General features: G+C 54.9%; 31 protein-coding genes and 1 pseudogene. 15 read left to right on the top strand and 17 right to left on the bottom strand.

The features are described from left to right. Positions 1-296 (top strand): annotated as a pseudogene (locus tag Q363_RS17030) (transposase); the annotation flags it as partial. A 170-nt stretch (positions 297-466) separates the two neighbouring features. On the opposite strand, the gene Q363_RS17025 reads toward Q363_RS17030, so the two are convergent. From Q363_RS17025 to Q363_RS36215, 5 genes are all read right to left on the bottom strand, one after another. After that, on the bottom strand, positions 467-2005 hold the full coding sequence (locus Q363_RS17025; RefSeq protein ID WP_084080453.1) for an efflux transporter outer membrane subunit: 1539 nt from the start codon (positions 2003-2005) through the stop codon (positions 467-469). Next, positions 1998-5123 (bottom strand): efflux RND transporter permease subunit, encoded by a 3126-nt coding sequence (locus tag Q363_RS17020; protein ID WP_035352396.1) that lies wholly within the window; start codon positions 5121-5123, stop codon positions 1998-2000. The genes Q363_RS17025 and Q363_RS17020 overlap by 8 nt, the downstream gene beginning before the upstream one ends. Then, on the bottom strand, positions 5120-8521 hold the full coding sequence (locus tag Q363_RS17015) for an efflux RND transporter permease subunit (protein WP_035352395.1): 3402 nt from the start codon (positions 8519-8521) through the stop codon (positions 5120-5122). The genes Q363_RS17020 and Q363_RS17015 overlap by 4 nt, the downstream gene beginning before the upstream one ends. After that, complete coding sequence (locus Q363_RS17010; protein WP_051978895.1) at positions 8518-9762, bottom strand: efflux RND transporter periplasmic adaptor subunit; 1245 nt, start codon at positions 9760-9762, stop codon at positions 8518-8520. Before Q363_RS17010 ends, Q363_RS17015 begins: the two co-directional genes overlap by 4 nt. Positions 9763-10085: 323 nt before the next feature. Further along, positions 10086-11510: an ATP-binding protein gene (locus tag Q363_RS36215; RefSeq protein WP_051978894.1), complete on the bottom strand. Its 1425-nt coding sequence runs from the start codon at positions 11508-11510 to the stop codon at positions 10086-10088. 185 nt (positions 11511-11695) lie between these two features. Here Q363_RS36215 and Q363_RS17000 point away from each other — a divergent pair, with 185 nt between their 5' ends. After that, entirely contained in the window at positions 11696-12928 is a 1233-nt protein-coding gene (locus Q363_RS17000) for a carboxypeptidase-like regulatory domain-containing protein (RefSeq protein ID WP_342667424.1), read from the top strand. A 109-nt stretch (positions 12929-13037) separates the two neighbouring features. On the opposite strand, the gene Q363_RS16995 is transcribed toward Q363_RS17000, so the two are convergent. Further along, entirely contained in the window at positions 13038-13775 is a 738-nt protein-coding gene (locus tag Q363_RS16995) for a response regulator transcription factor (RefSeq protein ID WP_245632275.1), read from the bottom strand. Between the two features lie 524 nt (positions 13776-14299). On the opposite strand from Q363_RS16995, the gene Q363_RS16985 reads away from it, so the two are divergent. After that, positions 14300-15337, top strand: a complete 1038-nt coding sequence (locus Q363_RS16985) for a beta-propeller fold lactonase family protein (RefSeq protein ID WP_051978893.1) — start codon at positions 14300-14302, stop codon at positions 15335-15337. Positions 15338-15486: 149 nt separating this feature from the next. Further along, a complete protein-coding gene (locus Q363_RS16980) occupies positions 15487-16110 on the top strand; it encodes a hypothetical protein (protein ID WP_157467036.1) in 624 nt (207 codons plus the stop codon). A gap of 35 nt (positions 16111-16145) precedes the next feature. On the opposite strand, the gene Q363_RS38310 is transcribed toward Q363_RS16980, so the two are convergent. Next, positions 16146-16550, bottom strand: a complete 405-nt coding sequence (locus Q363_RS38310; RefSeq protein WP_084080450.1) for a DUF1016 N-terminal domain-containing protein — start codon at positions 16548-16550, stop codon at positions 16146-16148. 161 nt (positions 16551-16711) lie between these two features. On the opposite strand from Q363_RS38310, the gene Q363_RS16975 reads away from it, so the two are divergent. Beyond that, entirely contained in the window at positions 16712-19480 is a 2769-nt protein-coding gene (locus tag Q363_RS16975) for an MGH1-like glycoside hydrolase domain-containing protein (RefSeq protein WP_035352391.1), read from the top strand. A 618-nt stretch (positions 19481-20098) separates the two neighbouring features. Here Q363_RS16975 and Q363_RS16970 read toward each other — a convergent pair. Then, the gene (locus Q363_RS16970; RefSeq protein WP_169747020.1) at positions 20099-22978 is read right to left on the bottom strand and encodes a glycoside hydrolase family 38 N-terminal domain-containing protein; all 2880 of its coding nucleotides are present in this window, start codon (positions 22976-22978) and stop codon (positions 20099-20101) included. Positions 22979-23086: 108 nt separating this feature from the next. Next, positions 23087-26389: a TonB-dependent receptor gene (locus tag Q363_RS16965; RefSeq protein ID WP_169747019.1), complete on the bottom strand. Its 3303-nt coding sequence runs from the start codon at positions 26387-26389 to the stop codon at positions 23087-23089. 444 nt (positions 26390-26833) lie between these two features. Between Q363_RS16965 and Q363_RS16960 the strand changes: the two genes are divergently transcribed. Beyond that, positions 26834-27787, top strand: a complete 954-nt coding sequence (locus tag Q363_RS16960; RefSeq protein ID WP_051978892.1) for an ROK family protein — start codon at positions 26834-26836, stop codon at positions 27785-27787. Then, positions 27780-29519, top strand: a complete 1740-nt coding sequence (locus tag Q363_RS16955) for a class I mannose-6-phosphate isomerase (RefSeq protein WP_035352386.1) — start codon at positions 27780-27782, stop codon at positions 29517-29519. Before Q363_RS16960 ends, Q363_RS16955 begins: the two co-directional genes overlap by 8 nt. Before the next feature lie 18 nt (positions 29520-29537). Here the strand turns inward: Q363_RS16955 and Q363_RS16950 are convergent, their stop codons facing one another. Together Q363_RS16950 and Q363_RS16945 are read right to left on the bottom strand one after the other, a co-directional pair. Continuing rightward, positions 29538-30314: a glucose-6-phosphate isomerase family protein gene (locus Q363_RS16950; RefSeq protein WP_035352384.1), complete on the bottom strand. Its 777-nt coding sequence runs from the start codon at positions 30312-30314 to the stop codon at positions 29538-29540. 16 nt (positions 30315-30330) lie between these two features. Continuing rightward, positions 30331-30882, bottom strand: a complete 552-nt coding sequence (locus tag Q363_RS16945) for a glucose-6-phosphate isomerase family protein (RefSeq protein WP_035352379.1) — start codon at positions 30880-30882, stop codon at positions 30331-30333. 213 nt (positions 30883-31095) lie between these two features. Between Q363_RS16945 and Q363_RS16940 the strand changes: the two genes are divergently transcribed. The 4 genes from Q363_RS16940 to Q363_RS38300 all read left to right on the top strand — a co-directional run bounded on the left by Q363_RS16940 (position 31096) and on the right by Q363_RS38300 (position 35041). Continuing rightward, entirely contained in the window at positions 31096-32472 is a 1377-nt protein-coding gene (locus Q363_RS16940; RefSeq protein WP_035352377.1) for a sugar porter family MFS transporter, read from the top strand. Then, entirely contained in the window at positions 32472-33317 is an 846-nt protein-coding gene (locus Q363_RS16935) for a DeoR/GlpR family DNA-binding transcription regulator (RefSeq protein ID WP_051978891.1), read from the top strand. Before Q363_RS16940 ends, Q363_RS16935 begins: the two co-directional genes overlap by 1 nt. Positions 33318-33454: 137 nt before the next feature. After that, positions 33455-33613 (top strand): hypothetical protein, encoded by a 159-nt coding sequence (locus tag Q363_RS40650; RefSeq protein WP_157467030.1) that lies wholly within the window; start codon positions 33455-33457, stop codon positions 33611-33613. A gap of 1002 nt (positions 33614-34615) precedes the next feature. Beyond that, positions 34616-35041 carry a single-stranded DNA-binding protein gene (locus Q363_RS38300; protein WP_084080445.1) on the top strand — a complete coding sequence of 142 codons (426 nt, stop codon included), beginning with the start codon at positions 34616-34618 and terminating at the stop codon, positions 35039-35041. Between the two features lie 89 nt (positions 35042-35130). Here Q363_RS38300 and Q363_RS16915 read toward each other — a convergent pair whose 3' ends face one another. The 3 genes from Q363_RS16915 to Q363_RS16905 are packed head-to-tail and all read right to left on the bottom strand — an operon-like array spanning position 35131 to position 43040. Continuing rightward, positions 35131-37401: a DUF1998 domain-containing protein gene (locus Q363_RS16915; RefSeq protein WP_035352369.1), complete on the bottom strand. Its 2271-nt coding sequence runs from the start codon at positions 37399-37401 to the stop codon at positions 35131-35133. A 58-nt stretch (positions 37402-37459) separates the two neighbouring features. Then, positions 37460-40321 (bottom strand): DEAD/DEAH box helicase, encoded by a 2862-nt coding sequence (locus tag Q363_RS16910; protein WP_035352367.1) that lies wholly within the window; start codon positions 40319-40321, stop codon positions 37460-37462. Next, positions 40314-43040 (bottom strand): hypothetical protein, encoded by a 2727-nt coding sequence (locus Q363_RS16905; protein ID WP_035352365.1) that lies wholly within the window; start codon positions 43038-43040, stop codon positions 40314-40316. Before Q363_RS16905 ends, Q363_RS16910 begins: the two co-directional genes overlap by 8 nt. A gap of 296 nt (positions 43041-43336) precedes the next feature. Between Q363_RS16905 and Q363_RS16900 the strand changes: the two genes are divergently transcribed. From Q363_RS16900 to Q363_RS16885, 4 genes are all read left to right on the top strand, one after another. Further along, positions 43337-45553: an MBL fold metallo-hydrolase gene (locus Q363_RS16900; RefSeq protein WP_157467027.1), complete on the top strand. Its 2217-nt coding sequence runs from the start codon at positions 43337-43339 to the stop codon at positions 45551-45553. A 275-nt stretch (positions 45554-45828) separates the two neighbouring features. After that, entirely contained in the window at positions 45829-51900 is a 6072-nt protein-coding gene (locus Q363_RS16895; RefSeq protein WP_157467024.1) for an AAA family ATPase, read from the top strand. Then, positions 51869-52978: a hypothetical protein gene (locus Q363_RS16890; RefSeq protein ID WP_035352359.1), complete on the top strand. Its 1110-nt coding sequence runs from the start codon at positions 51869-51871 to the stop codon at positions 52976-52978. Before Q363_RS16895 ends, Q363_RS16890 begins: the two co-directional genes overlap by 32 nt. 625 nt (positions 52979-53603) lie before the next feature. Beyond that, on the top strand, positions 53604-53867 hold the full coding sequence (locus Q363_RS16885; RefSeq protein WP_035352357.1) for a hypothetical protein: 264 nt from the start codon (positions 53604-53606) through the stop codon (positions 53865-53867). A gap of 101 nt (positions 53868-53968) precedes the next feature. Here the strand turns inward: Q363_RS16885 and Q363_RS16880 are convergent, their stop codons facing one another. The 3 genes from Q363_RS16880 to Q363_RS16870 form a co-directional block, all read right to left on the bottom strand. Then, positions 53969-54694, bottom strand: a complete 726-nt coding sequence (locus tag Q363_RS16880) for a TatD family hydrolase (RefSeq protein WP_051978890.1) — start codon at positions 54692-54694, stop codon at positions 53969-53971. Positions 54695-54945: 251 nt separating this feature from the next. Continuing rightward, on the bottom strand, positions 54946-55449 hold the full coding sequence (locus Q363_RS46335; protein WP_425387695.1) for a 7-cyano-7-deazaguanine synthase: 504 nt from the start codon (positions 55447-55449) through the stop codon (positions 54946-54948). After that, complete coding sequence (locus Q363_RS16870) at positions 55353-55994, bottom strand: pepsin/retropepsin-like aspartic protease family protein (protein ID WP_157467016.1); 642 nt, start codon at positions 55992-55994, stop codon at positions 55353-55355. The genes Q363_RS46335 and Q363_RS16870 overlap by 97 nt, the downstream gene beginning before the upstream one ends. Between the last annotated feature and the right edge of the window lie 380 nt (positions 55995-56374).

Here is a 56374-nt window from a genome sequence, read left to right as displayed (position 1 = left end):
TCGCATCCATGACCGTCGAGGCGGCCACCGATACCGACGTCTTCCTCGCCTACCTCGACGAGGTGCTCTGCCCGCAGTTGCGTCCCGGAGACGTTGTGGTCATGGATAATCTCAGCTCGCACAAGGTAGCCGGGGTGCGAGAACGGCTTCAAGAGCGTGGTGCCGACGTGCTGTATCTGCCGCCTTACTCGCCCGACCTCAACCCCATCGAGAAAGCCTGGGCTAAACTCAAACAACTCCTTCGCGCCACCAAAGCACGCGACCCCAAAGAGCTCGACCAGGCCATCACAGAAGCCTTGCCCAGGATCAACGCCACAACGCCACAGCATGGTTCAGACTCTGCAATTACAGGGTGCAGCTACCTTGAATCCGCTCTAAGGGTTGTAAAGATTTGTAGTTGGCCTGTAAAGCAGGTGGTAGATGAGTAAACGAGAGGTAAAGTTTTGTAGGCACGATGAACAATTCATCAAGGACGCTTAGCTGCGACCTCATGCTCCGACGGAAGTTGGTTCATGTTCCAGCCACCACCCAATGCCTCTACCAACTGCACACTACTCGTCATCTGTTGCATGCGGAGTGTGATCATCGTTTGCTGATTCGCGAGTAACGTTGCCTGGGCGGTGAAGACGTTCAAGTATGGATCAAGCCCTGTCGTGTAGCGCGCAGCTGCGACATCAAAATATCGTTGCGCAGACGCCACAGTTTCCTCCTGCTGCTCAATCTGCCGGGTGAGCAGCCGCAACGAGGCGAGAGAATCCTCGGTCTGTTGGAACGCAACCAACACAGTCTGTTTATATCCGGCAACATCGGCATTGTAGAGAGCCGTATACTGAGTCATTGTCGACTTTCTAAGACCACCATCAAATATGGATTCGGATGCCGTCGGTCCGACTGACCAGTAGCGGCTTGGAGAAGCAGTCCATTTTGAAAATTTCGATGCTTCAAATCCTGCTGTACCTGTGATGTTGAGCGTTGGATAATATGACGCCTTTTGAACGCCGATCAGTGCGTTGGCTTCAGCCATGGTTCGTTCAGCAGCCGCGATATCGGGCCGTCTTTCCAGCAGTTCAGAGGGTACACCGACCGGTATGTCAGGCGCCTGGGTTGTTAATGCCCTTACTGGCACGGAGAAGGTCGAAGCAGGCTCACCAACCAGCAGCGCAATTGCATGCTCATACTGCGCCCGAGCAATTTCCGCGTTGGTCGCGGCGGCCGTGGCACTCTCAAGAGCAATCTCAGCCTGCGCCACCGCCTCATCGTTGTCGAGACCTGATTTGTATCGGACACGGGTGAGGTCCAGTGCCTTCTGGTCCACTTCTACAGTCTTCTGATAAAGATCTTCCAGTGCATCCTGGCCGCGTAGCTGAAAGTAGAAGACCGCCAGGTTCGCCTGTTCGGTTAGTTTTACGTTCTCCAGGTCGGCAGCGCTCACCTGGGCCGCACGCGAGAATTGGTGGACGGTGTTACGGACACGGCCCCAGAGATCGGGCTCCCAGCTAACATCGAAAGGAAGATCGAACACATTACTATTCGGGTTGGCGCTCGACAGACTCGACGCTGCGCCCTGCGATTGAGACGACCGATTGCGCGAATACGATGCCCCTACTCTGATCGTCGGGTAGTAGTTGGAACGCGCTTGCTGGACTTGAGCCCGCGCAGCCGTGAAATTGTCGTAGGACTGAGCGATGTTCTGGTTCGAGACATTCAGATTGTCCTCGAGAGCATTCAATTCAGGCTCTTGATAAATCTCCCACCACTTTCCTCGAAGCGCTCCATCTTGTGGCTGCGCGGGTTTCCAGGTGCTGCCATCGGCCGCTTGTTGAGTACCTAACTCTTTGAACGCTGGAGGGGCAGGGACAACTGGACGTAGATATTTTGGCCCAACATTGCATCCCGTGAATCCACTGAGGGGAAGAAGCAATAACGAAAGGGAGACGAGGCGGCTTCCCCGGCTTATTTGACGGCTCGCAGAGTGTGAAGCGGGATAGCGTCCGGAATTAATCATTAGATTGTGCCTCTGCCAACGACCAGTTCCTTGGCGTTACCGCGTCTTTGAAACGTAGCCGGAGGCGATCAAGAAAGAGATAGATCACTGGTGTTGTGTAGAGCGTGAGTGCCTGGCTGAGGATAAGGCCACCAGAGACCGCGATGCCCAGGGGACGCCTTAGTTCCGATCCCGTTCCGTGACCAAGCGCGAGCGGAAGAGCTCCGAAGAGGGCAGCCATTGTTGTCATCATGATCGGACGAAACCGTAATAGACATGCTTCGAATATGGCGTCTTTTGAATTCTTTCCTTCAACCCGCTCCGCGAGAAGAGCGAAGTCGATCATCATAATCGCGTTCTTCTTGACTATCCCGATCAGCAAAACGATGCCAATGAGCGAAATCACATCGAGTTCGCTTTTGCAGAGGATGAGGGCAAGCACCGCGCCGACGCTTGCAGGAGGAAGAGTCGATAGAATTGTGACCGGATGCACCAGACTCTCGTACAAGACTCCCAATACGATGTAGACCGCGAACAACGCCATCACAACAAGTACGATCTGGTCGATGAGCGACTTCTTGAAATCCCCCGCAGTGCCGGCGAAGCCTCCGCGTACCGTACGAGGCATCGCAAGCCTCTGCTGCAACTTCTCAACAGCAATGGTGGCTTGTTGGAGAAAAACGCCCGGCGCTAAATTGAACGACACCGTCACTGCGGGGAAGAGTCCGTCGTGATTAATAGAAAGAGGAGAAGTCGAATTCGTTGTCTTCACAAAAGCATCGAGCGGAACGGTATTACCATCGGATGGGTGAATATAAATAGAATTCATTCCGAGAGGGTTCTGCCTATATTGCGGCGCTGATTCCATCACGACGTGATACTGGTTTAGCGAGGTGTAGATGGTTGAGATCTGCGCCTGCCCGAACGCTCCGTATAGCGATTGGTCAATGAGTTGTGGGGTGATGCCCAATCGAGCAGCCGTGCGACGGTCATAGTTGACCGCGGTCTGTAGTCCACCATTCTGCTGGTCGATGTTGACGTCCTTGAGTTCAGGTAGCTTTCTCATTTCCTGGTAGAGGGTTGGCCCCCATTTGTTGAGATCAGCAACATTGTCGGCTGACAACTCATACTGGTAGGTAGTGTTACTGCTTTTTCCGACAGACGGAATATCCTGGAAAGGCTTGAGGAGTGTCTCCGCTCCAGTAATTTCATCCAATTTCGGCCGCAAGCGATCAAGCACATCGGCAGCGCTCAGCTTTCTCTCTGACAAAGGCTTGAGGGTAACGAAGACAAATCCCGAGTTGCTGCCGTCTTCGCTGCCCGGACCGGAAGTACTCCCAGTGAATCCGGTAACAACACCCACCGCCGGATCAGCTTCGATTACCTTCTCAACGGAGATCAATGCCGATTGCATTGCGCGGAAGGAGGCGTCCTGCGGCCCCTGAATCCCGCCGAGCAGCGAACCTGTATCCTGTATCGGAAACAATCCCTTTGTGACCCTTCCTATCAGAACCACGTTGAGCGCAACCGTCCCTAGAAACACAGCCAAAACGATGGCGGGATGCTTCAGTACCCAAACGAGGCTACGACGATAGCCGCCCAATAGATAATCAAAGGCTCGCTCACTGAGTCGATAGATTCGGCCATGCGTGACTCCATTTTCCGGCCGGAGAAGATAGGCACACATCATCGGCGTGAGAGTCAGCGAAACCACCATGGAGATCGCAATCGAGACCGCGAGAGTCACGGCAAACTCGTGAAAAAGCCTGCCCGGAATTCCTCCCATAAACAGAATCGGAATGAAGACCGCAATGAGTGAAAGGCTCATCGACAACACGGTGGGTCCTGTTTCTTCCGAACCCTTCAGAGCAGCTTCCATCGGGGGCACGCCCAACTCCATCAGACGAACGACATTTTCCATAACTACGATGGCGTCATCGACTACGAACCCTGTAGAGATGGCGAGAGCCATGAGCGATAAGTTGTCCAGGGTGTAGCCGCAAAGATACATCACCGCAAATGTGCCAATCACCGAGATCGTGACTGCAGCTCCTGGGATTAGGGTGGCCCGCGCGTTACGCAGGAAAAGGAAGACAACGAGGACCACCAAGCCGATCGACAGAATCAGTGTCCCTTCCACATCCTTGACAGAGGCTCGGATTGTGGTGGTGAGGTCTCCCGTCACCAGGAGCTGCTCATTCGAAGGGATCGAAGCCCGGATGGAAGGCAGCTCGCGCTTGATCTCATCCACTGTACTGATGACGTTCGCGCCCGGCGAACAATAGACAAGTAGACTAACGGATTCTTTCCCGTTGACGTAGGCTACGGAGCGGAGATTCTCGACCGAGTTGGTAATCGTTGCGACATCGCTGAGCCGTATAACGGAGTTGTCCTTCGATCGGACGATGAGAGGCGCATAATCGCGAGCCTTCGATATCTGATCGTTTGCCGTGATGTCGGCGATGGTACTTTCGTCGGAGATTTGTCCCTTCGGCCGGTTTGCATTTTGCGCGCTGATTACACCAGCGACATCCTGCAAGCCAAGACCGTAGTGAGCTAACTGTTGCGGATTGAGATCGATTCGCACAGCAGGCAAAGATCCGCCAAGAATGGATACTTGTCCCACGCCGCTGATCTGAGAGATTCTCTGTTGGATGATAGATGACGCAGTGTCGTAGAGAACACCTGTGTCAACGGTTGCGGAGGCTAGATTGAGCACCAGCACCGGCGCCCGCGCGGAATCAATCTTGCGATAGATCGGATTGGCGGGGAGGTTTGCTGGCAGGTAACTGCGGGCAGCGTTGATTGCGGCTTGAACATCACGCGCTGCGCCGTCGACATCCCTACTCATATCGAAGGTTAGCCTGATCGAAGTGATGCCGAGAGAGTTCTTCGAACTCATCGAGGTAATCCCGGCGATATGACTGAATTGCTTCTCGAGCGGAGTCGCCACAGAAGACGCCATGTCTTCAGGGCTCGCGCCAGGGAGTGCGGCCGATACCTGAATCGCCGAGAGGTCGACCAAAGGCAAAGAGGCCACTGGAAGGTACCGGAAAGCAATCATGCCGGCCAATGCGACGCTAACGGCCAATAGAGTTGCCGCGACGGGTCTTTTTATGAACGGGGCAGAGAAATTCATAGCTGCCCCTCCGCATCGAACGTCATTAGAGACGATTTGCGAGAGCCGAGCCGTTGTCCCAATCTGTCGAAGAAGATATAGACAACCGGAGTTGTATAGAGCGTCAAAACCTGGCTCAGAAGGAGGCCACCCACCATTGCGATACCCAAAGGACGCCGCAGTTCAGATCCGATGCCCGAGCCGAAGGCTAGCGGAATTCCTGCAAGGAGGGCTGCCAACGTCGTCATCATGATGGGACGAAAGCGATGGAGTGAAGCCTCGTAGATTGCCTCGGTGGAAGTAAGGCGGCGAGTTCTTTCCGCGTCGAGAGCAAAATCGACGATCATAATTCCGTTCTTCTTCACGATTCCGATCAGAAGAATGATGCCAATAATGGCGACAATGCCGAGATCCTGGCCAAACAACATGAGTGCCAGCAACGCTCCGACTCCAGCCGAGGGCAGAGTCGAAAGGATAGTGATTGGGTGGATGAAGCTCTCATAGAGAATCCCCAACACGATATAGACGGCCGCCAGCGCCGCGAGAATCAGGAGCGCCTCGTTGGATCCAACCGATTTGTAGGCTTCCGCAGTACCCTGAAAGCTCGCCTGTACACTGGCGGGCATCGTCAAGCGGCGCTGCGTCCTTTCGACCGCGGCGATAGCCTGACTCAAGGATGTATGCGGCGCCAAGTTGAATGAGATAGTTACCACTGGAAACTGGCCCTGGTGAGCGATTGTCAGGGGGCTGGATCTCTTCTCAAAATGTGCAATCGCGGAGAGAGGGATCGGAGATGTCGCATTGGAGCTGCTGCCCCCTGAGGAGGCGGAGGAGGGCTGAGAGGTTGTGGCTGAAAGGCCGCTGGTTCCGCTCATTGAAAGAACCGAGCTCGTAGACCTCCATGTAGAGGCGAGCCCACCCAACGTGTTGGAGGACAGGGCGGAAGTACTGACCGATCCGGATGCAGCTGACCGCTGTGCGCCTGATATCCCGCTAGTGGAAGAAACTGAGAACGCGCTAACCGAAGTTGATGTGCTGTTGGCACCTGTCCGTCCAGAGGTGGATGCAGAGCTTGTGCCGCTTTGCTGTGAAGAATTTTGCAGATAGATGTCTTGAAGCTTTTGTGGACTCCTCTGAAATTCAGGAGATGCCTCGAGGATCACGTGATACTGATTGAATTGTGTGTAGAGGGTACTGATCTGACGCTGTCCGAATGCGTCATACAGCGTCGAGTCAATTTGGTCCGGGGTAATATTCATGCGAGAGGCTGTGGCCCGGTCAATGACGAGATTCTCGGCTAGGCCTCGGGGTTGTTGATCGGTGGCGACGTCTCTCAGTTCCGGCTGCTTTTTGAGATCGTCAACCATCTTTGCGGTCCAGATGTCGAGTTCCGCCTGATCGGCATCTACAAGCGTGTACTGGAATTGGTTTCGGCTGGCGCGATCGTCAACCGTCAGGTCCTGCACCGGCTGCATGTAGAGATGTATGCCGTCCACTCTGTCTAATTTGGAATGGAGACGATCGATCACTGTGGCGGCGTTAACGTGGCGTTCCGCGAATGGCTTGAGATTGATTTGGATACGGCCACTGTTAAGAGTCGCATTTGTCCCATCTACGCCGATGAAGGAAGAGAGGCTTGCGACCGCAGGATCCTGCAAAATCACCTTCGCTAATTCCTGTTGCTTCCGCGACATGGACTGGAATGATATCGATTCAGGGGCTTGCGAAATGCCCTGAATAATGCCCACATCCTGAGTAGGAAACAGGCCTTTCGGGATAACAACGTAGAGATTGATTGCGAGCACCAGGGTGACGCCCGCCACCAGAAGAGTCGCCACCTCGTGGCGAAGAACCCATCGCAGCGTCCGGCTGTATCGTTCGATCAGGACTTCAAACATCTTTTCAGACCAGCGATAGAACGCTCCTTGCTTCGATCGCGGCTTGTGGTGAAGCAGACGAGCGCTCATCATGGGTGTCAGCGTGAGGGAAACTGCGGCAGAGATAAGGATGGTAACTGCAAGCGTAATGGCGAACTCGCGGAAGAGTCTGCCCACAATATCTCCCATGAGCAGCAGCGGAATGAGCACTGCGATGAGAGATATTGTGAGGGAGATGATGGTGAAGCCAATCTGCTCTGCGCCCTTGAGCGCTGCATCCAGCGGTCGGAGTCCATCCTCAAGGTAGCGCGAAATGTTTTCGATCATTACAATCGCGTCATCAACGACGAAACCTGTCGAGATCGTGAGCGCCATTAGTGTGAGGTTGTTCAGGCTATAGCCCAACAGATACATGACGGCCATAGTTCCGATCAAAGAGATGGGGATGGCTATGGCAGGAATGATCGTGGCGGAGATATTACGCAAGAATACGAAAATGACCATGATGACAAGGCCGATGGTCAGGGCTAGCTCAAACTCGACATCCTTGACCGATGCCTGGATCGTCGTTGTTCGATCGGTCAACACCGTCAGCTTTACTGACGCTGGCAGGTTTGCCTGTAGTTGAGGAAGTAGCTCTTCGATGCTCTTGACAACTGCAATCGTGTTTGCTCCTGGTTGTCGCTGGATATTGAGAATCACCGCAGGGGTATGATTCATCCAGCCCGCGAGCCGTGTATTTTCGACGCCATCGCTGATCGTGGCAACATCGGACAGGGTTACGGGGGCGCCGTTCCTGTACGCAACGAGAACATCGCGATAATCGTTACCCGAGAGCAGCTGATCATTCGCGTTGATTTGATAATTTTGCGCATCTCCATCGAAGGTGCCCTTCGCAGCATTGACGCTGGTGCTTGCGAGAGCAGACCGTAAGTCTTCCAGACCGATGCCATAGGTCGCCAGCGTCGCGGGATTTACCTGAATGCGGACGGCCGGTTTCTGTCCGCCGCCGATCGTCACGAGCCCTACTCCACTGAGCTGCGAGATCTTCGGGGCGAGCCGAGAATCTGCCAGATCTTCTACTTTGGAGAGCGCCATGGTCTTCGATGTGAGAGCGAGGGTCAAGACAGGCGCATCAGCCGGATTCGACTTGCTATACACGGGCGGAACCGGCAGGTCGGTAGGCAGAAAGCTCTGCGCGGCATTGATCGCGGCCTGAACCTCCTGTTCAGCCACATCGATATTCAGACGCAGCGAAAACTGCAAAACTATCGCAGAACTTCCGTCCGAACTAGTGGAGGTCATCTGGGTCAACCCAGGAATCTGGCCAAACTGACGTTCCAGTGGCGCAGTAACAGCAGAGGACATCACATCCGGACTGGCTCCCGGATAAAAGGTCCGAACCTGAATTGTTGGATACTCTACCTCGGGTAATGCTGAGACCGGTAGCTTGATATAAGCGGCAGCACCAGCGATCAGAATCGCTACCATAAGCAACGCAGTCGTTACCGGTCGAAGAATAAAGGCGCGGGAAGGGCTCAAGGCTGTACTCCCGTGTTGACTGAGGCTTTTTGAGGCGACGGTTCGACCTTCACCGGTGTCCCCTCTTGCAGCTTGTCAAAGCTCGAGAGCGCCACCGTTTCTCCCACCTGAAGACCTTCCACCGCAGCCGTGACGCCGTCAGTGCTCCGCTCGGTGATGTTCCGGACCGATACAGTATTCTTATCGACAGCGAAGACGAATGCCTGCGTCCCATTTCGTTGGATCGCCGCAGAGGGAATGAGAACTGAACCTTTGAGCGTTTTCACCAATAGCCGCGCATTGACGAACTGGTTTGGAAAGAGGGTTAGGTCTCGATTGTCGAATTCGCCACGGAATCGAACCGTACCGCTCGATGTGTCGACCTGATTGTCAATGGTCAGAAGAGATCCGACCGCCAATTTGGTTACGGCTGAACGGTCAAAGGCTTCCACGGCAAGAAGTTTGTGTTGTCGCAGTTGCGTCTGGACTTCTCCGAGATGATCTTCTGCCACGTTGAAAACGACTGTGATCGGCTGGAGTTGGGTGATCACGAGGAGCGCGCTTGAACTCCCGGCAAAAACAGTATTGCCGGAATCCACCAGTCGCAGACCAACCCTGCCTGAAGTTGGAGCTGTGATGTGGCAGTAGCTAAGCTGGGCCTCGGCATATTGCACTTGACCAAGATCGAATTTAACAGCTCCCTGATCTTGAACGACGGCCTGTTCCTGATCGTCGAGAATCTGTTTTGCAACAGCGTGCAAGGTGAATGCCTCCCGGTAACGAGCAAGATCAATCTCAGCCTGTTTAAGGACACCGCGGTCGTGGTCCAATAAACCTTCTGCCTGCTGCAACTGCGCCTGATAGGGGCGGGGATCGATGTCGAGGAGCGGGTCACCCCTATGTACAATCTGCCCCTCGCGATAATGCACCATGAGAACCCGACCGCTCACCTGGCTGTAGATGTTCACCGTTGAAATCGGGGTCACCGTACCGAGCGCATCGATATAAACACCCATGTCACCTTGGTACGCCCTGCCGACATGGACGATGACAGAATGATCTTCCGCTCCAACAGCGACCGAATCGACCTTCTGCCTTTGAGACTCAAGCGCAAGGAAGATGCCGATGGCTAGAGTGGCGCCCGAGAAAATGGCCGCTATCCTCTTTGAGGATGACCTGGAAGTAGGCTTCGCAATGATGGTCTGCTGTGCAAATCTAAGTTGTGCGAGCTTGTCTTCCCTCTCCCCAAGATATTCGCTCACTTGCTATCTCTCCGAGACACCTTCAGACAAATCTGTGCGTGCGCCCCGGGCGTTTGAACGAGGCACGAGTGCACTGCACGGGACTTATCGAACAACCCTCTTCTGACCTTCATGAGCCCTCCTAGAGTCCTATTGTGGGGAGGGCAACGACAAAGCGCCGTCAGGAACGGTTAGGTACTTGTAAGGATTTGTATGGGAACAAACCAACGCAAACACTGGAGCGGGTGAGGCAAACTTGAGCTATCGAGCATTATCCGTAGGATGTTCAGGCGAGGAAACTCTATATTCTTTATCTGTCGGCTCACGGCTAGGGCGGCCACGGTTTAGTCGCAATTCTTAGCTTGTGCGTTGTGCTCGGGCTGCGGAACCTCATATCGACGGGATGCTGCATCGGAAGCGATCGGCAATCGAATTGTTATATCAAGGCCTGTCGGCCGAAGATTCGCGGCGCTAATCGTACCGCGGTGCAACCGAATCGCCTCTAAAGCAATCGCTAGACCGAGACCGTTCCCATCCGTCCCTTGCGCGTCGCCGCTAATTCGATAGAAAGGTTGAAAGATTGCCTCAAGTGACCCTTCCGGAACCCCTGGGCCATGATCTCGGACGGAGAGAATCCCCGCCAGTTCCGGTGTGCTCCTGTCAATCTCCAATACGACCTCGACATTGGTTCCCGGTCGGGTAAACCGGACCGCATTGCGAATAATGTTCTCACAAGCACTTCGAAGGGCATGTGGATCGGCATTCTCGAGAATGATCGAACCTTCTGTACGGAAACTCACCGACTTGCACGACGCTTCGGCTTCGAAGTTACTGTCAGCCGCTGTTTCCTCGACGAGTTGAGCAAAATTTACATCTTCTCTCTCTGCGGATGAAAGCCCGGCTTCAAGGCGAGAGAGAGTCAATAACTGCCCCATCAACACATCGATCCTCGCGACGTCCCGATCGAGTCGTTGAAACATGTCGTCGGCGTCTGCCGAGTAACGCTTTTTCAAAAGAGCCACAGAGAGATTGATACGAGCCAGAGGAGAACGCAGTTCATGCGATACCGAATTCAGAAGGTTCTTCTGCGTTTGTATCAGCAAGTCCAGACGACCCACCATCGAGTCAAAGTCTTTTGCCAGAGCTGCCAATTCATCAAAGCGCCTTGACACCGAAGCCGGCACCCGCGCCTTGAGATCGCCCTGTGCGACTCTTCTGGCCGTCGATTGAATGCTGTGGATCGGTGACGCAATATGATACGCAAGCGCGAAGCAGAGTAGAGTGACCAGAACGACCAGAAAGATGGTATACGGCAGGCCCTCTCCCAACAACGCCTCTGCTATCTCGCGCAGGCCGGATTTCAGGTAAAGCAGCAGGATGTAGGGATGCCCTGAAGAAGAGACGAATTTGTAAGCTGCGAGATGGGCCCGGAGCGTAACGAGTTGGCCATTCTTTGCTGCGTGCGCAACCCGCAGGCCGTCGTTTGTTAGCGGCCGTGACAAGACGTCCTTATAAAACCCGTCGAGCAGGTAGAGTTGCCGCGCGCGGCCCTCATCGTTGCTTTGCGAAAAACGAGCAAACGCCTCAGGGCCGCCTGATTCATACGCCTTCGCTGCCTCTGCGGCCAGGATGGGCGCGATCGTTGCATACATATTGGGAGCAGAGACCTGCCTGATGCCAGTCAGGCGGCTGCCGAGAACCACAATAGCGATCATGCCCCAGGTGGTCAGCCAAAACCATAAGAAGATCGTCAGGAAAAGCCGGTACATGGGCACTCTGGCTCTCACCTTGCAGAGTCTGGCTTGAAGATTGAGAGGCAAATGTTCTCCCTTCCCGATTACCGAACCTTTAGGTATACGATACAAGACAGGCTCCCAGCCATATCTATACAAATCCTTACAGACGCTTACGTTTCCTGACGGCACGCCCTGCCCCGGACACATACCGTTCGAATATGGATGTTCATCCTGCTGGAACTCTATGGCTTGCCGTGCAACTGTTGATACGTAGCATCTCCATGTTGGGCCTGACTGCGTCTCGCCTTGTGGCTTCCTCTCTGGTCTTGAGGCGAGCCCTGACAAAGACCACGTGGCTCCGGCCGCCTGCTGTTCTTACCTACGCTTCACTTTTGCTGCTGTGTGCGATCACTGCTACAGCAAATGCCCAGCAACAAACGGCCGAGTCAGGGATCAGCAGCAGTTCCCTCCCGGATGCACCTCAGCCCCAGTCAGACCAACAGAGTGCGGCTGAGCAAACAACCTCCGCGGAGGGGTCAGCGAGCGTCTCCGGCGTAGTGCTGGACGTAAGCGGAGCCGCCGTTCCCGGCGCACAGGTTAGCTTGACGCATAGGGACGGAACACAATTGCGCATGCTGAACTCCGGGGGCAACGGTGAATTTGCCTTTACCAAGCTTCCCGCTGGTTCCTATCTTGTCATCGTCAGCGCCAAGGGTTTTGCGCCCTTCACATCTGCAGAGTTCGTCGTCACGGCGCAACAGTCCTACGAGGTTCCTACGATCTCATTATCGGTTGCGATGACAGACACGGAGATAACGGTCCGTCCCACCGACGTGATTGCCGCTGAGCAGATAAAAGCGGAAGAGAAGCAGCGTTTTATCGGGGTCATCCCGAATTTTTATATAAGCTATGTCCACGACCCGGCTCCAATGACCACGAAACAAAAATTTTCGCTCGCTTCACACGACACTTTCGATCCTGTTTCCTTGATCGGCGTGGGCCTCGCTGCCGGCATCGAGCAGGCGAACAACACCTATGCCGGCTACGGCCAGGGTGCCGCGGGCTACGGCAAACGTTTTGCCGCAAAGTTTGGCGACGGACGCACCAGTGACTTCCTGAGCCATGCGGTCTTCCCCTCGCTCTTCCATCAGGACCCACGCTACTTCTACCAGGGCACTGGCTCCTTCAAGTCTCGCTTAGTTCATGCCGCAAGTTTTGCGATTATCACGCGCAGCGACAATGGAAAGCCAATGCCGAACTACTCCTACTTTTTGAGCGACATCGGCTCCGGAGCACTCTCCAATTTGTATTATCCCCACGCAGACCGGGGAATAGGGCTGGTCTTCACCAACGCCGCCATCGGTATCGCCGGAAAGGCAGGCGGAACCATTGTCAGGGAGTTTTTCTCGAAGCGCATAACTACGAATGTACCCGGCGACGGAAAACCGTGATTGTGGTGGATGGCTGTGAATAGTCTGTTCGGAGATATGGGCTGATCGCCAGGCGAACCGCCTTGATCGAATATGCATGCTCTCGAGTTAGGCGAGCGAACAAAGCCATTCAATCTTGCGCGGGCCACGCATAAAGATAGCCGATTCCACGCACGCTTCGAATTCTCTCGGCGCCATCGTTCTGCGGACCAAGTTTGCGGCGAAGGTTGCTGATGTGGAGGTCGATGCTTCGATCGAAAGGCGAGAACTTTCGGTCGAGAACCTTCTCGACAAGTGCCTCACGGGTCAGAACCTGTCCTGGAGCCTCGAAAAACGCCCGCAATAGATCGAACTCCGCAGAGGTCAACCTCAGCAGCTCACCCGCCTTCAACACTGTGCGCGCCGCCAAATCAAGTTCGATGTCCCCGGAATGGATTACAGGGGGACGGGATCCGGTATTCCTCTCCGATTGCCACCCCGATCTGCGGAGTATAGCCGAGATTCGGGCGATCAATTCGCGGGGACTGAACGGCTTCGGCAAGTAATCATCAGCGCCTAGCTCCAGGCCGAGGATGCGGTCGAATTCGTCCCCTTTTGCAGTCAGCATCAGGACAGGAGTGCGGACACCCTGTCGGATCTCCCTTAGAACGTCAAAACCCTTCTTGTCTGGCAACATGACATCCAGCACGATCAGTTCATGGTTGCCCTCGATTGCGGCTCTTATCCCTTCGCTGCCAGTATGAACCACGGAAAGACTGAAGCCCTCCGGCTCCAGGTATTGCGTCACCAGATGGCACAAGTCGCGGTCGTCATCAACCAGCAGAAGACGTGGGTTGGCTCGTTGTATCACGCCCTTTGAGTTGTGCAAGGTTTGTATCTCCGCGAGCCGACAGAACGGCTCTTTTTCATGATATCTCTGACGCTCTTTGCCACTGATCTGTCATCCGTATGATACGCAAGAATCCGCAATGTCGGCGAACTTACAAATCTTCACACTCCGCAAAGGTTTCCTGACAGCACCGTCCACGCGTTCCCGCAACAATGAAAACCAGGGAGGGAATATGAAGCGTAGTATCTTGCCCTACTTCAACCAATTTGCATGGACGTTGTCGTTCTTTGCGATTCGTATGGCCATCTTCCTTCTATAACCAATTGTCTCTCAGTAAGCAATCGATCTATTCCATATTGTTCGTCGGCGAACTGATGGCGATGGGCGTCGCACCTCAACGACCTTAGGAGGCTTGCCCCTATGACGATAATGAAAATCTTGTGCCCGCAGGGCAGACGCCTCTCATTGATCGCGGTCAGCTTGTTGTCGGTCTGGCCACCGCTGTCGGCGCGCAGTCTACTAGCGCTCGTCCACCATTGTGGAAAGGTAAAGGAAACCATGCCATGAAAAATACACTCAAGATAGTGGGGGCGGTTGTAATAGTACTAATCAGTTTCGTGGGGGTAGTGTTGGCCTATCTCGTTTATCCGGGCGCGCCAACTCGATCCAGGTTCATGGCTTTCGACGGCTTTGTCGAGCTCCCTCGGGGTGGACTGCTCAACGTTCTCGACTATTTAACACTAAACGGTAATACGTTGTTCGTTACAAGTGAGTCGTCGGGTTCCTTATTTAAGGTTGATTTAGATGCGAATCACCTATCCGTCAGCTCAGTATCGGAAATGCCTGGGGCCGGCGCTGCCCACGGCGTCGCTCTCCTGCCCGAAGCGAACGTAGCCTTCATCACACGAAGCGAAGGGAACACGGTCGATGTCTTCGATCCCAGATCTCTTCAGCGGTTCCAGAGCATTCCAGTGGCGGATGATGCGGATGCCATACTCTTTGTCCCGTTTGCGAAGCTGGTGTATGTGGCGAATGGGGACGCGAAGTTGGCGACTCTGATCGATCCTATAAAGCGGGTGATTGTCGGAGCTATACCTCTCCCGGGAAAGCCCGAGTTTCCCGCACTGGACCCGCAGACCGGACTGCTCTATCAAAATCTTGAAGACATCAACTCCGTAGCCGCAATCGATCTTGGCAAGCGATCGGTAGTGGGGCAATGGTCTCTCGCTCCTTGTCAAGGGCCGTCCGGGATGGCAATCGATTCCGAGCGGCGACGGCTTTTCGCGGTTTGCTCCGCGAATGCTAGTTTAGTGGTGTTTGACCTGGAGACGCATCGGGTCATCACTTCGCTCAAGATCGGTGGAGGCCCTGATTCAGTCGCGTTCGACCCAACTCTCCACAGGATCTACTCTGCCGGAAAAGCCGGGAAATTGACGGTCATCCAACAAGACGGCCCCAACGGATATCGGGTATTAGACGAGGTACGTACCCATTATGGAGCCCATACGCTCGCGGTAGACCCCGTTTCACACAAGATTTTCGTGGCTTACGCAAGCCTTCTTGCGCATCCCAGGATTGCTGTCTTCTCACCGAAGCTATGAAGACGTGTGAGACATACAACGCGGCCCTCCCCAGATTAGCGCGCGCGGGTGCTTGGCTGCGTCAACTTGCACTGCTGACCTTCGCCCTCTTAGGACCCTTTGCGATCCCCATGCAGGGATATCAGAGTCCCCAGGAGGAGCCCTTCAGTGTGAGCATTACAGACGCTGATGGCGTAGCCATGCCGGACGTCGACGTGACTCTCATGAGAGAGGGGAAACCACTCGCTCGTATGAAAACCGGAACCGATGGTCGAGCTTCGGTTCGAGTAGGCCGGGGTCTCCTGACCTTATCCATCCATCAGAACGGATACATACCGGTAGATCAGGTTGTTGACACCCGAACCATGTCAGAGTCAGGTTTCGAAATCAAAATTATGCGGGTTCTGCAGGCACATGAAACTGTAAATGTACAAGCGACCACTGAAGACATCACCGAACAGACTTCGTCTCCAGGTGTCACGCTGCACTTAAATCCCGGACAAGCTCTTCTTTATTTTCAAGGATTTCCGGTATTTAGCTGCAACGTTACTGCACTTAAATACCGGAATTTTGTACTTAAATCCCGGACGAACTTTGAGCTGAAGTTTGTCCGCGATTTCCGGGATTTAAGTACAAAACCTGGAAAACGCCCACCGAGCTCACAGCCAATTCGATCACTGCCCTACCCTATGCCACCCTATGCCATTCTTATGTTTCCACCGTCTCATTCACACCAGAATCAGCACCTTCTTCCTCATTTCGTCTGGTGCCCAGTCCGGGATTCAAGTGCATGATGCGTTTCCTAAATCCGGGATTTACCTGCAGTAATTCATCGTCCTTTAAACAAGTCCGGGTTTTTAGTGCAGCGCGACACGCGTTCTTCCGGGCGTTTGCTCTGCCCCAGGATGAGGAGGTGATGAGACCACGGCAATTGTGCCACCAGTGGCGACACGATTGAATCTTCCCGATAAGCCTCATAGAACTGTTTCATTCTAAATAAATTGCGGCGTGTGAAGCCGCGTAGACCAGGCTCCGTTCGTGCAATGAACTGAGCAAGCCGGTCAGCCATGTGGAACAACTCCTGTGGCACGCCGCCAGCTCCGGCATTGATCAGCGCACCGACGTCCGTGTTTCGTGCTGGCAATTTTGATAGTTTGCGTTCCGGCGTAAACAGGTCTAGAGTTGCCAAACATCGAACTGGGCTCACAATGCCCAGCGATGCCGTCGGTCTCATCGTCGTCCTGCCTGACAAAGAAGTTTAAGGTGGGTGGCCCCAGCTGGCATGGGGATGACGAAGATCGACTGCATGTAGAAATTCGAGAAGATCTTGGTAGCACAAATCCCGGGCCAGACGACATGTCTCTTGAGGCGAATGGCCAAACAGGGAGGAACAAAATGGCACAAGATGCGGAATCAACCAGACTGCAAGAGGCAGGCACACTCGCGGACGCCAGATCCCAAGCACAGATAGTCGCCGCAAAAAAGCCCTGGAGAAAGTGGGGGCCCTACCTGAGCGAGCGGCAGTGGGGTACGGTTCGCGAGGACTACAGCCAGGATGGAAATGCCTGGGACTACTTCACCCATGACCAGGCCCGCTCGCGCGCCTATCACTGGGGCGAGGATGGTCTTGCCGGGATCAGCGACTTCGGGCAGTTGCTGTGCTTCAGCCTGGCCCTCTGGAATGGCAAAGACCCCATTCTCAAAGAACGTGCGTTCGGTCTGACGAACAGCGAGGCCAACCACGGCGAAGATGTCAAAGAATACTACTTCTACCTCGACAGCACGCCCACGCACTCCTACATGAAGTATCTGTACAAGTATCCGCAGGCGGCTTTCCCCTACCTCAATCTGATCGAGACCAACAGGCGGCGCAATCGCGGCGACATGGAGTATGAACTGCTGGATACCGGGGTCTTCAACGAAGATCGCTACTTTGACGTTTTTGTCGAGTATGCCAAGGAGTCGCCTGAAGACATCCTGATCCAGATCAGCGTGGTGAATCGCGGTCCTGAGCCAGCTACGGTGCACCTCCTGCCGACACTATGGTTTCGAAACACCTGGACGTGGTGGCCCGATACACCCAAGCCGTCCCTGAAGCAAGTCTCCGGCCAGAAAGGCAACCATGTTGTTGCCGCGTCCCACGCGGATCTGGGTCAGCGGTATCTGTACTGCGAGGGCGATGCCGAACTGCTGTTCACAGAAAATGAGACGAACAACGAGCGGATCTTCGGCACGGCTAACCAGTCTCCGTATGTCAAAGACGGAATCAACAACTATGTAGTTGGGGGCAAGAAAGACGCAGTGAATCCCGAGAAAACGGGAACCAAATCTGCTGCACACTATCAGTTGAATGTGGGTGCCGGAAGGGCCGCCACCGTCCGTCTGCGCCTCACGGATGTGGCGCCTGCCGCCATCGGCGATCCGTTCAAAAGCTTTGCTGAAATCATGGAGACCCGCAAGCGCGAAGCAGATGAGTTCTACAAAGCGATAACCCCAGCCCGAGTCAGCGAAGATGAAGCCCTCGTCATGCGTCAGGCGCTCGCAGGAATGCTCTGGTCCAAGCAGTATTTCTTCTTCGACGTGGACTTATGGCTCACGGAACATGGTCAGGATCCGATGAAGCCGGGCGGACGCTTCATGCGAAACAGCGAATGGTTCCACATGGTGAACAACCACATTATCTCGATGCCCGACAAATGGGAGTACCCGTGGTACGCCGCCTGGGACCTGGCTTTCCACACCATCGCGCTCTCCACGGTCGATCCGGAATTCGCCAAACAACAGCTCGACCTGATGCTGCAGGAGTTTTTCATCCATCCGACCGGTCAGATGCCGGCCTACGAGTGGAACTTCAGCGACGTGAACCCTCCGGTGCATGCCTGGGCCACAATCTTCCTGTACCGGACGGAACAGGCGTTGAAGGGGAAGGGCGATCTTGAGTTCCTCAAGCGGTCGTTTGCCAAGCTGATGCTGAACTTCAGTTGGTGGATCAACCGCAAAGACCGGTTCGGCAAGAATCTCTTCGAGGGCGGATTCCTGGGGCTGGATAATATCGGCGTCTTCGACCGCAGCTCGCCGCTGCCGACCGGCGGCCACCTCGAGCAGGCAGACGGCACTGCCTGGGTAGCACTTTTCTGTCAGAACATGGCTGAGATCTCCGTGGAACTGGCGGCCAACGACCCGTTTTACGAAGACATGGCCATCAAGTTTGCTGATCATTTCCTTTGGATCGCCCGAGCCATGAATCAGGCAGGGCCGGAAGGCATGTGGGACGAGGAGGACGGTTTCTACTACGACGTCCTGCGCCTCCCCGACGGTAGCGCCAGGCGGCTCAAGGTGCGCTCCATGGTGGGCCTGCTGCCCCTGTGTGCAACCACCGTCATCGAGCCGTGGCAACGCGAACTGGTACCACGAGCGGGGGAGATATTGTTCGAACGCTTGCGACGTATGCCCGAACTGCTCGAAAGCGTTCATGCAACCGGGCCCGGTCATTTGGGGTATGGCGAGCGCGGCATATTTGGACTTGTGAATGAGAGCAGGTTGCGCCGGATTCTGACGCGGATGCTCGATGAGAACGAATTCCTCAGTCCGTACGGCATCCGGGCGCTGTCCAAATATCACGACGAGCATCCCTATGTCGTCAACGTCGAGGGTCAGGAATACCGGGTGAATTACCTTCCGGCTGAATCCGACACCGGCATGTTCGGCGGCAACTCCAACTGGCGCGGCCCAATCTGGATGCCGGTGAATGCGCTGCTCATTCGTGCGTTGCTTCAGTTCTATTTGTACTACGGCGACAACTTTAAGATCGAGTGTCCAACCGGCTCGGGCAAGCTGATGAACCTGTTCGAGGTAGCCCGGGAAATAGCCAATCGTTTGGAGCGGATCTTCCTGCGGGATAAATCCGGCCGAAGGCCAGTGTATGGAGGTACAGAAAAGTTCCAGACCGATCCCCAATGGAAGGATTACCTGCTGTTCTTCGAGTACTTCCACGGCGACAACGGCGCGGGCCTGGGAGCCAGCCACCAGACCGGATGGACCGGCGTGGTCGCGAAACTGATCGAGCTTTTCGGTCGCATCGAGGGACAGCAGCTTCTTGAAGCCGGTAAAGCAGGCGGCTTTGCAAAGGAGCGAACCGAAGAGGTCGAACACGCGGCTGTCTAGCGGCTAGCGACCGACAAAGTCGAAGCAGTCTGTTGTTATGTATCACTGGACCAGCCCTTCGAGCTGGCGGACCTCGTTTTGATCCAGGGAGCTGACACGCAGGTAGCCGACCTGTTGGCCGTAGGACCGCTTGCGCATTCGAGCGGGCCGAGGTGTCCGAATAGACTCTTTGACCTTCGTCATAACCTGTACGACAACTCAGAAAGAGACTCTATTGCGACATTATTTCGCCGGATGTCGGACGTAGGGTTGGGCTATACCCTAAAACAACGGAACGAGATTGGAAGGGATAAGCGTGTCTCAACACTTTCATGCCGACAGACGCCATTGAACGATTTAGGATGGTTCAACATGGCTCCGACCCAACAAAATCATTCTTTTCCATACATGGAAGTCAAGCAAGCAAAGAGAGTTTTTCTCCTGACAGCTGCCACACAATTAAAGGCAGAGACAGCTGCCACTCCGGCGTCGTAGTTGAAAGGGAACCACTCTCGAGTTGGACCTTTCTAGCAAACGGGATAACTTCCGAGTAGACCAATCCGGAAGAAACTAATTCTGCTTACCGTCTCGGCGTTGGTCAGGCGGGAGCGACTGGCCCGACCAACGTCTCCTCGAGGACTATCGTGAATGCAGTTCTTCAATGCGAATTGTAAGAAGATCCCAGCCGGCGATCTCGAACTCACTTCCGATTGGTTCCAGCTTCTCTTCCGCAAGATTACTCTGCCAGAATTTCGCTTCACCTGAACGTAACCACTTGAGCTGAGCTGTTCTTCTCTCGCCAGAAGCTCCAAAAAGTCTCACGATCCAAGCGGATCGATCTTCGCTTGGCTTGAAGGTCAACGCAAGTACGTCCGATGGCTCAATGCTTAGAAATGAGTCGATTGGTTTTGCTGATGGGCTAACTGCCCGAACTTTGAGCGGCTCCGATAAACCGATGGCAAGTCTAGTGGCTGCCGCGGCGTCATAGCGCGAATGCGGCCGCAGCGCGTAACGAAACGTAACCGGGCCTTCCTGATACGCGCGATAGTTCGTTCCCCAATGATTGTTCATCACCCATGAGAAGAACGTCTGGGTCGGCTCGATGCTCTTCCGCCATACGTTTGGGTTACGTTGCGACCCAAGCATCGTTGCGCTGATCTCCCCGACTTCAATCAGCGGAGCATCTTGGGTGACCCAAGTGACACCGACTTCATCGTTCGAGACGTCCACCCAGCGCCCGACCGGGAGCCAGTTCTTGCACGATCCGGGAAGTTGGTCGATCTCTGGCTGCATGTTGCCGAGCGCGATATCCACTCGCATTTTGCCATCTGATACTGCCAGAGGGTATGCGAACTGGATACTCTCTTTCGACCCACGTTGCGCGAACTCGTCGCCGGGTCCGCCTGAACCGGGATGCGGGTTCAACGCGGCGGAAAGTTTATCGACGGTGTTTGCTAGCTCGAGATAGTCGGCTCCGGCTACCAGCCGAATGCGCCGGCTGACGCTCTTGCAGGTCGGAGCGGAGGATTCGACAAGAACGGACACGACAAGTGGGCCATTCTCCTCGATTGTGATCTTCGCCGCGCCGCTAGATTGAACTTGATCGACATCCTGCCCCGCAAGGAAAAGGAGTTGGTTCGCCCGATACGGCCCATCTGTCTTTACCAGATTGTGGGCGACAGATGGGAGGCGCAGTTCGGTGATGTCACCGGTTGCGGGATCAATCTTGGCGTGGACAATGCCGTTATCAAGAACGTTGTTCTTGAAAGACGCTGGCTTAGAAGGATGATGAGCTGCTTGCTTCGAAAAGGAATATCGCGAAGCCGAGAAAGCAGACATCTGCGACACAAGTACCGCTAACTCTCCGGATGCAAGCCTCTGTGACGGCAGCGGCTTGCCATCGTGACCACTGACGTAATCTCCCGCTTGCGATAGCTGCTGAGGAACATAAACAACTTCGCTGCGAACCCACGAAGAGCTGTTGAATATCTCAACCTGCCCCCCACGAGAGGTCTCGCTTGTTAGACCGACAGACTTCTCAATCAACTTCTGGGAAAGGCGCTCGGCATCCACCGCGAAGGCGCGCTTTACGTCCCATTGTTTCTTGACGAAGGGATTCTCTGAATCAGAGACACTGTTCCATGCGCCCCAAGTGTGTTCGGAGTAGAGCAACACATCGCGCCATGCCTCGGCATACTCCGCAACTTCGTAATCAGCTTTGTTCGTCACGGCTCGCAAAGCTTCGGCTTGGTTGATCCGATCTGCCGCATTACGGCTCATCCGCGTCTCAAGTGCTGAGGAGCCTGCACCATCTTCCCAGTAAGGCGTCAGGTCTCCGCGATACTGCGGTAGCTGGTACCCGTAACGCTTCTCAAAGGCCGAGAATGCTGTACTAGTGGTGGCTATGGAGAAGCGAGGCCATTCGTACTTCTGATTCCAATCACGAATCCAATCACTCAACTCGGAGTCTGGCTCCGCGTTGTCGCCGTGACCCGACCAACGTATATAAGAGACGTCATATGGATACTGAATCTCGTCCATGCGGTCCTGGTATTTCGCGACGAGCTCAGAACCGAGCTTCATAACGTGAGAGAGGGCATACCCCGTCCAGGGGACCCAGAAGAGAATCTTCTCTTTGCCTGATGGCGAGACCCACCAGAAGGGCTTATCCTGCCAGGACACCATGAATGTGCCGATGCGATCGAAGTAGTTGGGCGCAGCCGAAAAATAACGGATTCCCGCTTGCGACATGGCCGTCACTGTACCCCAGGAAAAACCAGGGACATCGCTCATCATCGCCGAATCCACCTTCACTCCGCATGTCTTACCGAGTTGTCCGGAGTAGTGGAACAATTGCAAGAGTTCCTCAGGGCGACAGAGCCCCGTAAGCTCGTTTGCGTAGGAGCCGTTTATTCCGATCCATCCCTTTTGCACTGCATCGATGAGTTCTCGTCTATCACCCTCCGACCCGCGCTTCATGTAGAGGTCGGCACCCCAAAGAACCTCAAGGTTCCAGACGAACCTCGCTCCTTCGGGATAGTCTTTCGTCTTGCGTGCAAGCTCGATGCCGCGTGTGATGTTGCGGATCTGCTTCGCTTCGACATCGGCTTGCAGATCGGTATACCCGAGGTCATGATGCGAATGCGGCAGCACGTAGATCTGCATCTGCCGTACCGGTTTCAATTCGATTTCTTCTCGGACTTCTTTTCCGCCCAAATCGACGATGATTGTTGACCGTTGGTTGGATGTGACTGGCTTTACATATATCTCGAATGAACCTTCGCCTGCCGGAACATTGCGGCGATCGATTTCGGTTCCATCGAGTTTTGTCACAGCCATGACGGCATCGTCAGGCTTTTCAATGCTGATTTGGATCGGCTGAACCAGCTTCCCGTCTTTTCGCAGCAGACCGCGGATAGGAATGACGGCCGGATTCTTCGCGGTAGGCTGTTTTTCAGTCTGAGCCACAGACTCGTTGGGTAACAGCGCTCCACCGGCGGCCATAGTGAGACTTTTCAAAAGATCTCGACGTTTCATCTTTGCGCCCTCGGAGTCTCGCACTCACGAGCTGACTCCGGAATATACGAAGAAGGAGCATCGAAGCGATGCTCCCTCTTAGGTTTCTGCCTAAAATACTAGCTTCAATGCGAACTGTACTTGTCGACCGAACCCTGCCGCGCTCAGGATCTGGCCAAACTGACTGTCCTGAACGCCACTGTCCGGCGTGCTGTAGTTGGTGTGGTTGAACAGGTTGAACATCTCCGCCCTGAACTGAAGTTGTGTGCTTTCGAACAATGGGAAGTTCTTCGACACGTTGAAGTCGACGTTCTTGAAACTAGGACCAACCAGATCGTTCCTCTTTTCATTGCCATAGGTGAACAACGTCGGTACTGCAAAGGCTGCTTTGTTGATCCAGGTCGCTGGTGTCTGGTGGAACCCTGGGCCGCTATACGGGTCCGCTCCTGTCCGCTGAGCTCGCTGACTCGGACCACCCGTGTTGGCAATATCACCACCCGCCAGCGCAAAGAACGGGGCGCCGGAGTTGAGAGTGATGATGCCTCCCACATTCCAGTCGCCGGCCAATGTTTGCACCAGCTTGCCGGCGTTGTTCAGGAAAGCCTTGTTCCGTCCAAAAGGAAGCTGATACAAGCTGCTGAACACAAACATATGCGCACGGTTGTAATCGGATACTGCCCAATCCTCCTTCAGGTTGTAGAAGTTAGGCTGCTGGTTCACATATGGGTCAGATTGCCAATCCATGGACTTAGACCAGGTGTACGAGGCCAGGAACGACAGGCCATTCGATACCGTCTTTTGCAGTTGAGCCTGCAGTGCGTTGTAGCTTGCGGGAGCTGCGTTCCAGGCATAGGAGAAGGGACCGCCATACTCTGGGAAGGGCTGCCTGTCCGAGATGAGACCAGGTCCAGGATAGAGAGCCGTATTCACCGTCGGCACGATGTACTGATGCCGGCTTACAGATCCCACGTAATCCAGCTTCATCGTGAGGTTGGACATGAGTTGTTGCTGCACACCGAGGTTGTACTGCATGGAGTACGGGATCTTGTTGTTGGGGTTAGCTCCATAACTTGCGTACGGAGCCACGTTCTGAAGCAAGGACGAGGCGGTCGGGAGATTTCCGAAATACATCGTCGGTACGCCAAGATCGAGGCTGGTGAAATTCGCGGCAATGCCGCCGGGCCAAGTCAATCGAAGGTTCTGATTCTCCTGAACCAGGGTGTTGTTGTGATCGTCAAGCATCGCGAAGGCTGCATGCAGGACGGTCTTGTCTGTCGCGGAATAGACGACACCAAAGCGTGGCTCCCATCCGTTGTACTGCGGGTGGAAGTAGCCGCTCGGTCCAGTGGCGGTAGTGTAGTACGGCGGAACTGCACCTGACACAATGAACTGCCCAGTCAACACGTCGAGACCTGAGACGATCTTGTGGTAGTTCGGTGGAGTGACATAGTCCCAACGAATGCCGGCCGTCACAACAAGCTTCTTCGTAAGTTGCCATTGATCCTGCGCATAGACGCCATACCAGTTCACCGTCTGGTCTGCTCCGATGTTCCCAACCCATGGAGCATAGCTGTTCGGCGTGCCAAGGAGGAAGCTGGCAGGCCCATAGCCTGTCGGACCGGCTGTTGCCCCTTGCGCCGTGGCATTTTGCGCGAAGCTCATATTTGCGAGCCATCCATCGTCATAGCTCCGGAGGTGGTAGTAAAGACCGCCGAAGCCGAACGTGTGGTTCCCGACAACCTTGGAGAGGTCGGCGTGATAATCCATCGTCTCTTGCGGACCCAACGGGATGGCAAACTGAGCCACGCCACTAAAGCCATTTGAGATGTTGATTTGCGGTCCGAGCTGGATCCCAGCATGTGCAGGGGCAGCTTCAGTAAAGCCAATCGCGTCTGTGAAGGCCTGGCCCGCCGGCTCATCGTTGCTCGCGAAGTTAACGTAGGAGTATCCATATCGGATATTCAGGATCGTTTTCGGGTCGAAGATATGGGTATAGCCGAAAGCAGCCTGCTGGGTGTAGTTGCTCAGGGTGTGCACGTAAGTCGGCAGAGCCTGCGGGCTGATCACGTGTTGATTTGAACGATTGAAACGGAGAAAGACGGAGTCGTTCGCTGTGATCTGATGATCCAGTCGAACACCGAAGATATCGCTATCCGTATTTGTTGCACCGGAGAACTGATAATTGGGCAAGGTACCTTCGGGAACATTGAGGTTTGGAGCCGGGTAATATTTTTGCAGGATCAGCAGACTTGCAGAGTTCAGCCTGCCCTTAGGAATGACATTTCCCGGAAAAGGGTCGCGTAGGGACTGGCCCGGGTGTGCCGGATCCGGACGACTTGAAAAGGGATCATAGATCTGATTCGCATATTCCGGGCGACCCAGGCTGTCGGTCCCAACCTGCGCGCCGAGGACCGCAGAGAAATCCCCCTGCTTCATTGCGTTGGTGAGAGTGCTGGCCAGATACGATCTTGTCTGCGCCGACCGGAATCCCTCCCAATAAAACGAGAAGAAAGTCTTGTCTTTCCCGCTGTAGATATGCGGTACCGTTACAGGACCGCCAAGATAAACACCATACTGATTCTGCCGATAGGGCAGACGCTCGGTCTCCGGGAAGGTTCGGGCGTCAAGGATGTCATTCCGGAGAAATTCCCAAAGCGCTCCGTGGAACTTATTCGTACCGGAGCGGGTCACGAGGTTGATGTTTGCACCCGAAGAGACCGAAAACTGAGCGTCCGTGATATGCGACTGCACGTTGAACTCCTGGATCGCGTCTGGTGGAGGCGCAATCACCCAAGTGTTCGTGTAAGTGGCATTGTTGAATATGCCGTCCATCGTGAAGTTATTTTGCTCTCCGCGTTGTCCGTTCACTGATGGACTGATGCCGCCAGCCCCCAAAGACACTGTGAATGAACCCTGCTGCCCGTTCTGGACTGGTGCAGCGCCCGGAGTCAGAAGAGTCAGTTGGGTGAACGAGCGTCCGTTGAGCGGAAGATTGACCGTGTCTTCGTGGTTCACGACGTTGCTCAACGTCGCAGAGGTTGTGTTGAGCTGAGGAGGCGCGTCCGTGACGTTTACGGTTTGCGAGGTCTGTCCCACCGCGAGCTGGAAGTTCAGCGTGACGCTCTGGTTGACCTGAAGCTGGATATTCTCCCGGTTAATCGTCGCAAAGCCATCCATCTTCACAGTCAGTTTGTAGTTGCCCGGATTGAGCTGAGGGAGGATGTACTCGCCGCCCGCGTTGCTTTTGGTGGTCCGATGCATTCCCGTTCCGGTGTTGACGACGTCGACGTCAGCGCCGGGGATACTGGCTCCAGTCGAGTCAGAGACCACGCCCGTGATCAGCCCGTTCGTCGTTTGGCCGCGAAGCACCGCCGAACTGAGACATGCCAACAGGAGCAACAGAAGCTTACCCAACCAAACGCGATAAGGAGCCTGTGATGGGCATGAACGTTGACTGTGTGTGGTTGTTCGATCGCCAGGTCTTAAGTTCCTTCTGCCTAGACGAGTTCCCGTGACTCTACCTGCAATGCTGCACCCGTTGTTTCGAAAGTCCACTGTCGCCTCCAAGAGACATCGCATAACGCCCTGCTGAGAGCCTTCCGAAGCCGAGGAATAAGACCTGCGTTTTTCATAGACCGGGGAAGGCGAGCAGAAACTTGAACTGATTGGCCAACATAGACGAATTGTTCTTTTTTTGTCAATAGAAGCATTTCAATGTACGTTTGTGGACAAAACGCAAGCAACGTGTGATTGTTATATTGCATTGCACAGATTATTTGATTTTGCTCAAACACCGTTCCAGGGGTGCGAGATGCGGAAAGTTTTTGATTTCGAGGGACGACGGGTCAGGATGTCCATATGAGGGCACTTTCAATCGATCTCGGCGGCACACACGCAACCTGCGCTGTCGTCGAAGACAGGACCATTCACACATCGCAGGTCGTACCGACGGATGGCGATCGGAAGCTTCGGGAACTTCTGCCTGTGCTGGCAGAGACACTCCGGAAGCTTGCGGCAGATGCCGGGCTTGGGCTGGGCCAGATAGAAGGAATAGCCGTTGGGTTCTGCGGCCTTGTAGATCGCAAGAACGCCCGTGTGACGTCGACCAACTTGAAGTACACGGATGCAACCGAAGTCGATCTCAAGACCTGGGCGGCCGAAGAGTTCGGACTGCCGATCGCAGTCGAGAACGACGCACGTCTCGCTCTATTGGGCGAATGGTATGCAGGAAGCGGGACCAGCTCCAACGACATCGTCATGATGACGCTTGGCACCGGAATCGGTGGCGTCGCAATGATCGACGGGCGGCTTCTTGTCGGGAAGCATTTTCAGGCGGGATGCCTTGGCGGACATCTTGCGGCTCGCTTCGATGGCTCCCCATGCAACTGTGGCGGAATAGGTTGCGCTGAGTCGGAGGCCTCAGGATGGGCTTTGCCGAGGATATGCAGGGGCTGGCCCGGATTCGAATCGAGTTCTCTCGCAGGTATGGAGCTGAACTTTCAAAATCTGTTTCAAACAGCCGATGACGGTGACTTGGTTGCCTTAGCCGTCCGTGAGCACTGCATCCGGGTGTGGGCTCGCACAGCTGCGTCATTGATTCACGCTTACGATCCGGAGCTTCTCCTCATCGGCGGCGGCGTGATGCGGCGCGGCGATCTGATCGTGCCGTACATCCAGCAGTACGTGAAAGAACACACATGGACTCCCTGGGGAACAGTCCAGGTGCGTCCTGCCATGTTGGGCGATAGCGCACCGCTACTTGGAGCGGTTCCACTAATCGAACTTATAAAACGGAGCGAACTAGATGTATGATAAGCAGCCTTATGTTCCTGTTTCATCCGATGCAGGTGATTGTCATGTCGGGTGGGACGCTATCCGGGAGAACCTCCGCCGATTGACGAGCGGCAAGCGTTGCGTCGTTTGCGTCGAGTGCTATCCGGGCGTGTCCGTGCGGGAGATCAAACAGGAGCTCGAAGCAGCGCTCGATCCGCAGGTTGTCATCGATACCGAATCACTTCTTCTGTCACCGGATGAGATCAACCAGCGAGTCTCACCATTGCTGACGGATGACCCCGTCTTCGGAACGTTCAACTCGGTTGAGGTGCGCGACTTCTTCGATCCCCTCAAGGTGTCAGAAGCGCAGAAAAAACTCGAGTCGTCGACCGCAGGAATCGCGCTAGTTATCGGCACTGGTGCCGTTGAGATTGCGAACGAATACTACGTTCTTGTCTACGCTGACCTGGCCCGCTGGGAAATACAAAGACGACAGCGCGCAGGAGAGATCGGCAATCTCGGAGCGAATAACACCGACGAATCGCCGGCTCAGAAATATAAGCGGGCGTACTTCCTCGATTGGCGGGCGGCGGATCGAATCAAACAGAAGCTGCTTCCTACCATCGATTTTCTTCTCGACACGAACGACCAAGCTACGCCCAAGATGATTACGGGCGATCAGATGAGAGCTGGTCTTGACCAGGCAGCACGCCAACCGTTTCGCGTCGTGCCATTCTTCGATCCAGGTCCCTGGGGAGGTCACTGGATGGAACGTGAGTTCGATCTTCCCAAGGACGTTCCGAATTACGCCTGGTGCTTCGACTGTGTGCCGGAGGAAAACAGTCTCCTCCTCGGTTTCGGGACGGTTCGTGTCGAGATCCCGGCGATCAATCTCGTCTTCGCTCACCCCACGGAGCTCTTAGGGAGCTATATCTTCGGACGGTTTGGGGCTGAGTTCCCCATCCGCTTCGATTTCCTCGACACAATCGAGGGCGGCAATCTCTCTTTACAGGTCCATCCTCTCAATGATTACGTGCGCAAGCATTTCGGCCTGGCATATACCCAGGACGAGAGCTATTACATGCTCGATGCCGAGCCCAATGCGACCGTTTATCTCGGCCTGAAGGAAGATATCAATCCATCCGCGATGCTGCAGGATCTGCAGGCCGCACAAGAAGGTGGACCAGACTTCGACGCTGACCGCTACGTGAGCAAATGGCCTGCACGCAAACACGACCACTTCCTCATTCCGGCAGGGACGGTGCATTGTTCCGGAGCGGGCAGCATGGTGCTCGAGATCAGTGCGACTCCTTACATCTTCACGCTCAAGCTATGGGATTGGGGCCGTCTCGGGCTGGACGGACAACCGCGACCGATCAATATCGCCCGAGGAGAAGAGAACATCCAATGGGACCGCAAGGCGGCATGGATCAAGGAGAACCTGGTCAACAGGATTGAAGCCGTCGGTCAAGGAGAAGGCTGGCGCGAAGAACGTACCGGCCTTCATGAACTCGAATTCATTGAGACTCGCCGTCATTGGTTTACCGGCACCGTCCCGCACGATACCAACGCAACCGTGAACGTACTGAATCTGGTTGAGGGCGAGGAGGCGATTGTTGAGAGCCTTACAGGCTCATTCGCGCCGTTCGTCGTACATTATGCGGAGACCTTTATCGTTCCCGCGGCCGTGGGTGGCTACCAGATCCGGCCTCATGGACCATCGGTTGGCAAGCAGTGCGCCACACTCAAGGCATACGTGCGACCGGAATGAAGCGACCACCGAAGCGCTCTAGAGTTCGAATGAACGCCAGACCGTCGCGAACAAGGATGGTTCTGAAACCCACTGGAGACTTTCCGGAGCCTGAGCGAACTGATCATAGATCGATGTGTCGGATAGCCCAAGCTCCGGATAAGCTCTCGCCTTGTGCTCTTCCAGGCAAGAGCTTCGATACCGAGGATTGCTCTCCCAACGGATTCCACCGTTCTCATCGAGGATTGGGAACCAAGCCAAGCCTCCGCGCGCCCTCACCCCGTCGTACACGAAGCCGTAGTCGCGGTCACAGCATGCTGCGAAAATCATTCGTTCATGCGGGTTGGCGTTGATCACGCAATGAGCCCAACCCGGCGGGACAACGACTCGATCTCCAGGCAAGGCGGTGACTGCAAGGCATCTACCTGGGTCATCACTCGTCGATTCCTGAGCATAGATGATCGCGGTGCCGTCCCATATCTCGAACAACTCCGGCGCCGACCATCCGGAATGGACCGAAATCTTGTGAATGTGTCCCTGACTGCGTACCGGTTCGCGCCCGAGTCTGCCGGCAGGGTATGAGACAACGCCGAACAAGAGATTGCGGCGCTCCAATTCACCTTTGTGCTCTTGTCTGCCGACATCCATCACGATGCTGTAGACCGGGTCAGGTCCGCTGCACTGCGGATCAAGAAGACTGGCGCGAATAGCATCTAAACGCCGGTGCTCTGGAAGTGGCCCAAACACGTTCGCACCGTACTCAAACTTTTGCGTTGCTTCATTCCATCGCAGATCGAGATTTCGTGATGACGACATATCCGATCCAATGGGCTCAAGGCTGTGTGGAGGGTACCAAGCGAGGAGAGCCTTCACTGGCAATCACACGGTGACTGAATCCTTCTCGTTGAATGGTCCCGTAGTCGTGACCGGCATCGCTCGCCCAGCATGCCCAGAAGATCAAGGGATCTTGCCCGGTGTTCACCACTCGGTGTGCAGTGTGCCCGGGAATGTAATGTAAGGAGCCCGGCGTCATCTGCTCCGAGCGGCCACTCCGGGACTCGTCCATGAGGAGCAACATCCCCGTTCCTTGAACGGCGGTGTAGTACTCTCCGCGATCACGTTTCGCATGGAAATGTCCTCGCGTCATGAAGAACTCCTCCCCTACCCTTCCCGGCTCAATGACGGTCACTCCCCAAAACAGCCCGCCTTCGGTATCTTGCGCCGTGGGCTGTGTCCATTCCACGGAATAGACCAGGGTTTCCGGGTCCATAGAGGTCCACGCTGCGTGATCCTCGAAGACATCTTCAAGGTCACGGATTTTCTTGGAAAGCCGAAGCACTCCCTCTCCAGCGATTTTGCCGCCCAGCCAATCAAGTTCCATCATGCTGATCCACTTCCCGCGACTCTACATTAGCGGGTTTGGTGATCGAAACACAATCTATTTCGCTTCCTCACGCTTGCGTTATCGCCAATTTCGATCATTGAAACTTACGAAATGAGCCATAACGATTGACTTAGAGGTGCTAACCGACTATCACGTTATAGATGGAGAAGTATCTGACGCAGTCCAACTCACTCTTTTCGATGCGGGGCCAAAATGTCGGGAATCGAACCAACCACGCGGTCTGAGCGCTCGGCAACGAGCAACTCTGCTTATGTCTGGTTTGTGGCCTCGGTGGCTGCTGCCTCGGGATTCCTCTTCGGGTTCGATACGGCGGTCATCAATGGCGCACTCGTCTTTCTGAAAGTCCATTTCGGTCTCACAAGCTTTCAGACAGAGATCGCCGCGAGTTCCCTTCTCTTAGGATGTCTGGTCGGCGCTGGCGCAGCCGGCAAATGCAGCGACCTGTTCGGGCGTCGCAAGAGCCTGATGGGCGCCGCCCTGCTCTTTGCAGTATCCGCACTCGGGAGTGCTCTTGCTGTCAGCTTCGTCTTCTTTACATGCATGCGCGGTATCGGAGGCCTGGCAATCGGGCTTGCTTCAGCTCTCACCCCCGTCTACATCTCGGAGGTAGCACCACCGGAGAGTCGGGGGCGACTTGTCTCACTGAATCAACTCGCGATCGTGACGGGAATTCTGGTTGCGTACCTCAGCAACTGGCAACTCGCAGGGCTAGGTTCGACGAGCTGGCGATGGATGTTCGGGGTGGCTACCTTTCCTTCGGTCGGCTTTCTGGTCGGATTGTTCTACATACCGGAGAGCCCGCGCTGGCTGGTCGCTAACAACCAGAGGGAAGCAGGGTACGCGGTCCTGGAGAAGATCGCCGGACCACACGGCGTTCAGGCGGAAATGAATGCCATCGAGCTTGCGATCTCAGAAGAGGGCGGAGGGGCCGGAGAACTGTTTTCGGAACATATGCGGCCGCGACTCCTCATCGCCATTGCTCTTGCCGTGCTCGAACAGATCTGCGGGATCAACACGGTGCTCTACTACGGGTCCCTAATCTTCGCCCAACAGTTCCACGGTCAGTCCATGAAGCTCGCCATTGGCGTCAATGTGGTCGTCGGCCTGGTGAACCTGATCTTTACCATCGTGGCCATGTTCTTCATTGACCGCTGGGGCCGCAGATTGCTTTTCCTTGTTGCAACGGCTGGTATGGCTATCTCACTCACGGTTCTGGCCGCGTCGTTCAAGTTGGGGCCGGGCGGCCAATATCTGATCTTCGGCTGCATCTTGGCTTACATTGCCTTTTTCGCGGTCGGCCTGGGGCCGGGCGTGTGGGTTTATATCGCCGAGATCTTTCCCACCCGCGTGCGCGGTCAAGCTACCTCGATTGCCACTATGGCTTTGTGGTCTGCGTGTCTGGTCGTGACCCTTACCTTTCTGTCCATCGTTGACAGTATGGGCCTATCCGGAGCGTTTGCCCTATACGCGTTGCTATCCTTGATAACATTCGTTTTCATTTGGAAATGGATTCCCGAGACACGTGGGAAGTCACTCGAACAAATACAGCACTATTGGAGCCAGCGATAATGGCGAAGCGTAAGCAGCCAGAGAAACCGAAGAAAGAGACGCGAGAAGCGTCCGAGCCATCTGGACTGGGCAAGCAGCAGACACGATTGAATGCGATCCTCGAACACTTGCGCAAATCTGGCAATGTCACGGTCGAATCTCTCAGTGAGAAGTTCGGGACATCTTTGGTTACGATCCGCCGCGACCTGGATCAACTGCAAAATGATGGGGTCCTTCAGCGAACCCATGGCGGCGCCGCACTGCTCGAACCTCTCTTCTACGAGCCATTCAAGAATGATCGGACTTTTCAGGCCCATCTCGAGAGCTTTTCCGATGAGAAGCGAAGGATCGGCCAGGCAGCGGCCGCGCTCGTTGAGAAAGGCGACACAATCGCGTTGACTCCGGGCACCACCACCCTTGAGGTCATCCGCGGACTTCCTTTGAACCAAAACATCACGGTTGTCACAAATACCGTCAACGTGGCCATGGAGCTATCGAAGCGGAAAGACCTCGACATCTTTGTTACGGGCGGCCATCTTCGAGGCGATTGGTTTTCCCTTGTCGGTCCTACCGCGGTGGACAGTCTGAAGCAGATGTTGATCCATACCCTGTTCATCGGTTCGGATGGCATTGACGGACAATGGGGAGTCAGCTGTCTCAGCTCGGAAGAGGCCCAACTCAACGCGGCGATGGTTAAGGCTTCCCGCCGTCGAATTGCGGTGGTTGATTCCACAAAATTCGGGAAGGTAGCGGGCTGGCGCATCTGCGATATCGGAGAGCTGAACATTCTGATCACGGATACCGGGGCCACTGACGGGATGATCGCGCCATTCGTCGAGCGTGGAGTAGACGTCAGGCGGGTATGAAGAGGTGCTCCTCGACAGCTGGCGATTGATGATGGCTAGTGCTCTCTCAGACGCCGTTCGATCTCCGGCTCCGAGAGAGACGATAGGTCCATATCTTCAACTCGGATGGTTCGGTCACCGATCGTCGGATTGTGAGTGTGCAAGAAATCCCGCAGCAGTTCAGCTTCATTGCTGTTCCCTTTGCCGTGGCCGAAAAGAATGATCTCGTCAGCAAACGTGAGAAAGTCGCCGATCCGGTGGAAGTAGGACTTGTCTTCAGGTACTTTTTGGCATTGCCAGGGGACGCGTGTTGGTAATTGCACCGACCGTCACCATCAAGGATGGCCTCTATGAGGCGATGGACATCACCAACCATGTGAAATGCTTTTGGCGTAAGGCTGGAGTATTGGGTGATGTGCAGATGGCTGCTGGTCCTCTGGCATGTACGCTCGACAGCGGCTTATTCTGCCCCTGTTGGGGATGAATCCCGAGCGTCGGCAGAGTACGCCATTCCACCAGTGCTTCAAAACTGGCAGCAAAATCCGTCCGATCCCACTCTGAAAATTAGAAGCTTCCGAAATTATCCGCAATTCTAAAATTGTCGAAAATATCCACAATAATTGTCATTTCACGCCTGGGTGCAGATTCGTGCCGGTCCTCAACGACCAAGATGGTCGGCATGCCGCGAGACAATTAACCCCAGGTTCGGATGTAGGCAGCTCTCTTGGATGGGCTGGGATCGCGGGAGAGGAGAGCGTGCGTCCGAAGGGCGGGGGTGTGTCCGGCACGCTGAACGCAGATAGTGTTCTGAGCGGTTTTGGCTTCTGCGTTCTGCCCGAGGCGGCCGATTGAGGATGACTTTGTTGAACATGGTGATTGGCTCCGTTTCTTTTGGTTTGTCCGCTGTCTGCGGTACATGCTTGCCCGGAGGGTGTGCCGTCGCGACCCACTCCCAAGGCGACTGGAAAGAATCTGCGGAAGGGGACCCAGACTTGCTATGGGGACAGGAGTCCGCACCTCGCAGAGGCGCGCAGCGGATTCTGGGAAGGTAGTCGTCTTCAAGGGCACGCTCAATCCGGTCCTCGGTCATGCCATTGCCATATGCGGCGACACAGAAGGCGATGTCTGCGGCGGCGGGTCGGTCCTGGTACTTGATCGAAGTGACAAGGGAATGGCAGCACCGAAGCTTACCGCTCGGCCCATCTCCTCGCCTTCTCCATAGAAAGGCAAACCGGAAGGGAGCCGCTCTGTTCAATGTCCTCCTCATGGCGCGAGTAGCAAAACCAAGCTCAGAAACTTGAAGTGTCAATCACAAAGCAATAGGGAAGAAACGTTCGGAATCGCTCCAGGGATACAACCGCGAGTACGTCGTCCTCAACATCGCAAACCAGGAGAGCTGGAAGAACGACAAAGGCGAGTACGAAACTCGCACCGAATGGCATCGCGTCTATGCCTGGAGGAATCTCTCGAAGTTCGCCAAGACTATCCAGAAGGGACAGCTGATCACCCTGGAAGGCATTCTCCGGTATCGCGAGGTAGAGGATGAAGTCAAAGGGAACACCTTCAAGCACCGGATCGCCGAGGTCCACGCCATCACCATGAAGCGGCTCTCTAAGATCGAGGCCGCTGATGATCCAGCTGACGGAGCCGACGACGAGTCGTCGCCGGCTTTCAGGTGGATGAGACAGAGAAAGTCTCATCCACCATTTGTTGTCAAGATAGAGGCTGGCTGTGATATCGAGTAGACTCAGATCGTCTCGGTTGTCAGCGTTGTGGGTTCCCCATTGACATCTACCTGACCGTCGAAAACGCCGATCAAATAAGAGCCAACCCTCTAGGCTTCAGTCAAGAACTCGAGAGTAAGACTGCGATCAAGCTTACTCCGCTCAAATTCCGCCTGGCTCTGAGCATCCAGCAGGCACATCAAACAGGCTTCCCGGCACTTTCGATCATGGTCCTCATTTCCGCGAATAAGATCCATTGCTCCCGTAAACCAAGCATTCTGATCCTCCAGTAAGGAAGCGATGTGGCCGGACCCACCGGCAGCGGTGTCGAAAAGATGAACTCCCCAAGGATCACCGGCCATTCTGGCAGCAACAACGGAGATCTCCCGCGTGTCCACTTCGAGAATTGCAGCGCCGGCGAGACGCATGGCATGACCGAACGTTCGCGCGATCCGCTCGGAATCACTGGGCTGCTGGTAACGCGAGAACAGAGTGTTGACTTCAATCTGAAGGACGTCGGTGTTGGTTTCTGCACCCAAGGACCGGTTCCGGAGCACTGGAGCCGTGGTCTGGGCATTCCAGCACCGATGATTTGCCCTATGGGACCAGAGCGGAGAATGCGACTCAAATCCTGGTGGCAGGTTCTGCCTGCCCTCGCCTATGGCCCTCTCGCCGTCCGTGTATCCGCAGTTTGTGCATATGGCGAAGCCAAAACCATGAGGCCCGGGATTCGCTCCGAAAAGGGTTCCGCCCTCGCAGAAAGTGGCCTTGAGTCGCGCATGCCCTCCGAAAGCCTCGAAAAGCTGTAGGCCGCTCCGATTCAGGAAATCGACCGTCGATACGAGCTCGGTTGTTCCAATCCGCTCCGGATCTCCTGACCAGCTTGGCGGGTCCCACGCTGCACACGAATACCCAAAGCGGGGTACGATCACCGGGCGGCCACGGTTCGAACGCAGCTGCGCGGCGCACGTCCTGCATTGGGTAGCATTCGCCTGCATGTCGTAGAACACATGACCCCGCGTACATTCGAAACGATATCGCGTTAAGCCAAAGCCTCCCCCGTCAGGATCGAAGGAGCGGATTACGCCGTGCGACGAGTAGATTCTGCCGCCGGCGAGCAGGCGGGACCCTGGAACATACTCATTGAGAGCGAGCATTCCGTCGCGCTCAAGCTTGACGGTGCTGTTTCCGTCCCTGAAGCTGTTGTGTGGTAGCCGCAGTGCCTGCAAACCGATCGGGAATCCGTATCGCGGCAGGAAGCGGGCTGACGCCAGCGCTTCAATCACTGTCGTTTTTGAAAGCTCCTGAGCCTGAAATGCGATTGCGTTTAGTACGGCACGATTGTTTTGTTGCGTTCTCGCGTTCTGCCAGGCGGTAAGTAGCCGGTTATAGGTGGTTGTCCATTCGTTGATGCATTGGATGAAGAACTTTTTCGCTCGCTCGATCAATTCAACCGGAGGCTTACCAACCAGTGGGGTGCCCTCAAGCAAGAGATGGTATTTCTCTCTAATCTCCGACGGGTCTGCAGTTAGCCGATCCATGTAGTGAATGAACTGTTGGTCGAGCCCCATGTTCGGATTAGCGTCCCACCAGAGCGGCCGCGAGGTCTCGAATTGATAAGGTTCGGCCGGAATCCGCAGCGAAGGATTCGCACCTGCGCCTACCGTGAGAGTTGCCATGTGGCAAAACCAACCCATCCGCCCGAATGCATCCATAGCCCCGGTAATGCGAGTAGGGAAGATCTGACGGAAAAATTCACCTAGAAGAAACGCGTTCAGGTGCAGGAACCCGAATCTCTCCCGTTCGAGGAAGATTGACGGTTTCCGCAGTTCCTTCGAAAACAAAGCGCCGAAATCGCGGAAAATGGCTTGCTCGTACCCGAGCGACCGGGCGAAGAGCGCGACGAGCGTCGAGCCATCATTCCTGCGGCCAGCGCGGCCAGCGCGCTGTTGGTAGTTGGCGCGGCCAGGCGGCGCGTTGGCCATCAGCGCTCCTGACAAACCTCCGATATCAATACCGATCTCAAGTGTTGTGGTCGCACTCAGGATGTTCCTTCCGCCGGCCTTGAATAACTCCTGCAATCTGGCGCTCTCGTGGGAAGCCAGCTGAGCCGAATGCTCCTCTGCCCACAACGCTGTATCGCTGCCCGGAAAGTTCACGAAATTTACGCGCTCTCTGCTCAGGGCAGGATCGGAATCGAGATCGTCGTGGCTTACCTGCACGAGAGGTACCTCGCCAGTGCTCTCGCCCGGTGCACAGCCCAGCACAGAGCGCGGCCACACAGCACCCGTAATGACCGAGCGAAACAAGTGCGGAGGACGCCGCAAGCGCAATTTCTGGAAATTGATGCGGATAACATCGACCTGTCCCGCTGCAATCATCCGTGTCCGGGTTTGTAAGAAATCGATCTTCTCTTCACGGAGAGCTTGTAGCAGTGAGTCAAATACCGCTCCAAGTACGCTCGGCACCACTACCGGCCACCGGGCCTCTGAGACCTGCATCAAACGAAGCACGGCAGCCGTGAATCTTGGCCCGGATGCTTCGAATCCCTCCGGCGCCGACCATTGGATCAATGCGAATGCCACTCCCTTCGCGCGAAACCCAACGTCCGATCGGGAACGAAATAATCGAGGCATCATCGCGGCCTTCGTTGTCACTGTCATTGAACGTTATGGCACTTCGCGAGCGCAGCGTGTCGCAGATCGCGGCAAGGTAGTCCGGCCAGACGGATTGCAACGTAGCGTGCTCAGTGACAGACAGATGATCGAGGCGCTGAAGAACACACTTCTCGATCGACGGATAAACCACCTCCGCCAAACCAAGCGTTTCGAGGGAGTGGCTTCGCCGAAGCAGGAACTCCAGGCCCAGCAAACGAAAGGTGTCGTCTTCCATTTCTTTTCGATTCGCGTCCCAAAATTGTTCCCATGCCTCTGGCCATGTTTTGTTGCCCGTCACTCGGGTCGTATGTTGAACAGAGGATTCTCGCGCAAAGAACTGGCTTAGCTCATTTCGGCCCTTCATTATTCGGGCCCAGTCCGCCATTGACCGGCCGTCCTGCTCCGCGTGAAGATCAGTTTGCTTTTTTCGAACTGCCACTTCAAGCGCGGCCCGGATCTCTGGGTCATCGGCCTCTTTGATTGCATTTTCAAGCGTTTCGATTTCGCGTTTCAGCTTGACGGAATCGACCGACGTACCCAAAAGCCTGGTGATAACGATGCGGCTTAAGAGGATTTCGTGCTGATAGGTCAGATGAGGGCCTAGACGGGCCGCCTGGCGCCGACTGTCGCTGAAAGTGAGGAGTTGCCTGCCTCCGGATGGAAGGATCTTGCGCATGGCGCTATTAGTATTGGGAGGCATGGCAGCAAGCACGCTCTCGGCTACCGCTGGCAGTGTTAATACATCCGGAAGCGCCATCGGCTCAAACTGTCCGACACTCGCATCGCAATTTGGGCAGCTCATGTACCGCACAAAATGAGCCGCACGGGAATGGATATCGATGGTCGAGCGACTCTCGAGGTCGATGAACCAGTCGGGCTCTGCATCGGATAAGGCGGCGGGCCGAAGAAGGTAGTGCCCCTGGGCGGGGTCGTGGTCTTCGTCTTCGGGTACCGGCTGATAATCGTTCCACTCCGACCGTGCGCGCATCCGGTCTCCTGCCGAGGTTCCAGCAAGCAACCAATCGCTGCAGTTCCGGCAGATAGTGAGCGTCAGTGTGGCCGAATGGCACGCCGGACAAAACTCGGCAAAATCTGGAATCAGAAGGCCAGCTTCTTCTACGACACGTCTGCGGTCCCCTGTACATGCTGGATTCAGACAGACGGAAAAGTGCCCAGGTGCTCGCACTTGGATGTGCAGTTTATGGGGAATCACTGGTAGTTGATCGGCTTCGTTGCGAGCTCTTGCAGTAAGTTGCAAAAGCGCCGTGGCGCTTTTCTCAGCAACATCCAGACTAGCGCCAGGAAAAAGGTGTTCCGCTACTTCACGTAGACGGACCACGGACTGCCCATCGCGCGACCTCTTCCAGAAAAACTCGTCCAGACTATGGACAATTGGCGCTCTTGAAAGCGCATAGTGCAGAACGCGCGCCGGAAACGTCTCACTCGCCAGTTCCTGGACAACACTTTCAGAAACAAACGGCGCGATACATTGTCGAGCGATGGCTGCCGTTTTGGAATCTTCAATCAACTCCCGCTTCTCCGAATCGAGGATCGGCAAGGTCTCGAGCGGTCTAGCGTCGATTATCTCCGCCGGGGGAGGTGATGCAGGCCCTGCCGCCTCAGGCAAATCCCTGCGGTGTGGGCGGCCGTAGATCGGATAGACCAACTCCGGACTTTTTGAGAACAAAGTTGCCCCAAACTGGCGGAGTTCGTTGGTGTTGCCCCCGAGAGTCGCCGATGTTGCAATCTGCAGAACGCGTTCAGTACTTACGCCGCAACGAAGCGCCACCCGGCGCATCAGCAGGCAAATCTCAGCTGCCAGAGTGCCGCTGTAGAGGTGGACTTCATCGAGCACGAACGACCGGAGCGAAGGACCAAAGAAGGAAGCATCCTGCGGCCTGCACAACATGTACTCGAGCATGGAGTAATTGGTGATGAGAATATCGGGTGGCGTGCGGCGCCCCTGTTCGCGCGTCAGAATCCGCGAAGGATTCGGAGTTAGATGCGCTAGGGTTGATCGATTCAGCTCGCGCGTATTCTCGGGAGTCTCCGATGTGAAGTGCAAGAAAGTCACCCGGTCCTGCGTTTCAGGCTGATCTTCGAGCCACGCATTTAGGCGGTCAACCTGGTCGTTCACCAGTGCATTCATTGGATAGAGAAAGATCGCCCGCACGCCGGAGTTCCCCGGCTTTCGGGGATTTCTATAAAGATCGTTCAAAACCGGCAACAGGAAAGATTCAGTTTTGCCGGCGCCGGTGCCGGCAGTTACGATCAGAGCCGGGCGAGTATCTCGTTGATCTCCATTGACCGCGGTAACGATCGCCTCTTCTTGGTGGCGATAGAGCGGCCGTGATTCTGGACACCTGTGCGGATGATTCAACTGGGCAAGCAGGCGGAAATCGAAGAGACCTTGCGCTGCAAGACTCGCAAGGGTATCGCGGCCCGTTTCGCTCGGGAAGAGACATTCAACCCAGAGTTGACCTACGACTCCACCGGATAGTTCATCGCCTGCCCATGCTTCACGGCACATCTTCAACATCTTTTCGTCGCGCAGCGGACGATAGCTTGTGGCCAACTCGACAATCCTGCGACGCAGATCTCGTTCCGCAGCCAAAGCATCCAGCTGAAGTGCATTGTTATTCATACTTTCTAAGCCCCTTGAGTTTGAGCAGATAAGACACAAGAAACGCGCAGCACGCGCGAGAGCGAGATACGGCAACCATCAGGCGGTTCGTATCTGCAGGCTCCCCATCAAAAAGTGCCTCTGCCGGACGAAGTATGTTCTCCTGGAAGAAGCTGTCATCGAGCGGCCGGGCATCTGTCCAGCTTTTCAGTTCGCTCAATGCCTCCGAACGAAGGTACTGGTAGCTGCTCATTCCAGTCGGCGGCTTTCCGTAGCCCGCGTTCTGCTCGATCAGATCGGCAGCGTGCCCGAACAATGCCCGGTACTCGGTTTCAATTCGGCTGATCTGTACAGGACTAGGCACCTTGCGAAACGAGTTGTTGTCCAGTATCGTTGGCACCTTCGCCTCCGCTTCCCGCAGATTTGTCCAGAGGATCTCGGAGACAATTTTCGCCAGGAGAACGGGGTGGGCGATTAAGAGCAGTGTAGTCGACAGAGAGATCGTTCCCTTTTCAAATGCTGTCGTCACTTCAGACTGAAGATCAGTCCAAATTTGCATGCATTCGCCGGCCCTGGGCTGCCAATTCCAAAGAAAAGTCCGGAGCGGGTTAATGTAGAACTCGAGAGCAACTCTGGACACCTCCGCACCGGCTGGAGACGCCGAGTCGATCCAGGCCTTGAACGTCTCGATTCTGAATTGGCTCGCTTGTGCCTGCACGGGCTCTCGGAAAGGCTTCATCAAAACCGGAAACCGCCACCAACGCAGCGCGCTTGCGGTCGCATACCAACCGCTATCCCGACTGAGAGTGTTTGTCCATGCATCGCAGAGCAGCGGCCAGATCTTCGAGTGCGGCTCAACATGGAAGCGGGCGCCGCGCCATCCTCCATCAAGTTCAATTGCCCAGCTCATTGGCCCCGCGACGCTACGACTCGAGACCGAAAAACCCTGGTTATCCGATTGTGGCGTCACAACATCTGAAATTAGTCGGCGCGGCAGCGAAGAACCTCGTTCCCACACCCAGATCCTGAAGTCATCAATCGCCTCGATCGGTTCCCGTAGGACGAGCAGGTACCGCCCAGGTTCTTCGAGAACGGCCGCAAGCATTCCCGTCGAATAAACGGCAGGGGCGAGCGTGATCCGGCTCGACGTCACCTCGTTCATCAGTCCAAACCGTAGTTGCAGGCTTTCGCCACACGCAATGTAGCGCTGCCTTCTCGACGACCTCGGGAGTGCCAGCAGAGGCTGGCTACCCAGCGTTAGCCACGGGTCGGCCGACTGATCTTCACTCCAGCTCGTTGCCAGAATCCGGCCGTCGAGATTCCCTCCATCGAGCGCTTTGCCCTGCAAGATCGGATGCCACTCGCCAGCGCCATCCTGAAATGCAGCTCCTGTAGCGTGTTCGCTGGCCTGTTCTGACCTGCATGAGACAGTCAACTCTTCTTCGCCACGATGAAGCGACAGATGCGCGACCCTGTTCTCGTATTTGCGGATAGGCGAAATATCAATCTGAGCTGTCCGGCCCGTGAATCGTCGCCCGCAGAAGCGGAAGCCATCGATCGCCCATCCCGGCGGGGCGATTACTTCGACCGAGAGTGAGTTAATAGACAGTTCTCGGATCCGCAACGAGCTTCCCTTAAGCGTCATTGTCGCAATCGATGGAAGCTCCGGCGCCCATATTGCACTGCCGTCTAATATGACTTCCATGGCTGGCGGAAAGCCGTGCGGGAACGAATATAACGACCAATAGTCACTGCGATCCAAGCAATTGACTTCGCCGAGATTCGTGAATATCCGGGCTTCACTGCGAGTGATGAGAAAGTATCCGCGTCCTCCTTCGGCTTGAAAACGGGTCAAGTCGCGAACCAGACGCCCCGTGCTCTCCTCCCACAGCAAGACATCCAAGTCGTCGGGCCAAAGTTCCAGTCGTTCCTTGTAAAGGGTTCCGCTCTGACCGATTACCCGCACCTCACGGGTAGGATTCTGGAGGGCATTCCAGACGCCAATGCGGAGGCATCCGCCTTCGAGTTCCCTGCTCCCGTCCTCGTTACGGATCAAACGCAACACTTCGTTAAAGCCCTCAACATAGAGCCGCAAGGTGCTGGCCGCCGAAGCGTCGACCTCGCCTGGCAGGAAGTCCGAAAGTCTGATTTCAAATTCTCTCTTCTTGAACTTTGCGGTACTCAGAAGTGTGGAGACTTGGTTGTCATCCAACATTCCGATTCCAGGTAGTGCGAATTTGCGTTCGCCCGAAAGGCTCGCTTTGATAGCGCTGTGAGCTTCAGATGGATACCACGGATTTCTAAGCAAGTCCTCTTCGAGGTCCGTATCGTTGAGACTCGCGCTCCATTTATGCAGCAACCACCAAAGCCGTTTGAAGGTGTCAGATCCGTTGTAGCCTGTCTCTCCGAGCAGCGTCTTCATCGTTTCCGGCATGCTGAAGCCGGCCAGCCAGGCCCAGAGTCGCGCTGCGCCTGACTTCCCGCTGAACCCCACCTGTAACTGGACCGTACGCCAAAAGCGATGCTTTCCCGGAAGATCAAGCTGATGCCGCAGGCCAAGCGAAAGGCACGTATCGGCCAGAGAGTCACGGGCCTCCTGAATCGGATACATCCCTGAACGGAACAATGATGCTCGCAAAGTGGGGCTGCAGGCGTCGGCGACTCGTTCCCATAACGGATCTTCCATATCGAGCGTGCGCGAAACCGCCGACCCAACGACCAGAAGAACGATTCCTCCCATCCTGCTATTGGCGCGAGGACACTCCGTCCCCGGGCAACGAGCCGCCCATTCGAGAATCTTCTGCCAAACGGATTCGCGCAGGCCACAGTCAACCAGCGACCATCTTTCGTCTTCTCCCGATGCAGCCAGAAAGCGATTCCCGAAATTCTGAATCTCAGACGTCAAGGTTGGAATGAATTGGGGAGAGCTGGCCGGAATTTGTCCAAGCAAACCCGTGACCGGAATATAAGAGACCGTACGCATTCTGCAATGTATCCCGAGGGGTACGGGTTGAAAACACTAAGCAACGATACAATTTGATTCCAAAGATGATATCAACAATTTCGCTTCCCAACGAAGTTATCGAAGAGTCACCGCAAGGCGGCGCGCTTCTGGTTCAGCGTGCACGTGAATTTGTAGAAACGGTAGTAAAAAATGGGCCGACGAATGGATCGTTGCCGACTATCGCAACCTCCAAAGGGCCTTTTTCGCCAGTGCTGCTCAATGCACTATTACGCGCCTACCCTGAACCGCATCAAGCGATGCTGAGGCTGAGACCGCAGTTGCAAAGAGCCGCCTCGATCGCAGAAGTACTTGAGGCCCTCCGGCTCGGAGATATCCCACACCCTGTGGCATTGCGAGCCACCCTCAAGCAAAGGATTATGGGTCCCTACAAGACGCATGCGGCGGACGTCTTTTTCGACTTCCTTTATGGAGCGCTACAGTTGATGGTGTTGCATCGAGGAATGGAAACAGCGCAACAATATGAAGAGCTGTTTCAACTTGCAGCGAGCCAGATATATTCCCTGGTCTCAGTTGGAACGTCGGATCTGTCGTATCACGTTGAGCACTTCCTGGCTCACGCTGCAATCTTCGTTTCCATGAAAGATTATTCGGACCTCTGGTCTTCGGTCGTTCAAGAAGCCTCGCTGCTCATTGAAGCATGGGGCATGACAGCCCCTCCCGAGGGCGTCTTTGTTCACTGTGCCCTGAATCTCAGGATGAATTGCCATCGCATGCCTACCAGTGACCTGCCCTACGATCTGATCAAGTTCTTACGCAGCCGTGTTCGCGAGAAGCAAATGACCTACACGGACGCCTATGAGGTCATGACGCTTGCGCTCGGATGGAGACAATCCTCAGGGCTGCTTCGAGTGCTTTGGACGACTGCCGTCAATGATTACTCGAGCTATGAGCGAGGAATGGTTACAAAGCTGGCTGAGGCCGGTGCCGATGATGTTTGGACGATCGCTAAAAAGCGAGGATATTGCTCTGAACTCGGCATTTCCTATGTAAGGTCAGATCGGCCCCTTACTCAGGCGAATGAATTCGCCCTATCTTTCCCAGGGGGCTGGACGATTGGCGGGACTTCGATCATCTGTAAGGCCGGAAAACTCCGCATCCTTCTGGATTGCGGGGCGACGGCACTCGGCGCACGCGGAGGCAGTGAACCTGATCTTGAGTTGCTTGACGCTGTTATCATCAGCCACGCCCACCAGGACCATATAGGCGGACTCCTCGAGCTTTACCGCAGAGGGTACGCAGGGAATTGGTACGGTACGCGCCATACTGGAATCCTCGGCCGGCTGACGCTTCAGGATGCCATCAAACTGCATCGCGGCATGTACGGTAGCGAAGCAGTCTACGACGACGTATTGCTCGAAACAGTGATGGAGAGATTCATTCCAGCCGACTACGGAATAGAAATCGACCTTGATGAAGACGTAAGCATCAAGCCCTTCCCGGCCGGTCACGTGTCAGGTTCTTGCCAATGGCAGATACGGCATAGCGAGAAGAGATTTGTGTTTTCCGGCGATTTCAATTTGCGCGCGAACCTTTCCGATGCGACGCGCGGTCTTGAATACCCATCAGAGGAGGAGATCGATTCGACGATTGGCCTCGTTGTGGAAGGCACGTATGCCTTCAGCCCAGAGCGCATTCTTGACAATTTCGAAGCACGGGAATCATTGATTGAACAAATTCGCAAATGCGGGAAAGGCCCGGTATTGGTACCGGTCCTGAGTCTCGGACGGGCGCAAGAGGTATGCGCGGCGCTGTCTGGGACAGAATTCCGAGTTGGAGTCTTCGGCTTGGCGGCAAGGATGACGCGCGCCGTGTCCCGCCTCCTTAGTGACAATATTGTCTTCGATGACCGACCACCGGTATCGATAAGGCCAGGCGACTTTGACGTTCTGGTCGCTTCGTCAGGATGCCTTCAAGGAGGCCCTTCGAAGATCTTCTATGAAAACCCTGAATTCAAGGGCGTGCCTGTTATATTAACGGGCCACATCTTCCCGGGTACGCCGGCGAAAGCCATTATGGATCGTGTTCCGAGGGTACGGTTTTCGGCCCATGCGGCCGCTGCGGACTGGCAGACGTACGTGAGTAAGTTCGAAAAGGCGCGAAAGTTCGTGATTCATCTGCCGGGCTGGCCGAATCCGTCAAAACTAAACGGCACAGATGTCCCGCATAGGCACTCCGAATATCTTCTGAAGCCACTATTCGAGGAAATGCAGCCTCATGACCCTTGCTGATGTCCCAACGCTACTGTTGGAGTGTCAAACACACAAGGCCGTAATCGATGATGGCGTATACAGAGCCTCTTAGTTCGACTGAGCGAGTATAGGCTGCGATATAGTGCTCCTAACAATGAGTGAACGTATCCCTTGTGGTCAAGGGTAATCCGCTCAGCCAATTAGTGAAGAGAGTCCCACGTTCGTTGGACTCCTGCATTAGAAATTTCGCCGTAGAATGCTTGATGCCACTTCGACCCGAATCGACATGTAGGCAACACGATGGGAGACGAAATTTGGAAGCGTGGAGTTTTCCTACAACGGCGGAGCGCCTTTGGAACAGCCTGGATAGCGATCGCCAGGAACAAATTATCGCTTCATGCGCAAACGTCACCCGGGCTAAGAAATGCAAGCCTATCTTAGAATTGATCGCTGAGAAGCGGCACACCCGCGAACAAACACTTCTCAAGTGGCCTATAGAAAGATTTGAGGCTGCCATCAAAGAGATGAGCCGCAGCGAAGCTAAGCTGATTCTCTGGGCTTTTGTTTCGAAAGCGAATGAAGCGCTTCCTGAAGACGTACGAGAGCACATACCTCGCACCGAGATCGACGAAGGCGGCTCACTCCGCACCGATACCCTCGAAGAGGGTATCGGTGCCCTGTTGAAGGTACATCCGCTCGAAAACGTTCAACTCTACATGCAGATGTGGTACGTGTTCGATCCCCATCTATGCGCTCACTTGCCCGAAATGGATTTCGCACGCATCAAGCAGTTGATGTTGGAGGAAGAAAAATCTGGAGAATCCGACAACATTGAAATTGGGGATGAAGAGGACGAAACCGAGACTGGCGAACCGGAATCTGACTGGGAACGGGTTCCTCAACCAACAACCAATCAAGGGGACCAGACGGAGACGATCCAATCCATAACGGATCGCCTCGGCGATCTCAGAAAACAGTTCGCAGAAATCGCGGAGGCGTTCTCCACGCTTGCGATGGAGTACGCCGTCGGGGTGATTCCAGATCCGAGCTTTGATCCGAACGTCTCCGCCATTAAATCCGAATTTGCGGAAGTCGCCAAGGTAATTCAATCGATCATGGTCGAACTCGAAATCCCAGCTTTCGTCGAACCGCCGGCATCATTGACGGTCCTCGATCAAGCGATCCTGGAGATCCGGCGAGTACAGAACCTCCGCGAGAGTTCGCGTCATCAAATCGAGGATGCATGTCAGATTCTGCACACAGTCCTTTCGCTGAGGAGTAAAGAGGGGCGCGACGTACCCGGCCTCGACGCATGCCGGCTCGGCGCTGCCGACCTGCGGGCCAAGATTCAACAAAACAGCGGGCCCCAATTGCCTCCTGAAATCCTCAGCGAATTGAGTTCCTACGAAACAATTCTAAGGATGCTCGAAAACGGAATTGCTGCGCTAGATGAGAACCCGCAGGCCGTTGAGCAGATCGCCAAGAGTTTCGGTGCGGGTCTAGTGTTCGCTCTTGGCAGTGGCGCAATCGTTGCAACCGAACCCATTGCTGCTCCTAAATTGCCGACTGTACCCCATGTCAGCGAAATCGCAGCGAAAAGGCACCCATCGAGAACTTCTGCGATCGAAGAAACAGGAGCCTCGGCTAGTGTCGATGATCATTCAATTTCAAGCAGTGAAGCCGCGCCTCAGAATTATTTATCAGATGCTGCCTCAGAAGAATCTACAACGTCCTTGCCTCAGGCGACCTGCCGATCTATATCGGAATCTTCCAAGTACGTTGATCCTACCCAACCAAACATAGAGACTCAGGCGACAGAAGAAACGATCGATGAGCTCCATGCGATCGATAAATCGGCAGATGACGATGAGTTGGTCCCTTCCCAGGCCGGGTTCGAACCTTGTGAGGATGAGACCGCTTCTGCCTGTGCGGCCGTCATCAGTCTGGCCAACGGCAACATACCGTTCGATTCCCTTCAGCGCCTTATGTGGATCGCCCTGAGTGAACAGAAATACGGCGCCGCATACCATCTGTCTCATAACCTTGATAGCCAAACAGATTCGACAAATATTTGGTCGACGCGTATCCGGGCTGCGATTCTGGGGCAGGCGATCGCCAACCCTTCCGGACCTATTTTTGAACAGCTTAGAAGCGACTTTGCCACGATCGCAGATGCCCCGGATCCCGATTCCAAAGGACTGGCCCTGGCTTTCCGGCTGCTTCGGGTTTCTTCCGCCCTTCGGCCCGCGGTCCTTGCGCCTGATTCGAACGCAAGTGTCCTTATAGAGCCCAGTACGATCAGCGGCTCACGCCTTGACAAGCTCTACTGGCTTTGCAAGAACGTGTCCGATTATGCCAATCTGCAAATGCCCCTCGATCTCGCGGCGCTGGAATTTATCGACACATCCGTCAACTTCGCCCAGAGGTTTAGCGCACTCAAGAATGAAATGTTGGATTGGTGGAATCGCGCTCACCATCTTAACCTCAAATATGCGCCGGCTGCCAAGATTTGGAAGTCCTGGCTAGACTCCAAGGCTCCTATCGGTCGCATTATCCAACCGATCCTAACTAATGATCGCAATAGCATCGCCGACGTAAAAGCGCACATCGAGAGTTTCTCGACCGACGAGAGGATTCGCTGGGCAATCAATAGTGATGCAAAATCCATCAAGCATTACGGCTTCGAAGGATCTATCAACTACAAAGCCCTTGCTGTCTTTACTCGCCACGTCCGTGAAGCTGTCGATCTTGCTCGCCGCTGGGTTGCGCTCCTCGAGCACGCTTCTCCCGATCAGAGGGACTACCGCCGTGCACGCTTGCTGGACTTGCGCATGATTCTCGACTCTGCCCAGGCTGAACTCAAGGCAGAACTGGATCAAACCGCGGCCAACGCCACTGATATGCGCGTCGCGATCGCCGCGCAATTCTGCCTCCGCTCCTTTGACAGCCTCCTCGCCCTGCTTCATCCGGCCAGAGGGCAAAGGACGGATGAGCCACCGATCAAATACTTGCTCTCTTCGGATTTGTTACTTGTCCCGGGCCTACCTATGACAGAAGAATGGGAGCCGCTGTTGAGCTCCGGGCAATTGCAACGCCTTTTGGTGAGTCAGCTAGCATCGTCAGCTACGGAAGATTGGAATAAATCTCTCGATTTCATTAGTGAAAACCGCCGGGACCACAAGGCGGTTGACCGGATTATCGACTACCTGACGTGGGAGAAGACCCACGAAGAGCTTATTGACCGTCTCACCACTGCTCAGGAGCAGCATCTCAAACAGTGTCAGGCAGCGCTGAAACGGCAGATCGAGCAATGCATTCGCGCAGTCGAGGCCGGCGTCAGCCTGGGCCTTGTGCGTGAGCACGAACGTGCAGAGTTTCTGGATCGGATCGATCAAATATCTTCGCGCCTAGATTCGGTCCGGAATTTCGAAGTTGAAGAGGACATCCTCAAGGGAATTCACACGGCGATCGAAAGTTCTCGGATGCGCCAGGTCGAACACGTCAAAGAGCGTATCGAATCGGAAGGAGTTCAAAAGGAAGGGCCCGCCTACGAACGCATTCTCGCCGCTATGGATAGGGGTGACGTCGATACTGCGAACGAATATATCGATCTCATTCTTCGTAATGACGAACTGCCTGCTCCGATGGAGCAGGTGAACGATTCTCTCAAGAACTTCTACCCGAAAGTCGCAGCCGAGCTTGAAACGTTTCTCTCCGCAGATTCAGCGAACCTGGCCTCGTATGTCGAGAACGGCAAGAGCTTTTCAGGCGTCGACATGCGCCAGATTCCCGGAGACCAGCTAGATGAAGCGGTAGCGATGCTCGATGCGTGGTTTACGCTGAAAAAAGGCAAACGCACCAAACCAGAACCGCTTAAGACCTTCTTCGAAAGGCTTGGCTTCGAAGTCTATCACCTGAGCGAACCAAGCGGATCGCAGCGCGTCTTTCTCACTCTGGACGTTCGGCCGCTGACGCATCGCGATCGCTGCCCGACTCCGTACTTCGGCTCTACCGCCGGTGGGCATTATCGCGTCATCTGTCTTTGGGACCGTCCGTCTGAAGATGAAATTCTGAACGTCGTAAGACAGGGTCGGAATGGACCTCCTGCGATCGTGCTCTACTTCGGACGGCTTGCGGAGCAGAAGCGTCGTGCAATAGCGCAACAGGGCCGGCACGACAATCTCAGTTTCATCGTTATCGATGATCTCCTCGTAGCGTTCCTTTGCGGAGTACGCGGCTCCCGCTTGCCGGTAATGTTCGATTGTACGCTTCCATTCACGTGCCTGAACCCGTACACCATGACCTCTTCCATCGTTCCACCGGAGATGTTCTATGGCCGGCGTTCGGAACGCGATCAGATCATCGATCCCATGGGCTCGTGCTTCGTTTATGGCGGCCGTCAATTGGGAAAAACCGCACTCCTGCTTTCGATCAGGGATGAGTTTCATCATCCAGCCGAACAACGGATAGCCCTGTGGATCGATCTTAAGTCGTCCACCGACGACATATGGACCGTCATCGCTCGTGGCATCAGGGATCTCGCCGATGCAGACCTACAAATTGGCAACGTACAGGAAAGACAGAAACTACTGGAGAGGATTCATGCCTGGCTCGATGCAGATAAGAAGAGACGATTTCTCCTTCTGCTCGACGAGGCCGACCGCTTCCTCGAATTGGATTCCAAGGAAGACTTTTCTCGCACCTCCAGCCTCAAAGGCTTGATGGAGAAGACCAACCGCCGCTTCAAGGTTGTGTTTGCTGGACTCCACAACGTGCAGCGCGCCACCAAGGAGCAGAATCATCCATTGGCGCATTTCGGAGAGCCGATTTGTATTGGGCCTTTGCTCAACCGTGGGGAGGGAAAGGAAGCCCGCGCCTTGATTGAACGCCCGTTCTGGGCACTAGGATACCGCTTCGAATCCCCCGACTTGATCGTCCGGATTCTCTCACGCACCAACTACTACCCGAGCCTGATTCAGCTTTACTGCTATCAAATATTCCAGGCAATCAAGCTGGATAATGCGTGCATCCGCAGTGGGCCGCCATTTGTGATTACCGAGAAGCATGTAGATGAAGCCTACTCCACATTCCAGAATCCGATTCGTGAGAAGTTCGAGCTCACGCTCAATCTTGATCCTCGATACCGGGTTCTTACGCTGATCATTGCGTTGAATACTCTTCACGGAGCATCACGCATGATGAGCGTGAGCGATATTCGCGAATTGGCCTTCGCGTGGTGGAAGCAAGGTTTCGCCGAACTCCGCACGGAAGAGGATTTCAGAGTCCTGCTTGATGAAATGCAGGGACTTGGCATCCTCCGCGAGAAAGCAGGTGAATATGCGCTTCGTGCGGTCAATCTCTTCTCGTTGCTTGGCAGCCAGGACCAGATCGAACAGAAGCTCTTGCAGAGTGCCGACGAAGCGCCGCCAGAGCCATATTCGGCGCACATTCATCGCACCAGTGACCGGAAGCAATACTGGAGACGTAATCCGTTAACCGACCAACAGTACAACGACCTGCGTGGCGAGCGCAATTCAGTCTCGCTGATTTTTGGCTCAAAGGCCGCTGGTCTTGACGATGTCGAACGCTTTCTCGCACAGGCGGTCGATTCGAGTCACTACGTGACGTGCGATATAGCTGTCAGCGATCGTTTTGCATTCAAGAAGTTTCTAGAGAATGTTCGTGAGAAAGCCCAGAGCGGCACAACGCTTGTCATTGTTCGCAGTAGCCCGTGGACGACCGCGTGGATTCAGGAAGCCACGACGATGTCGGAAGGACGAACCCGTTTCACAAGTGTTGTCTTTCTGGCCGATCCCGCGACCACGTGGGGCATCGTCCTCGATCGGTCAACCATTGAATGCATGGTTGCTGATCGCAGGCTCAACAGCCTCTCGCTTCAGCCGTGGCATCGCGCCGCGCTAAACTCGTGGCTCGGCGACTGCTCGATCGGCTCAAACGCCGTCGACGAAGAAAAGAAAATCAGTGCGATAACTGGCCGGTGGCCGTTTCTCCTAGACCAGTTCCGGAGCCTGATCGTTGCGGGGAATATGAGTTGGCAGTCGGCCTTGGAAGACCTCTGCAGGCAGTTGAACGATAGAGGGGCGCGCACCTCCTATATGGAGGCATTTGGGCTCAAGCATGAAGCCCCTCTAAAAGTTTTGAAAGCAATCGTTGACCTCGATGGCTCGGCCAGTCAGGAAGTTCTATCTGGTCTTGTTGAGGGAGTATCCAAGCCTATGATCGAAGCTGCCTTTTACTGGGCGGATCGACTCAATCTGATTCAACCCGGCCAGCAAAGTGGCGAATGGGTTGTCGATGCCGTCGTACAGGGACTCCTCAAAGACAGGACTGATAATGGACTGGTGGACAATCCCGGGGCCGCGTAGCTTCCTGGACGCCGTCATTGACGACGTTAGAGAAGGCAAGTCAGTATTCCTGGTCCTTCCGGAGAACACTCCGGGCAGGATCTCCCAATCATTGAAGGAAGCTCTTCGTGAGGACTTCAATTGGGAGACCGTAAGTGTCGTTCCTGGTGTAAGCCCGGTGGATCTCCTCTACAAGCTGCTTGTGCCAAACGCGGATCCGCGGCGGTTGAGAAGCGAGTCCAGTCTCGCCGGCGAACAGAGCTTTCAACGTAAGCTGATCTGGATTGAAGAAATCCCGGCAGAGCACTGGGCCGCATGGTCAAGATTCTTTCTCGAATACGAGCGCGTCAGCCGGGCTGTTCCGGAGTCGCGCCGGTCGCTGTTCCTAATTCGCATGATCGGCCCCGCAGTTGCTCCCAAGCCTCCTGTGGCCGTCGGTTTGAGCAGTCTGCGTTGGGACGGGTGGTTGCGCCGAAATGATATGCAGCTCTACAGCAATGGCTGCATCAGAGAAAGAAAGTCCGGACTCGAGACCGATCTGACGGCTGCTCTTGTAGCTGAACTTGGAGGATGGGACCCTGCCCTTTGTGAGTACCTGGCGGACTTTGAACTCTACAAGCTTATTCAGCCTGCTCAGTTGCTCGCGCAATTCGCGTCGGAAAGAGATTGGTGTTTTGAACCGGGGCCATATGATGAGAAGGCCTGGAGTATAGGTTTATGGCAATCCTACCTTGGAAAGCAGGCACCTCACACATCGTTTGGGGCATTTCTCCTAGGCGAGCGTTTTCTGAAGCGCCTTTTATGGAAAGCTGAAATCGGCATCCTCATGCCGTACATAGAAGAGAAGAGGCAGGCGTTGATTGAGCAATATCGAATGCACATTAAACTTCCCTATTACTCCAAATACGGCGTAATTAACGATGTGTACGATCTCGAAATCGGCATGTTGGAATTGTTGCTCAACAAGTCAGATGTCCCATCCAAAGCGGTACTCCAATTTATCAACAACCTGAAGCTGGCACGCAATCAGCTGTCACACATGACGCCTGTCGACAGGTTCGTTTTGCTGGCATTATGCAGAAACGCAGAGGAAGAGTGATCCGCAGGATCAAATAAATTGTGAGTTTTCGGCAAGCCTGCGTACTCAAAAACCTGGACTAATTCTTGGCGGCTTTGCCGGGACTGAGCGTGGGTGAGAGCATCCGGTTGACGTCGTCCACTGAAAAGGCCTGGGGATCGAAGTCATCGCTCATCCACAGAGACCTTCGCCGTCCTAAGCGTCTCTATCTCACTTCGTTCCAGGTTCGACTCGGGCGCATAGAGAACAACCGCATGGGCTGTTGGGGCGCGCAGAGAGTGGAACTACTTTGACCCGCCGCCGCGATCCCGGTGATTGCAGGAAGAAGAAGAAGCACTAGACAAAGGAACATTCCCCGAACAGACTTTGAAGACAGCATGATCGCAAGTCTACGTACCAATAGGAGGTTCTCAGCAGATTCTTCAGCTTTAACCAGTCTCGGCGTGCCAAAACGGACATCACTCTTCGCGGTCGCCTCATTCCGCAACACACCCCGGCAGACATAAGAGCAAGGCGATTATCGGAAAGGGAGCCGGGTGGCCCTCGGTTATCACCTCAAAACCGGCCATACGTTATCACTTCAAAACCGGCCAACGGGATTGGCCTAAGACGTGCCAAGGCATACCGGAATCAGCGGAGCCCCGGCGTGATCTTCGGCGGCAAGAGCACTTTCTTTCTCACGCTGGACGCCCAGGAGAAGTTGAGCGTTCACGCAGCCCAGGATCTATTGCGCGATAGATATGTCCGCTTGGACACGGACCCCTCGCAAGAAGAACGAGAGTCCATCGGACTCGATGTGACCGGTGTGGTTGCGTCGAAGACCCTCCGGCTTATGGCGGACCGGACCTGGGACAGCGCGTTCGAACGGCACGAAGCGACCTTCAGAGACATCCTGAACCGGACACGATAAACGCCGCTCGCTACACCTTCACCGTAATGGACTTTCACCATCTACTCCTTGCCGGTCTCCCGGCGCACTACATAAATTTCCCTTTATTGAAGCGCCCCCTGTTACGACGATTGTCGGTCGGTCAGCATCTGTCGAAAGTTCCGACTGACCTGTAGAGTTGCTGCCTCGAGGGTACAGCGCCAAAGATTAGCTAATTCAGAGGCCACGCCAGTGACATCCCAAGGCCCCGCAACAACTTTGCAGTACGGACCGTCGGTCTCAAAAAGCACCCTTTCCTTGGGAATTTGGTTGAGAGTGCCTCTTCCCCTGTTTGCCTGGAACATCGCGGGATTAACAGAGAGATAGTGGCCAGATTCGAGCACTCGCGTTAGGGCGGAACTGTCACCTGTAAACCAATGGAACGTCGCGCCTCTGACGTTGTATTCGTCGAGGAGGTCCGTGGTTTTGTGTTCAGCCTTTCTCGAATGTATGGAAAGGACTTTCCCTGTCTTCTGAATTTCCTTCAGGACGAACCTAAAAGAATTCATTTGGACTTCGCGTGTAGCGAATCCCTCTTTGCCGAAATCGAGGCCAATTTCCCCCACGTAGGAGGTCTTTGGCAACAGTTCGGAAAAGAGACGGTACTCCATGTCAGAATGAGGTGCGAGCAAAGGGTGAAGACCGAGAGACAGGCGCACATTCGACAATTGTGACGCGGGAACGAGCCCGTCTCTGAAATGGCTTGGTAGGTTCGTAACTGCGATGACAGTTACACCTGCACGTCTCGCTTTGTCCGCGATCAGCTTGGGATGTGGGTATCGATCAAGATGGCAATGCGTGTCGATCATCAAGGCACTATACCCGCCATTCTTCGAATATCCTTTCGCGCCTTGTCGCGAAACAGTTGTCGAATTTCGCCAAATGCTCTAATGACTAGACCTGAATAGTCGTCCATCTTCTCGATATCTAGTGTTCCGTTGGATAGCAGGAACGTCTTTATTTGAGTCTCGCTGTAGTTATTTCTCAAAAACGAGACACATGCTCTCAGGTCTGCGGGACCTCGCTCGTTTGCAGCGTTCAGGTCCATGTTCAGCGTCAACTACTCTTTCCCTTCCCCTCTACAAATGTCCAAACCATAGCTCTCCGAATCGAGACCAGCAGAGTGCAATGCCGCTCTTCGGTAGATGCATGGCATGCACCTTCCACATCCACTCGCTGATCGATTCTTCCAATCTTTCGTATGACCGCTTTTCGCGCAGGAGACCGATGCAGCGAAGATCTTCGTCAGGAGTGGTAGATTGAGACACTGCCGCACCGCCTCTCCTTTCGTCTTGGTTAGCAACGGATTAGCGATCTCATTTCCGATACCGACGAGACCAAACATCTTCTGCAGTTGTGCGACATAGTGTGGATGAGCAGTCCTTGTGCTACAGGAGCCCCGCCGAGATGGACTGAGCGGGACATTCAATGCAATCGTGCCATTCTCAGGTAGAAGGATGGGGCCTTTCAGTTTGTAGGCAGAGGCAACGCATACGGCGACGGCGATGAACAAAAGAGATCTTCCACGCAGAGTGATCTCTGGAGAGTCTCCATGATTCCCCACGCCTCGTTCTCTGAGATACAGGAGAGGTCGGCACCATTGTCAAAGAAGAACTCGACGTGCCTTCCATTGATCGTTGCCGGAGCGGGGAGCGAATGACCATCGTGGTGAAATGTTGAGGCGACGCGCAGGCCGCCCTCTTGGTCAGGAAGATTCATGAAAGGTGCATCTTCCTTCTTCTGCGAGGTAATCGCCTTCTTATCTGGGAAGGCTCTCCACTGTGCTTGGCGCGTGACAGCAAGGCTATGGTAACGGCCAGACTTTTGGTAGATATTCGCTAGCCAGTCGTAGGCGTCGTACGCATGTTCGGAAAAAGGCTCGGCTTGAATCACCTGTTTAAATAGCGATTCCGACTCAGGATCATTGAAGACTGCTGCCGCCACGGCACGATAAAAGCTGGCAGTGCTGTCTTGCGCCGCCGCTACTCGAAGTTCGCTCCAGCGCCGTTGGCGGACAAGGTCCTCAAGATTCGAGGGCAAGACCTGCGCTCGTAGCACGGTTGACACCAGGCTCAAGGCAAGTAGGAGGTAGATACTCCTGAGCTTCATGTTTGGCATCCCTCCGAGATCGTTACAACGCAATTACTTACTCATTCTCTGTGCCGGAGCCATCCTCTCACATCCAGATCGGGTTTCGTAACAGTCCCCCACCGGTGTTTCCGACCCGCGATAGATGAAACGTGCAAGGGAGTTGGTGTAGAGTGTTTTCGCGTCGTGGGCATAGAGGTCGGTATGAGATTGGTGCGCATCAGCCCGTGTAACAGTCGGACCCGGAACCCCTTGAGCACCCCGGATTGTCGCCACGGGCGGTTTACCGCCCCGGAGCACGCTTTCTAGATTTCTTCAATCGGGGCTCCACGCCAGCGGCGCAGAGGAGGAGCGATGGAACTTCTGCATCCGCATTGCGCTGGTCTCGATATTCACAAGGA

This window comes from Edaphobacter aggregans DSM 19364 (assembly GCF_000745965.1).
Classification (GTDB): Bacteria; Acidobacteriota; Terriglobia; order Terriglobales; family Acidobacteriaceae; genus Edaphobacter; species Edaphobacter aggregans.
This window is presented reverse-complemented; position numbering and strand designations above follow the sequence as displayed.

Coding starts and splice junctions, on each gene's coding strand:
- Q363_RS16950 (WP_035352384.1), bottom strand. CDS start 30,314: ATGTCGTCATCACGAAATCTCGATCTGCGATGGAATGAAGCAACGCAA.
- Q363_RS16955 (WP_035352386.1), top strand. CDS start 27,780: ATGTATGATAAGCAGCCTTATGTTCCTGTTTCATCCGATGCAGGTGAT.
- Q363_RS17000 (WP_342667424.1), top strand. CDS start 11,696: ATGGATGTTCATCCTGCTGGAACTCTATGGCTTGCCGTGCAACTGTTG.
- Q363_RS17025 (WP_084080453.1), bottom strand. CDS start 2,005: ATGATTAATTCCGGACGCTATCCCGCTTCACACTCTGCGAGCCGTCAA.
- Q363_RS16880 (WP_051978890.1), bottom strand. CDS start 54,694: ATGATCGACACGCATTGCCATCTTGATCGATACCCACATCCCAAGCTG.
- Q363_RS16915 (WP_035352369.1), bottom strand. CDS start 37,401: ATGATTGCAGCGGGACAGGTCGATGTTATCCGCATCAATTTCCAGAAA.
- Q363_RS16910 (WP_035352367.1), bottom strand. CDS start 40,321: ATGAATAACAATGCACTTCAGCTGGATGCTTTGGCTGCGGAACGAGAT.
- Q363_RS38310 (WP_084080450.1), bottom strand. CDS start 16,550: ATGAGACCGACGGCATCGCTGGGCATTGTGAGCCCAGTTCGATGTTTG.
- Q363_RS16945 (WP_035352379.1), bottom strand. CDS start 30,882: ATGATGGAACTTGATTGGCTGGGCGGCAAAATCGCTGGAGAGGGAGTG.
- Q363_RS16975 (WP_035352391.1), top strand. CDS start 16,712: ATGGCACAAGATGCGGAATCAACCAGACTGCAAGAGGCAGGCACACTC.
- Q363_RS16985 (WP_051978893.1), top strand. CDS start 14,300: ATGAAAAATACACTCAAGATAGTGGGGGCGGTTGTAATAGTACTAATC.
- Q363_RS16905 (WP_035352365.1), bottom strand. CDS start 43,040: ATGGGAGGAATCGTTCTTCTGGTCGTTGGGTCGGCGGTTTCGCGCACG.
- Q363_RS16940 (WP_035352377.1), top strand. CDS start 31,096: ATGTCGGGAATCGAACCAACCACGCGGTCTGAGCGCTCGGCAACGAGC.
- Q363_RS16890 (WP_035352359.1), top strand. CDS start 51,869: ATGGACTGGTGGACAATCCCGGGGCCGCGTAGCTTCCTGGACGCCGTC.
- Q363_RS36215 (WP_051978894.1), bottom strand. CDS start 11,510: ATGTACCGGCTTTTCCTGACGATCTTCTTATGGTTTTGGCTGACCACC.
- Q363_RS17020 (WP_035352396.1), bottom strand. CDS start 5,123: ATGAATTTCTCTGCCCCGTTCATAAAAAGACCCGTCGCGGCAACTCTA.
- Q363_RS16870 (WP_157467016.1), bottom strand. CDS start 55,994: ATGAAGCTCAGGAGTATCTACCTCCTACTTGCCTTGAGCCTGGTGTCA.
- Q363_RS16960 (WP_051978892.1), top strand. CDS start 26,834: ATGAGGGCACTTTCAATCGATCTCGGCGGCACACACGCAACCTGCGCT.
- Q363_RS16935 (WP_051978891.1), top strand. CDS start 32,472: ATGGCGAAGCGTAAGCAGCCAGAGAAACCGAAGAAAGAGACGCGAGAA.